The sequence below is a fragment of the Anaeromyxobacter sp. K genome, from assembly GCF_000020805.1.
Taxonomy (GTDB): Bacteria; Myxococcota; Myxococcia; order Myxococcales; family Anaeromyxobacteraceae; genus Anaeromyxobacter; species Anaeromyxobacter dehalogenans.
This window is the reverse complement of record NC_011145.1, coordinates 1,013,748-1,067,758: the sequence shown is the minus strand read 5'-3', so window position 1 is coordinate 1,067,758 and position 54,011 is coordinate 1,013,748. Positions and strand designations below refer to the sequence as shown.

Sequence of the window (54,011 nt, the reverse complement as noted above, 5' to 3'; positions counted from 1 at the left end):
CCGATCAGTTCCCGCCCGCCAGGCGCGCGGCCTCGGCCGCGTGCGGCCCGCGCGGGCAGAGCTTTGCGTAGGTGCCCAGCTTGGTCTTCGCGTCCGCCAGCTTGTTCGCGTCGTGCTCGAGCTTGCCGGCGCCCCACAGGGCCTCGCAGCTCGCGGGGTCCTTGTCGAGCGCCTTGCGGTACAGGTCGGCCACGACCTCGGCGCGCGCGCCGCGCGCGCGCTCCACGTCCGCCATCTCGACGTAGGCGGCGGCCGCGCCGCCGGCGCCGCCCTGGCCGTACTCGTCGATGGCCTGCGTCAGCTCCACCAGCGCGCCGGGCACGTTGTTGCGGTCGCGGTGCAGCCGCGCCAGCGCCACCCGCGCGTCGGGGAACGGCTTGCCGAGCGCGATGGCCTTCTCGTACTGGCCCCGCGCCAGGTCGGCGTCGCCCGCGGCGCGGTACGCGTCGCCGAGCAGCAGCGCGAGCCGCGGGCTCTCGCCGACGCGCGCCACGGCCCGCTTCAGCGTCTCCAGGGCGCGCTGCGCGCCGCCCTCCTGCGCGAGCTGCGCCCGCACCAGGTCGGCGTAGAGCGACACGCGGCGGTCGTCGAGCGACACGGCGCGCTGGAACGCCTCCACCGCGCCGGCGGCGTCGCCGGCCCGCTGCTTGCGCTGCCCCACCAGCCACGGGATCTCCGGGCTGGCCGGGTCGAGCTTCGCCGCGGCCTGCTCCTCCGAGGCCGCCTCGGCGGCCTTGCCGTGCGCGGCGAGCACGCCGGCGCGCACCGCGTGCGCCAGCGCCTGCTGCGGCTTCGACGCGCCGGCCTGCGGCGCGAGGACCAGCGCGGCGGCGCGGGCCGCCTCGTCGAGCTGGCCGCGGCCGAGCACCACCAGCGCCTTGCCCAGGATCGACGGGAGGTGCTCCTTCTGGATCCGCAGCGCGTAGTCGTAGTAGCCAGACGCCTGCAGCTCGTAGCCCTCGCCGCGCCGCCGGAACTGCTCGGCCAGGAGCCAGGCGGTGCGCGCGTCGCCGGGGTTCGCCTTCTGCGCGCGGGTGAGCGCGTCGCGCGCGGCGTCGAGATCGCCGGCGCGCAGCTGCACCGCGCCGAGCACCGCGAGCAGGAACGGGCTCTGCGAGCCGTCCTCGCCGCCCAGCACCGCGTCGAGCGCCTGCTTCGCGCCGGCCGCGTCGCCCGAGCTCGCGCGCAGGTACGCCTCCGCCGCGACCAGGTGCGAGTGGCGCCCGAGCTTTCGCGCCGCGTCCACGTGGCGCATCGCCTCGTCGCGCACCGCGTCGCCGTCGCCGTGCTCGGCCCAGCGGATCGCGTCCACGTACGCGAGAAACGCGTGGCCCGCGAGCGCGTCGCGGTCGCGCTTCAGGATCTCCTGGAGCTTCGCCGCGGCCTCGCCGTAGGCGGCGTAGGCGTCGCGATCCACGAGCTCGCGCGTCTCGCGGAGCAGCCGGTCGATGGCCTCGATGCGCTCCTTGCGCGCCTTGCTGTACAGCGCCCAGCCCCCCAGCGCGACGGCCAGCGCGGCGGCGAGCGCCACGGTGGCGACGATGGGCCCGCGCCCGGCGCGCTTCGGCTGCTGGCGCGCGTGCGGGATCTGGAACGTCTGGGTGCCGTACTTCTCGGCGAGCTGCTGCGCGTACGCGGCGCCGCTCGCGCGCGCCGGCGGCGGGGTGGGCAGCGGCACCTCCTCCGATCGCTCGCGCGGAGCCGCCGCCGGCGCCTGCGCCGTGACCGGCGGGGGAGCAGGCGGGCGCTGGCCCGGCGCGGCGACGCGCGGGGCGACGGGTGGCCCCCCTGCGGCCGCCGCCGGCGCGGCCGGCCGCGGAGGCGCCGCCGGCGCGGCGGGCGCCGCGGGGCCGACCCCGTGCTTCTCCAGCAGCGCACGGATCTCCGGATCGTTCGGCGCGGCGTCGGCGGCGCGGCGCAGCGCCGCCTCGCCCGCCTCGCGCTCGCCGAGCCGCAGGTGGAGCACGCCGGCGAGCTGGTTCGCCGCCGCGAAGGTCGGGAAGGCCGCGAGGACCGCGCCGAGCTCCTCGAGCGCCTTGCGGTCCTTCCCCTGCTCGGCGTAGACGCGCGCCAGCAGCACCTTGGCGGCGGGATCGTCCGGGTGCGCCTTCACGCCCTTCTTGCAGACGACCATCGCCTCCATGAAGCGACCGGCGGCGAGGTATGCCTCGGTCAAGGGACGATAGGCGTCCGAGCCGGGGTCGGAGGCGAAGGCGTGCTCGAGCGCCGACAGCTCGGCGGGCGTGAGTGGCTTTCCAGGCGTGCGCATGGGGGAGACCAAGATAGCATCGAGGCCGGTGGGGCAGACGGTGCTTGACACCCCCCCGCCGGAACCGCTAGAGAAGGCGTCCCCTGACCTCGGGGAAGTCTTCGTGGGGCTGTAGCTCAGCTGGGAGAGCGCTAGAATCGCACTCTAGAGGTCGTCGGTTCGATCCCGATCAGCTCCACCAATCTCGAAGGGCCCGGCGGCGACGCCGGGCCCTTCGTCTTTGCGGGGAGGGCCGCCTGCGTGCCCCTCCTACCGGCGCGCCGGATCGGCGCCGCCCTCCGACACGAGCTGGACGGTGCGGGTCGGGAACGCGAACGAGGATCCCGCCCCCTCCACCGCCTCCATGATCTGCAGCAGCACCTCGGTGCGGATCTCGCAGAACTCGTTCCAGTCGGTGGTCTGGAACCAGGCCAGCACCTCCACGTTGAGCGTCGAGTCGAGCAGCGCGGTGAAGCGCACGCCGATGCCGTCGGGGTGGACCCTGGGATGCGCGCGGAGCAGCGCGTCCACCCGGCGGATCACCTCGCGCATCTGCGCGGCCGAGGTCGAGTAGGACAGCCCGAGGTTGAGCGAGAGCCGGATGCGGTCGCGGGCGCCGAAGGTCTCGCTGCGCATCTCGGAGAGCTTCCCGTTCGGGATGGTGACGAGCGTCCGGTCCAGCGTGCGGATGCGCGTGGAGCGCATGCCGATCGACTCCACCGTGCCGGTGACGCCCTCCACGTTGACGTAGTCGCCCTGCCGGAACGGCTGGTCCACGCCGATCGACACCGAGCCGAACAGGTTCTCCACGGTCTTCTGGGCGCCGAACGCCACCGCGATGCCGCCGATGCCGAGGCCGGCGAGCAGGCTCGCGACCTGGAACCCGAGCTCGTTCAGGACCGAGATGAGGCCGATGGCGACCACCGCCGCCTTCGCCATCTTGCGGCCGACCGGCAGGAACGCGGCCAGCCCCGGGTTCGTGGCGGTGCGCGGCGCCAGCGCCATGGCCTGGAACGCGACGCCCACCGAGCGATAGGCGCCCCAGAACACCACCAGGAACGCGACGGCGCGCAGCAGGTGGTGCACCACCGTGGCGGCGCCGTCCGGCAGGACCAGCCACGGGAGCATCGCGGTGACCAGGCCGACCGCCCACAGCGCGGTGAGCGGGCTGGCGATGCGCTGCAGCAGCAGGTCGTCCCAGGTGGTGCGGGTGCGCGCGGCGAGGTGGCCGAGGCCCTTGCGCGTGAGCCACCCGAGCACGGAGCCGAGCGTCACGGCGATCAGGACCACGCCCGGCATGGCCAGCCACTGCCACCAGAGCAGGCCGCGCGGCCCGCGCTCCCGGAGCGGCGCCGGCAGGTGCGCCTCGAAGAACGGGCGGGCCTCCGGCTCGGGCTCGACGCGCACCTCCACGCGCGGCGCGCGCGCCGGTGGCGCGGCCGGGTCGCGGGGGGACGCCGCGGCGGGCGGGGCGCCGGCGGCGGCACCCGGCTGCGCGGCGGCGGGCGCGGCGAGCACGGCCGCGAGCGCCAGCGCGGCGGCGCGGGCGAGGGCGAGGGAGGATCGCGTCATGGCGGGGGAGGATAGCGCGGGCGCGCCCGGCGCGGCGGGTTACATTGGCGCCGGAGGAACCGGATGGCACGCATCCCGATGGAGGCTTTCGAGGAGGGCACCGAGATCGTGCGCGTCTACCTGGCCGCGCGGCTCGAGGAGGCGCAGGAGGTGGAGCGTGCGCTCGACGGCGCCGGGCTGGAGTACGGCGCCGAGACCGAGGACCTGGCGCCGCCGAGCGCGTTCCGCGCGCGCCGCCAGGGGGTCGGGTTCTGGGTGGACGCGCCCGACGCGGACCGCGGCGTCGAGGCGCTCGAGCGCGCGGGGCTGGTGCAGGGCCTCGTCCGACGCTGAGCGGATCGACGCCGGGCGTCAGGCGCGGGCGCGCGGCAGCGGCTTGCCCTTCTCGAACGCCGCGTTCTCGCCGAAGCGGGCCACGATCTTCTTCTTGGTGTCGAGGCCGGTCGCCTCGATGACGAAGTTCGGCACGCGCCGCGCGCGGGCGTCGGCCACCCAGCGGGTGATCTCGACGCGGCGCCGGCTGGAGCGCGCCGGCCGCCCGGCGCGCCCGGCCGCCATCTCGCGCTGGATGCCGTCCTGCACGAGCTCGCCGACCTGCCGGGCGATGGCGGCGGAGATCCGCTCTACCACCCGGTCGGCGGTCTCGCGGATGATGGCGTCGATGGAGGTCTCGCGGGCGGGTCTCGGCATGGGCGTTTCCCTCGGGTGTGGACGAAACATAGTCCATCCGCATTGATTGTCCACGCTCCCTTCGCCCTTTGTTTGCGCGAACGATTGCGCGTCGGACGCCACATTGCCGCAAAGTCGCCCCCCGGGCGGGGTTCGGCCACCTGCCCCCACATGCGCGCCGGCACCACGAGGCGGCGCGCGCGGCGGCGGGTCGCATCCCCAGGCGTGCGGCGCGTCACGGACGGCGCGCGGCGCGCCGGCCGGCCGCACCCGGGCGCGCCCGCAGGCGCGCGAGCGCGCGCAGCAGGTCCGGGCGCTCGGTCAGGACCGGCCCGAGCGGATCGCGTCCGAGCCGGGCCGCGCGCGCAGGCACCGTGCGCACGGTGAACCGCGCCGGGTCCAGGCGGGCGGTCACCTCGCTCCAGCGCAGCGGCGTGGACACCGGCGCCCCCGGCCTCGGGCGCACCGTGTACGGCGCCGCGATGGCCGTCCCGTGGCCGTTCCGCAGCGGGTCGAGGTGCACGCGGCCGCCGCGCGCGGCGGCCGTGCGGGCGGTGGTCGCCAGGTCCGGCAGCTCGGCCTCCACCGTCCGCGCCAGCAGCTCGGCCAGCGTGCGGGCCTGCGCGTGCGTGAGCTGCCCGCCGAGCGGGACGAGCACGTGCAGCCCCCGCTCGCCGGTGGTCTTGACGTGGCTCGGCAGCCCGGCGGCGTCGCACAGCGCGTGGAGCGCGCGCGCCACCCGCACCACCTGCGCGAACGGCGCGTCGCCCGCGTCGAGCTCCAGCACGCACCAGTCCGGCCGCTCCAGCGCGCCGGCGCGGCCCGCCAGCACGTCGAGCGGGATCGCGCCCTGGTCCACCAGCCAGGCGAGGCCGTCGGCGTCGTCCACCACGAGGTGATCGAGGGTGCGGCCCCCCTCCCCCGCGTGCACCGTCGCCGCGCGCAGCCAGCGCGGCCGCCACGCCGGCGCGTCCTCCTGCAGGAAGCTCCGACCGTGGATGCCGTCCGGGAACCGGGTGAGCACCAGCGGACGATCGGCCAGGTACGGCAGCATGAACGGCGCGATGGCCCGGTGGTACGCGACGAGCTCGCCCTTCGTGATCCCGTCCTCCGGGAACCAGACCTTCTCCGGGTGGGTCACGTTCACGGTGCGTTGAACCGGGACGGCGCCGGTCGCCGCCGGCGCGTCGCCCCGGGGCCGCGGCGCGGGCGGGCGCGGGGCCGGGCTCCGGGCGGCGGGGACGAGGACCCAGTCGGCGGATCGGCCGGACCGGTACGGCGCCGCGGCGCGCCGCGCGAGCACGCCGGGGAGGCCCCGGCCCGCCGCCTCGCGGTGGAGCGCCCTCCCCTCGCGCTCGACGTGGCCGGCGAAGCGCACCGAGCCGACCGCGGGCGCGACCTCCGCGAGCAGCCGCTTGCGGTCGGCGAGCGCCAGCCCGCGCAGGTCGCGCCCACCCAGGGCCAGCAGGTCGAACGCGAACAGCGTCGCCGGCCGCTCCAGCGCGGCGCCGGCGGCCGCGCTCGCGCCGGTGCGGAGGCGAGCCTCGAGCGCCTCCGCCGACGCCCGCCCCTCCTCGTCGAGCACCACCAGCTCGCCGTCGAGCACCGGATCGCCCGGCAGGAGCGCCACCGCGAGCGCCACCTCCGGGAAGCGCGGCCCGAGGTCCTCACCCTGCGGCGAGCGCAGCACCGCCCCGGTGCCCTCGCGGCGCGCCGACACGCGCTGGCCGCCCTGCGCCACCTCGAACAGCCAGCCCGCGCGGTCGAACGGCGTCCGGCGCGCGCCGGGCGTCATCGGCGCGGGCCCTCGCCGCGGGAGCGGACGCGCCGGCGCGCCGAGGCGCGCGGCCTCGCGGGCCGCGGCCTCGGCGCGGCTCGTGCCGGCCGCGAGCTCCTCCACGGTGCGCCCCGAGAGCACGGACGCCTCCGGGAACGGCCGCCCCGGCCCGGCGAACGGATCGCCGCGGTGCTTCAGGAGCAGCCACTGGCGCTTCCCGCCGTCCCCGGCGCGGGTCCGGACCAGCGTCCACTCTCCCCGCAGCTTGTGGCCGCGCAGGCGGAACACGAGCTTGCCGCGGGCCAGCCCGTCCTCGGGATCGCCCACCGGCCACCACCCGCCGCGATCCCACACGATCACCGCCCCTGCGCCGTAGTTGCCCGCGGGGATGATCCCCTCGAAGTCCGCGTACTCGACCGGGTGATCCTCCACCTCGATGGCCATGCGCCGGTCGGAGGGATCGGCGGAGGGGCCCTTCGGCACCGCCCAGCTCCGCAGCGTCCCGCCCAGCTCGAGCCGGAAGTCCCAGTGGAGGCGACGGGCCGCGTGCTTCTGGACGACGAACGCCCGCGCCGGACCGGAGCCGTCCTCGCCGGGCGCACCGCCGCCGAACGGCTCCGGCGTCCGGCCCGGGTCGCGCATGGCGCGGTATCGCTCCAGCCGGTCGGGCACCGCAGCTGATCTAGCCCTCGGACGCTCCCGGGGCCCGCGCTTCCCAGAGCCGCCGCGGCGTGCGAACCTCCGCGGACGTATGTGGGGTTACCGCACCCGCGACGTCGCCCGCATGCTCGGCCTCCCACCGGCGGAGGTCCGGCGCTTCGCGCGCGCCGGCTTCGTGGCGGCGCGGCGCGGTCCGGGCAACGCGCTGCGCTTCTCGTTCCAGGACCTCGTCCTCCTGCGCGCGGCGGCCGGGCTGGTGCAGGCGCGGCTCCGGCCGGCCCGGGTGCGGCGCGCGCTGCGCCGGCTGGCGGCGCAGCTTCCCGAGGGCCGCCCGCTCGCGTCGGTCCAGGTGGCCGCCGAGGGCGGGCGGGTGGTCGTGCGCGACGGCGGCGCGCGGTGGCACCCGGACACCGGGCAGGTGCTGCTCGACTTCGAGATCGGCGAGCTGGCCCGGCGCGTGGCGCCGCTGGTGCGGGCGGCGGCCCGGCGCGGGCGCGGGCTGCGGCCGCTCGACGGCGAGGCGTGGTTCCGCTGGGGCCGCGACCTGCACGACGTGGCGCCCGCCGAGGCGCGCACCGCGTACCGGCAGGCGCTCGGGGTCGAGCCGGACCACGCCGGCGCCCACCTGCACCTGGGACGGCTGCTGCTGCGCGACGACGGCGACGCGCGCGCGGCGGAGCTGCACCTCCGGCGCGCGCTCGAGGATCCGGCGCTGCGCGCGGGCGCGGGGGTGGAGCTCTCCGCGGCGCTCGAGGCCCAGGGGCTCCTCGACGAGGCGCTGCTCGCGTGCGCCCGCGCCATCGAGGCCGACCCGGCGCTCCCGGACGCGCACCGCGCCGCGGCGCGGCTGCTCACGCGGCTGGGCCGCGCCGAGGATGCCCGGCGGCACCTCGACGCGGCCCGCGATCGCGGCTAGACCCGCGCCACGACGGGGCGGTCGCGGATCACGAACCGCCGCTCAGGGCGTGCCGGGCGGACGGCGCGCCGCGCGCTGCCCGTCCTGGCTGCGCTTGAGCGCGCGCGCCGCGGCGAGGTGCGCCTCGGCCACGTTCTCGGTGTCGTCCAGCCACTTCTTCAGGCGCGCGTCCTGGCCCGGCGTCCGGTTGCGCATCGTCTTCAGGTCCTGGACGTAGCGCTGCTCGACGTCGATGGCGGCGCGGACCAGTTCCCGGTCGAACGCGTCGCCCTGCACCGCGCGCAGCCGGTCCATCATCTGCTGGTGCCCGGCCCGCTCGTGCTCGGGCAGGGGCAGCGTGGCCACGTCCTGCCCGCGCTCGCGCACCAGGGACGCCAGCTCCCCGTCGACCCGGCGGGCGTCCTGCTCGAGCGTGCGGCCGAAGTCCTTCACCGGCTGCGAGCCGCCCTGCTGCTGCGCGAGCTGCCCGGCGTCCACCTCGAACGCGTTGCGCAGGTGCAGGGTGGCGAGCGTGTTGCGGGCGTCCTCGGTCAGCGCCGGCTGGCCTGCCGCCGGCTGCCCGGGCGCCGCCGTGATCGGCGGCGTGGTGGCCGGCGGTTGCCGCGGGATCGGCCGCGGCGTGCCCGGCGTCTGGGCGCCGGCGGCGCCGGCGGCGATCGCCAGCGCCGCGCCGAGCGCGAGCTTCGAGATTCGTACGATCATGCGTGTCCCTCCTCGCTGGAGAGGATGGGGACGCCGGCGAGCCCCGGCACGCTCCGTCGCGGCGCCCACCCCGCCGGCGGCGGGGCGGGCGGTTTCTCAGGGCCGCGGCAGCGGGGGGCGCGGCGGCACGGCGCCCCCCATGCGCGGCGGGGCCATGGCGGCGCTGCGCACCGGCTCCTCGGCGCGCGCGGTCTTCAGCACGTTCATGGCCGCCGCCACCATCGAGCCCACGTCGGAGAGCGTGGCCGGCAGGATCACCGTGTTGTTCACCTTCGCGAGCTGGCCGAACTGCTCCACGTACTGCTCGGCCACCCGGAGCTGGACCGCCTCCACGCCGCCCGGCCCGGAGATCGCCTCGGCCACCTTGCGCAGGCCCTCGGCGGTGGCGTGCGCGACCGCGAGGATGGCCTGGGCCTGGCCCTCGGCCTCGTTGATCTGCTGCTGGCGCGAGGCCTCGGACTCCTTGATGACCTGCTGCTTCTTGCCCTCGGCGTTGTTGATGGCGGCGTCGCGCTCGCCCTCGGAGGTGAGCACCACCGCGCGCTTCTCGCGCTCGGCGCGCATCTGCTTCTCCATGGCGGCGAGCACGTCCTGCGGCGGGGTGATGTTCTTGATCTCGTAGCGCAGCACCTTCACGCCCCAGGGCCCGGTGGCCTTGTCGAGCTCCGTGACGACCATGGCGTTGATGTGCGAGCGCTCCTCGAACGTCCGGTCGAGGTCGATCTTGCCGATCTCGGAGCGCAGCGCGGTCTGCGCCAGCTGGCTGATGGCGTAGTAGTAGTCCGCGATGCCGTAGGACGCGCGCTGGGCGTCGAGCACCTTCAGGTAGAGGATGCCGTCCACCGCCACCTGCACGTTGTCCTTGGTGATGCAGATCTGCTCGGGGATGTCGACCGCCTGCTCCTTCAGCGTGTGCCGGTAGCGGATGACGTCCGCGAACGGCAGCAGGACGTGGAAGCCGGCGTCGAGCACGCTGTGGAACCGGCCCAGCCGCTCCACCACGTACGCGTTCTGCTGCGGCACCACCACCGCGGTCTTCACCACCACGAACACGGCGAAGGCCGCGACCACGATCGCGATCATCAGCCCGGCGCTCATCGGCTCCATCCCGTCCTCCTGGACCTCGTGCGCGCCGTCAGGCGGCGCGGACCCACAGCAGCACGCCCTCGACCCGCTCCACCCGGCAGCGCTGGCCCGCCCTGAGCGCGTCGCCGCCCACCGCCCGCGCGCGCCAGGGCACGCCGCGCAGCTCGGCGGGCCCCTCGCCGCCGGCGGGCACGTCGCCGATCAGCACGACCTCCTCGCCGACGAGCGAGTCCACCGCGCCCCCCGGGCGCCGCGACAGGCGGTCCTGCAGCCGGCGGCGCAGCGTCGCGAGCAGCGCCAGCGAGACGGCGGTGAACAGCAGCCACTGCCCGACGCGGCCCAGGCCCGCCGCCGCGGCGGGCGCCACCACCAGCGCGCCCACGCCGAAGAACAGCGCGAACAGCCCGCCCGGCGTGATCAGCTCCACCACCAGCAGGCCGATCCCGGCCAGCACCCACATCCACCAGTCCATGCGCCCCTCCGACCGCCCGGATGCTAGCAGACGCGGGCCGCCGGCGCGCGGCGGCGCGGGCGCGGCCCGGCTGCCGCCCGGCGGCGGCTAGAGCTTCACCTGCAGCTCGTAGCGCCGGTTCTTCGCCTTCTTCGCCGGCGTGTCGTCGGGCTTCACCAGCGGCTTCTTCGAGCCCATGCCCACCGACTCGATCTCCGCCTGCGGGATCCCCCGCGCCACCAGCTCCTTCTCGATCACGGCGGCGCGCCGGGCGGACAGCTCCTGGTTGTGCGCGGCCGAGCCGGACGTGTCGGTGTGGCCGGAGACCACGAACTTGAAGTTCTTCACGCCCGCGCCGTTGAGGCGCTTCTTCGCGTCCACCAGCGCGTTCGAGAGCCGCTTCATCTTCTGGTCGCAGCCGGGCTCGAGCTGATCGGTGTCGGTCTTGAAGGAGCACTGGTTCTTGCGGCCCTCCTCCAGCAGGCGGCGGTTGATCTCCTTCTCGAGCTTCCCGACGGTGGCCTGGCCCGCCGCCTTCTTGGCGGCGTCCCAGGGCACCTGCGCGGCCGCGGGGGCGGCGAGGGCGAGGGTGATCACGGCGGCGAGTGCGAGGCGGGTCATGTCGGGCTCCTTTGCGCGAGGCGCGGATCTTCTACGCCGGACGGGGGCGCCGCAAGCGCCGAGCGCGTTCCGAGGGCGCCGCGGTGGGCCCCGGACCCACCTGCACCGGCGGCGGCGAGCGCGGACGCGCGCGCGTGGTGGAGGCCGGGCGGGCTCCCGCCGGCCAGGCGCCGTGCGCAGGATGTACGCGTCACGGAGGTGGGCCATGGCGCGACGGGTTTCGAACACGACGACGGATCACGACACGATCCGCAGGTGGGTGGAGGAGCGCGGCGGCTGGCCGGCGTCCGTCAGCGGCACCGAGCGGGGCGACGAGACCGGCATCATCCGCATCGACTTCCCCGGCTACAGCGGCGAGGGGAAGCTGGAGCGGATCTCCTGGGACGACTGGTTCGAGAAGTTCGACGAGGCGGACCTCGCGTTCACCTACGAGGAGACCACCGCCGGCGGGCAGCGCTCGAACTTCAACAAGCTCATCGGGCGCGAGACGGCGGCGGCACGGGCGCGCGGGCAGCGGACGTCGCGCCGCGCCAGCCGCGCCGGCGGCGCGCGCCGCGGCGGCGCCCGGACGGGCGCGCGGGCGCGGAGCCGCACGGCGGCGGGGCGGGCCGGGGCGCGGGCAGCGCGCGGGGGCACCGGACGCACGCGGAAGGCGGCGCGCGCGGGCGCGTCGCGGACGTCGGGTGGCGGGCGGAGCGGCGCGCAGGGCAGCACGCGCGGCCGGACGGGCGGGCGCCGCACGGGCGAGACGCAGGGGCGCCGCCAGGCCTCCCGCGCGGAGGCGGCCCGCACCACCACGCGGCGCGGCGGCACGTCGCGCTCGGGCACCGCCCGCGGCAAGTCGCGGAGCACGTCGCGCGGCAGCTCGCGCGGGACCTCGCGCGGCGGGTCTCGGTCCGGGGGCTCGCGCCGGGGCCGCGCGCGCGGCCGCGGCCGCGGTCAGGCGTAGCGCCGCACCATCCGCGCGCAGAAGTCCGCGTACTCCTCCGGCTCGCGCGGCGGGCTGGTGTGATGCGGCTTCAGCCCGCGGTGCTCCGGCGTGAAGCAGAACGTGACCGTCACCTCGAACGGCTCGAGCGCGCGCATCTGCCGGTCGAACCAGGCCTCCCAGCCCGGGCGGAAGCTGTCCGCCCAGGACAGGCCGGTGCGCAGGTGGCGCACGCCGAGGTCCTTCAGCCAGCGCACGCCGGCGTCGAGCCGCGGGTCCTCGAAGTGGAACCACTGGCAGATGCCCAGGCCGGGCGCGAGCGCGGGGAACGCGGCCAGCGCCGGCTTGGGCGTGCCGTCCTCGCGGATGAGCCCCATGTAGAAGTGCCGGTAGTACGACGAGCCCTCCGCCTCGCGGTGGCGGGTGGTGGCGGGCCAGGCGCGCGGCAGGTCGAACAGGCTGTACCAGTGGATCCGCGGCGCCCTGCCGAGCAGCAGCTCGGCGGTCCGGCGGAGCCCCCACTCCTGCACCTCCTCCGCGCCGAAGGACGAGACGCCCACCTCCGAGACCCACACCGGCAGCCGCACCGCCGAGGTGATCTCGGCGAGGCGGGCCGGCCACTCCTGGATCTGCCAGTGGTTCCAGTCGAGCGGGAAGCCGTGGACGGCGACCGCGTCCACCTCGGCGAGCGCGCCCTGGGACTCCACCAGGCGCAGGAACCCGGCGTCGATGGGCGAGGTGCCGCCCAGCACGCGCGTCAGGCCGGGGCGCTCGGCCCGCACCGCCGCGCCGGCGAGGCGCACCATCTCCGAGAAGCGGCGCCAGCCCGGGTCCGCGTCGAAGTCCCAGTGCGACAGGTTGTTCGGCTCGTTCCAGAGCATCACCGCCTCGATCACGGCGCACCTCCGTCGCGCGGCCGCGCCGGGTACACCGGGCCGCCGAAGGCCTCCGGCTCCGCCAGGCGGCACAGGTACACCTCGGTGCCCGGCACGGGCTCGGGGGCGAAACCGGCCGAGCGGAGCATCGCCTCGGCGCAGGCGCGGTTCGGGATCCACCAGTTGGTCTCGTCGTGCGCGTAGCGCCGCTCGACGAAGTGCAGCTTGGGCCAGGCGGGGTGATCGAACACCTCGCGCTCCTCGAACGGATAGTCGGCCTCCGCCGGGAACCGGCCGTTCGACCCGCGCAGCATGCTCTGGAACACGAGCAGGTCGCCGACCGCGTGCGCCCGCAGGAGGTCGAGCGCGAGCAGCGGGTGCCGCAGGTGGTAGAGCACGCCCATGAACAGCACCACGTCGAACCGCTCGCCGAGCCCCGCGACGTCGTAGACCGACAGCTCGCGGAACTCGATGTCGAGCCCGGACACCTCGGCGGCGAGGCGTGCCTGGGCCAGGTAGCGCGGATCGAAGTCCACGCCCAGCACGCGGTCGGCGCCGCGCCGCTTCATCTCGAGCGAGAAGAAGCCGGCGTTGCAGCCCACGTCGAGCACGCTCCTGCCCGAGAGGTCCTGCGGGAGCGCCGGCGCGATCGCCCTCCAGACCAGGCCCGGGTAGTCGCCGAGGAAGTGGTCCGGCGCGGTGCGCACGCCGTTCAGCTCGAGGTTGTGGAACCACGGCGAGAGCGCGCGCACGCGCGCCTCGAGCTCCGCTCGCGTCATCCGCTCACCCCATCCCCGGCGCCGCGCCGGCGTCCTCCGGCTCGGGCTGCGGCCCCTCGCGGAGCAGCCGCAGCGCCTGCCGGTACCCGTCCAGCGTCCCGACGTCCACGTAGGCCCGGCCCCCGCGCACGGCCTTCGCCGCACCGCCGCGCTCCAGCCAGGCGTTCACCAGCGTCCCGACGTACGCGTCGACCTCGCCGCGCTCCACGAACAGCGCGTGCAGCTCGGCGAGGACCGCGCCGGTCAGCTTGAAGCCGCCCCACACCCAGCCGGTGGACGGCGCCGCGGCCTTCACCTGGATCTCCCGCACCGCGCCGTCCGGCCCGCTCACCACCGCGTCGAACAGCTCCGGTCGCTCCACCGGGAAGCACAGGAACGCGAGGCCGCCGCCCGGGAGCGCGCGGAAGCCGTCCGCGGGGAACCAGACCGTGTCCGGCAGCCCGACCAGCACCTCGTCCCCGGGCGCCACGAACGGCAGCGCACGGAACAGCGCGTCGCACAGCCCGGCCGGCCGCGGCTGGACCACGTAGCAGATGCGGGCGCCGCCGACGGCGCCGCCGAAGTACTCGACGATGTCCGACTTGCCCGGCGAGATGACGAAGCACAGCCGGTCGGCGCCGCCGCGGAGCATCCGCTCGACCAGGTACTCCGACACGGCGCGCGGGCGCTCGCTGCCGTCCACCAGGCGGCTCCCCACCGGCAGCAGCTCCTTCGAGAACGCCAGCGGCTGGATCCGGCTCCCCACGCCCGCCGCCGGCACGATGCCCCACGTCATCCGGCCAGCCCCTCCGCCGCCGCGTCGAGCGCCGCGGTGGCCCCCCGGGTCCCGCCGGAGTCGCTCCCCGCGCGCGCCTCCGCCCCCGCCGCCGGGGGCGGCGCGAGCCGCTCGCTGCGCCGGGCCGCCTCGCACAGGCGGACCAGCTCCCGCGCGCGCGCGGCGGCGGAGTGCTCGTCGAGCGCGCGCTCCCGGGCGCGCGCGCCCATGCGGGCGAGCCGCTCGCGCGGCAGCTCCACCGCGGCCACCGCCTCGCGCGTCGAGCGGGCCACCAGGATCTCCTCGCCCGGCGTGAAGAACGCGTCCAGGCCGTCGAACCAGTCGGACAGCACCGGCACGCCGCACGCGGCCGCCTCGAACAGCCGCCCCGACGGACAGTGGCCGAGCGCCGCCATCTCGGCGCGCGTGACGCTGAGCGTGAGCGGCGAGGAGCAGAAGAACGCGGGGTGGAGCGAGGGCTCGAGGTGCCGCACGTAGCGGACGTTCGGGCGCCAGGGGAAGCGATCGTCGTACATCGAGCCGGCGAGGACGAAGGTGCGATCCGGGAGCCGCTCCGCCGGGCCGAGGAACAGCGCCTCCAGCAGCGCCTGCCGCGACGGCGCGTAGGTGCCCAGGTACGAGAGGTCGCCCAGGAACGGGCGGACCGGGCGCGAGGGGCGGTGCACCTGCGGATCGACCGAGCCGTAGAGCGGCGCGACCCGGCGGGCGCCCAGCAGCCCCGCCAGCGCGCCGAGCGCCCGGCCGCCGGTGAACGAGAGCACCAGGTCGTAATGGCGCAGCCCGCGGGCCCCCAGCCACTCGACCGGCTGCCCGCGCCGCGCCCGCTCCAGGGTGACCCCGGTGTCCATGTCGTAGTAGGCGCGGAGCGCCGAGCGGGCGGAGAGCACCCGATCGCCCGCCTCCACGCCGTCCGGGCAGTACGACGTCACCATGGCCACGTCGGCGGAGGCGATCGCCTCGTCCACGCGCGCGCGCACCTCCGAGAGGTCGCGATAGATCACGAGCTCGCCGGAGGGGAGCGTCCACAGGTCCCGGTGCGCCGCGTACCAGGGCTGGTCGCGCTCGAAGAAGTCGAGCCGATGCCCCGCGCGCGCGAGCGCCCCCGCCAGCGCGCGCCACAGCGTGGCGTGCCCGTTCCCCCACGAGGAGCTGACGGTCAGCCCGAAGACGACGAAGCGCACGCCCTGGAGTCCCCTCTCCGCCCCCGCGCTGCGGGCCCTCAGCCGGAAAGCTAGGGCGGACCCACACCGCCCACCACCGGCCCCACGACCGCGCCGCCGCCCGGGCGCCGGCTGCGGCGCGGCCGCGATGGGGTGCGCATGCTCTCCGGCGCGAGCGAACGGGAGGGACCATGGCGGAGGGACCGGTGAAGCGGAAGGGCGAGCAGGCGCCGCGGGAGGCGGCGGAGCAGGAGCGGGAGCGTGGCGTGCCCGGCGAGGCCGGCCGCGCGGCGCGCGAGGGGAAGCCGTCCGGGGGCGAGCGCGACCACGAGGCGTCCGACGCGCGCGAGGACGAGGGCTGGTCGCAGCCCGAGTCGTCGGCGCAGAAGGACCCCGAGCACCGGCAGCGCTGAGAGCACCTGAAACCATCCCCTCCCGTCGCCGCGGCGGCCGATCCGCGTCGCATCGCGTCGTTGCTCCTCCCTCACATGCCGACGGGCATGCTCGGTCGTCGCGCCTCGCGCTGCTCGCGTCTCGACCGCCTGGCTCGGTCCGGGGATGGATTCACGCGCTCTGACGGCCGCGCGCGGCGCGGCAGGACGCAGCAGCCCCGCCCGGCACGCGCCGCGGCGGGCCGCCGCTGCCATGATGGCCGCGCGGTTCCGCACGGAGGTCGAGGATGGCGCGCGAGGGCTCGGGTGGATTGCTTCCGGAGGGTGAATCCCTGCGCCGGGCGCTGCGCTGGCTGGACGAGCGCGCGCGCGAGGCGCCGAACGTCGATCGCGCCGGCGCCATCGCCGAGGCGGGACGGCGCTTCGACCTGACGCCGCTCGAGGAGGAGTTCCTGATCCGGAGCTGGCGATCGCCCGGGGCGGCGGGCGGCTGACGCCGCCTCGCCGGACGCAGAGGAGGAACCGCCCCCCGGCTCGGAGCTCCGGGGGACGGCTCCCATCCGCGGCGCGCGACCAGGGAGAGTGCGCGCGCCGCGGCGCTGCTCACTTCACTGCGAGCGACGGGACGGTCGCACCCGCCGGCGCGGCCGGCCCGTGCGCGGGGACGCCCTGCACCGCGGTGCCGCCGAAGTCGTAGCCCAGCACGCCCATCTCGCCGAGGTCGGCGCCGGCGATCTCGTCCTCCGGCGAGATGCGGTTCCCCACCACCTTGCCGATGATCCAGAACGACGCGGCGGCGACCGGCGCCACCCAGGCGATGTTCGCGAGGATGCCGATCACCTCGGCGACGAGCTGGCCCGCGTCCCCGTAGAACAGGCCGGTCACGCCCCGCGCCACGCCGTTCAGGCCCTGGCCGTAGGTGCCGTTCGCGAACAGGCCCAGCGAGAGGATGCCCCACGCGCCGTTGACGCCGTGCACCGCCGACGCGCCCACCGGGTCGTCGATGCGGAGCTTCGTGTCGATGAGCACCGCGGCCAGGATCACCAGCACGCCGGCGATGGCGCCGATGAGCGCGGCGGCCCAGGCGGAGACGAACGCGCACGGCGCGGTGATCGCGACCAGGCCGGCGAGCATGCCGTTCGCGAGCCAGGACGGATCCGCCTTGCCCCACCTCGCCTTCACGTAGAGGTAGGAGGCGAACGCGCCGGTGGCGCCGGCGATCATGGTGTTGACGGCCACCACCGTGAGGCGGGTGTCCATGCCGGACAGCGTCGAGCCGGCGTTGAAGCCGAACCAGCCGAACGCGAGGATGAACGTGCCGGTCATGACCTGCGGGATGTTGTGCGGCGGGATGGGGTTCACCCGGCCGTCCGCCGTGTACTTCCCGATGCGCGGCCCGATCATCTTGCCCAGCACCAGCGCGATCACGCCGCCGGTGAGGTGCACCACGGAGCTGCCGGCGAAGTCCACGTGCCCGTGGCCGAGGCCGAAGTTGGTCCCGAGCGCGGACAGCCAGCCGCCGCCCCACACCCAGTTCCCGTAGATCGGGTAGATGAGCATCGAGATCACGAACGAGAAGATCACGAACGAGCTGAACTTCCACCGCTCGGCGCACGCGCCGGTGGGGATGGTGGCGGTGGTGTCCATGAACACCATCTGGAACAGGAACATCGCCGCCACGCCGGCCGTGTAGGTGGAGAGCGGGTGGAGCATGAAGCCGCTCATCCCGAACAGCCCGAACGACTTGCCGAAGAGGGTGACGGTGAACTCCTTCGCGAGGATGGCGTCGCCGCCGAACACCGCGCCCACGCCGCCCATCTGCAGGCCGAAGCCCACGAAGAAGAAGCCGATGATGCCGATCGCGTAGACGAGGAAGTTCATGCCCATGGTGTGGGCCACGTTCTTCGCGCGGGTGAGGCCGGTCTCGACGAGCGCGAAGCCGGCCTGCATGAACATCACCAGGAAGCCCGCCATCATCGTCCACACGATGTTGAGGGCGGTTTGCGTGTCGGCGAGAGCCTTCGCCAGATCCGCGACCGACGGGTTCATGAATGCTCCTCGAAGGAGAAGGAAGACACGCCGGCCCGAGCGCCGGTGCGGCGGGCGGCCGACGGCGACCTGCGGTGCAGCGCGCGTGCCGTCCACCGCGGCGGCCCGCCGCCCCGCGCGAGGCGGGCGCGCTGCATCGTTCACGAGCACCGAGGGGCGGATCCGCTCGCGGCGCGGGCAGCCGGAGGCCGGCGCGGCCTCGCGGGGTGCCCGGCGCCAGGGCTCGAAGCGCCCGAAGGACGGGCACCGGCGCGCCGCGTCGGAGCGCGGGACCGCCGCGGGGCTCAGGCGAGGAGGCGCAGCAGGTCCTCGCGCAGGGCGGCGCGCTCCTGCGCCTCGGACGCCGCGGCGACCGCCCGCTCCAGCGTCCCGGCCGCGTTGCGGCGGAATCCCTTCTCCTCGTACAGCCGCGCCAGGGCGCGCAGGCCCGGCAGGTTCGGACGCAGCTCGACGGCGCGCTCGAGGGCGGTCATCGCGCCGAAGGCGTCGCCGGTCGCGGCGAGCGCCCGCCCGAGCTGGAGGTGCGCCTCGGCGCCGAGCGGGTCGGCGTGGGCCGCGTCGGCGAGGAGCGCCGCGGCCTCCACCGCGCGGCCCTCGTCGAGGAGCGCCCGCCCGCGGGCCACGCGCGCGTCCGCCTCGGGCGCGGGCGCGAGCGGCCGGGACGCGCTCGCCTCGCGCGCGGCCGCCACGCGCCGGGCCAGGTCGTCGAGCCGGAACGGCTTCTCCACGTAGTCCACCGCGCCGTAGTTCTCGCGCGCGTCCTCGGCGAAGCGCCAGCCGCGGTAGATGGCGGTCATCATCACCACGGGGACGTTGCGGGTGCGCGGCGACGAGCGGAGCCGGCGGCACGCCTCGAACCCGTGCAGCCGGGGCAGCATCGCGTCGAGGAGCACGACGTCCGGGAGCAGCGCGTCGGCCCGGGCCAGGGCCTCCTCCCCGTCGCCGGCCAGCTCCACGGCCCAGCCCCTGGACTCGAGCGTGCGCTGCACCAGCTGCCGGATCTCGGGCTCGTCGTCCACCACCAGCGCCAGCGGCCGGGCGTCCGCGCGCGGCGGCAGCGGCTCCGGCGCGCCCACCTCGATCCGCACGCCCGCGTCCGGCTCGTCGGGCAGGAGGTCGGCCTCGAGCACCTCCACCACGTCCAGCGGCTCGTCGGCGGCCTCGCCGTCCGGGAACGCCGCGCCCAGCTCCGGCAGCGGCCCGGCGTTCGCGCCGCGCCAGGACCGCTCGCCCCGCGCGCGCGCCTCGTAGGCGCCCTCGATGGCGCGGTCGAGCGCCGAGCGGATCGCCGCGTACACCGACACCTCGCGCCCGGTCACGAAGCGCAGCTCGGCGACGACGCGGTCGTCGAGCGGGCGCGCCATGGCGAGGTGGATGCGCCCGCCCTCCAGCGAGAGCGGCAGGATCAGGTCCTGCTCGGCCACGGTCCGCGGAACGGCCTCGAGCGCGTCGAGATCGATGGTGGTGCGCGACAGGTCCACCCCGGGCATGCCGAAGCGCTCCGCCAGCGCGGCGGCCAGCGCGCCCTCGTCCACGCCCGCCTCCAGCAGCCTCGACGCGAGCGGCAGCGGCCGATCGCGCGGATCGTGCAGCGCGGCCTCCACCTGCGCGGCGGTCGCCACGCCGCGCCGGACCAGCAGCTCCCCGATGCGCGGAACCACGCCCCCTCCCCCCGACCCGCAGGGCGGGTCGAGCCGGATTCTAGGCGGCGGCGGCGAGCGGCGGCGTCCCACGACGCCGCGACCCTCGACACCCCGTCGTGCCGGCGGGGGAGGTGGTCGCGGGGGGCTTCACCGGCAGCGAATCGCCTCAGCCCACCGTGTCGGCGTAGGTCATCACGAGGTACATGACCGTCTCGACGTCGGCCCGGCTCCGGTACACGTGCGGCGCGTCGGCCTGGAACACGATGGCGTCCCCGGTGCCGAGCTGCTCCTTGCGCCCGGGGACCTCGATCTCCACCGCGCCCGCGGCGACCACGAGGTTCTCGATGGTCCCGGGGTTGTGCGCGTCGGCGCGCTCCACGCTCCCCGGCGCCATGCGCAGCTCGTAGAACTCCACCCGGCGCGGCTCGTCGAACGGGAACAGCGCCCGGGAGGAGTAGCTGCCGTCGTGGCTGCTCAGCACCTTCGCGTGCTCGGCCCGGAGCACGTGCAGGCCGCCGGTGCTGCGCGCCGTGATGAGCGCCGAGAACGGCACGCTCAAGGCGGACGAGATCTTCCAGAGCACGTTGATGGTCGGAGCGCTCTGCCCGAGCTCGATCTGGCCGAGCATGGCGCGCGACACCCCGGAGAGCTTCGAGAGCTTCTCCAGCGACAGGTCGCGCTGGGTGCGCAGCCGGCGGAGGTTTCCACCGACGACCGGCGTCAGGTCCTTGCCGGCGGGCGCCACCTCGCCCGGCTCGGGGGCGGAGCGGGCCTCGGGCGGTGCCGCGGCCGGACGCCGGGATCGCTTCTGCGTGTCGCGGGCGGTCTTCATGAACCGATGGTTTTCCGTTACAACGGAGGCGTTGTCAACGCGCTCCGCCAGCGCCGCCGGCCCGTGGCGGCTCACGCTCGTCACCGACCCGGACGACTGCAACCTCGCCTGCGCCATGTGCCCGTGCGGTTCGGCGCGGGCGCGGGGCCGGCCGCGCTCGCCGCCGCGGCGCATGGCGCCGGCGCTCGCGGCCGGCGTGCTGGAGGAGCGGCGCGGCAGCCCGCTCCGCGAGCTCATCCCCTCCACCATGGGGGAGCCGCTGCTCTGGCCGGCGCTGCCGGACCTGCTGGCGCGTGCGGCGACGCTCGGGATCCGGGGCAACGTCACCACCAACGGCACCTTCCCCGGCCGCGGCGCCGCCGGCTGGGCCGAGGTCCTGGTGCCGGCGTGCCGCGACGTCAAGATCTCCTGGAACGGCGCCACCGCCGCGACCGCCGCGGCGGTGATGCCCGGCCTCGATCTCGACGCCGCGGTGGAGGGGGTCCGGGTCCTGGTCGCCGCAAGGGACCGGCACGCGGCCGGCGGTGGCGCCCGCTGCAGCGTCTCGTTCCAGGTGACCGCGCGCGAGGACAACGTGGCGGAGCTGCCCGGGATCGTGCGGCTCGCGGCGCGGCTCGGCGTGGACCGGGTGAAGCTGAACCAGCTCCAGGTGCGCAGCCCCGACCTGGCGCCGCTGTCGCTCCGCCGCAGCCCCGAGGCCATCGCGCGCTGGAACGCCGCGGCGCGGGCGGTGCGCGAGGCGGCCGCGGAGGCGCTCGCGCGCTCCGGACGCGCGCCCGCGCTCGAGAACGCGGTCGAGCTGGCGCCGGATCCGGCCGCCCCGGCGCCGCGCGGCCCCTGCCCGTTCGCGGGAAGGGAGGCCTGGGTCCACCCCGACGGCCGGCTGGCGCCGTGCCCGCACCCGGCCGCCGCCACGGGCGCGCTGGGCGAGTTCGGCTCGGTGACCGACGCGCCGCTCGGCGCGCTGTGGGCGGCCCCGGCGTTCCGGGCGTTCGTCGCGCCCGGTCCGGGGGGGCACCCCGTTCACCCGCTGTGCGACCGCTGCGCCTTCCGGCGCCCCGGCGGCGCGTGACGCGCCCGGGGCGTACGCTCGCGGCCCCACGGCGGCGCCGCCTCGGTTAAGGTCGGCAGGTGACCGAGCCACTCCCCACCGCGATCGCGCTCACCGCCACCGCGCTCCTGCTCGGCCTGAGCGTCCTCTCGTCCCGCACCTCCGGGCGGCTGGGCGTCCCGTTCGCGCTGCTGTTCCTCGCGGTGGGCATCCTGGCGGGCTCGGAGGGCATCGGCGGGATCGCGTTCGCCGACTACCACCTCACGTTCCGGGTGGGCACGGTGGCGCTGGTGCTGATCCTGTTCGAGGGCGGCCTCAGCACCGACGTGCGCGGGCTGCGCCGGATCATCGCGCCCGCCGCGCTGCTCGCCACCGCCGGCGTGGCCGGCACCGCCGCGCTGACCGCGCTGGGCGCGCGCGCGTTCGGCCTGCCCTGGTCGGAGGCGCTGCTGCTCGGCGCCATCGTCTCCTCCACCGACGCCGCGGCGGTGTTCTCGGCGCTGCGCAACGCCGGGGTGCGGGTGCGCCCGCGCGTGGCGCACCTGCTCGAGGTCGAGTCGGGCGGCAACGACCCGATGGCGGTGATCCTCACCCTCGCCGTGACCCAGGTCCTCGCGTCCGGCGAGCCGGTCCGCTGGACCATCCTGGTGGAGATCGCGATCCAGCTCGCGGTCGGGCTGGCCGCCGGCGTGGGCATCGGCCTGGGCGGGCGCTGGCTCCTCCGGCGCGCGCACCTCGCGGCGAGCGGCCTCTACCCGGTGCTGACGCTCTCCATCGCCCTGTTCGCGTTCGGCGCGCCCACGCTGCTGTGGGGCAGCGGCTTCGTGGCGGTCTACGCGGCCGGGCTCACGCTGGGCGCCGGCCAGCTCCCCTACCTGCCCGGTCTGCGCCGCGTGCACGACGCCATGGCCTGGTTCAGCCAGGTGGCGATGTTCCTGCTCCTCGGGCTGCTGGTGTTCCCGTCGCGGGTGGCGGCGGTCGCGGGCCCCGGGCTGGCGATCGGCCTGCTCCTCGCGTTCGTGGCGCGGCCGCTGGTGGTGGGGCTCATGCTGCTGCCGTTCCGCATGCCGGCGCGGGAGGTGATCTTCATCTCCTGGGTCGGGCTGCGCGGCGCGGTCCCCATCATGCTCGCCACCACGCCGGTGCTGGCCGGCCTCCCGTTCGCCGAGCACGTGTTCGACCTGGTCTTCTTCGTGGTGGTGGTGAGCACGGTGGTGCAGGGCTCGACCATCGCCTGGCTCGCGCGCAAGCTCGGCCTCGAGACCGCGGGGCCGCCCCCGCCGCGCGCCGTGCTCGAGATCGTGTCCACCCAGCAGCTCGGCGGCGAGGTCGCCTCGTACTACGTCGAGCCGGCGAGCGCCGTGGCCGGCTCGCGCATCTCGGAGCTGCCGTTCCCGGAGGGCTCGACCGTGATGCTGGTGGTCCGCGGCCGCGAGCTGGTGGCGGCGCGCGGGCGCACCGTGCTCCAGCCCGGCGACCACGTGTACGTGTTCGCCCCGCCGGACGAGAAGGCGTTCGTGCAGCTCCTGTTCGGGCGCGAGGAGGAGGGCTGAACCGCGCCGGGCGCCGTCAGGTCCGCGAGGCCCGGATGGCGTCCTCGAGCTCGTTCGGCGGCGGGCGGGCGGAGGGGTCGCGCGGGAAGTGCTCGGCGAGCCGGGCGCCGCACTGGGCGATGGCCTCGACGAAGCCGCGGCCCGGGTCGTCGTCGCGCATCCCGGCCACCAGCGCCGCGACCGCGCGGTCCCAGCCCGCGTCGCCCATCTTCTCGTGGATGCCGCGGTCGCCCAGGATCACCGCCTCGTGCTCGAACAGGGACGCGAACACCAGGACGCCGGTGCCCTCGGTGGTCCGGTGCAGCCCGTTCTCGTGGAAGGCGCGCACCGCCCGCGCGCGCACCGCCTGGTCGAGCGCGCGCGCGCCGGCGAGCCGGCGCTCCACCGGGTCCCACATCGAGAGCCACGCGCCGAGCAGGCCGGCCGCGAGCTGGACGAGCGGCAGCTCCGCGAGCGTGACCGGCAGGTGCAGCGCCAGGACCGCCGCGGTGGCGATCGCGGCGGCGACGAGCGCGCCGCGGTAGCGGACCTCCGGGTACGGATCGCTCTTCTCCACCACCACGGGGACGATCTGCCCCCGCGAGAGCGCCTCGGCGCGCCCGACCGCCTCCGCGATGCGGCGGCGGGCCGCCTCGTCGAACTGCGCCTCGAACTTCACGCGCGCCTCCTCACCAGCGCCCCGAGGCGCCGCCGCCCGAGAACCCGCCCCCGCCGCCGGACCAGCCGCCGCCGCCTCCGCCGAACCCGCCCCCGCCCCACGGGCCGCCGCCGCCCCAGGGCCCGCCGCCACCCCACCAGAGCGAGCGGCGGCGGCGCGGGCCGAAGCCGGTGAGGACGCGGATCACGAACGCGACCACGAACAGGAGCAGCACGAACAGCGAGGGCACGCGCACCTGCGGGCGGACGGCCTGGCGCGCGTCCACGCCCTGCGGGAGGGCGCCGAGCGCGCCCAAGATCTGCACGCCCGCGTCGTAGAGCCCGTCGCCGTAGCGCTGCTGCCGGAAGGCGGGCGCGATCGCGCCGCGGATGATGCGCGAGGACTGCACGTCGGTGAGGCCGCCCTCCAGCCCGCCGCCCACCTCGATGCGCACCTGGCGGTCGTCGACCGCGACCGTCACCAGCACGCCGTTGTCCTTGCCGCGCGTGCCGATCTTCCAGGCCTCGGCGACCCGGATCGAGTAGTCCTCGATCGGCTCGCCCTCCAGCGTGCGCACCAGCAGGTACTGGAGCTGCACGCCCTGCCCGCCCTCGACGCCGCGGGCCGCCCGCGCGAGCGCGGCCAGCCGCTCCTCGTCGCCGCGCGAGAGCACGCCGGCCGCGTCCACCACCGGGCCGGTGAGCGGCGGGATGGCCGCCTGGGCCGCGACAGGGGACGGCGCGGCGCCGAGCGCCGCGGCGAGCAGGAGCGCGGCAACCGCGAGCGCGCGCGGGCCGGCGGCCGGGGCGGCGACCGCCATCAGAACTTCACCGCGGGCGCCTTCTCCGCCCCCTGCGTGGTGGCGGTGAACTGCGCCTTCGGCTGCTTGTGGTACATCATCGAGTTCGTCCAGCTGGTGGGCGGCACGGTCACGAGATCGTTGAACCGCTGCACCTCCTGGATGTAGCGGCGGCGCGCGATGGCGATGCGGTTCTCGGTGCCCTCGAGCTGCGCTTGCAGGTCCCGGAAGTTCTCGTTCGCCTTCAGCTGCGGGTAGTTCTCCGAGACCGCCAGCAGCCGCCCCAGCGCCGAGGACAGCGCGCCCTGCGCGCCCTCGAACTTCTTCATGTTCTCCGGCGTGAGCTGGTCCACCGGGATGCGCACCTGCGTGGCCTGGGCCCGCGCCGCCATCACCGCCTCGAGCGTCTCGCGCTCGTGCGTGGCGTAGCCCTTCACCGTCTCGACCAGGTTGGGCACGAGGTCGGCGCGGCGCTGGTACTGGTTCTCCACCTCTGCCCAGGCGCCGGAGACGGCGTTCTCCGCCTGGGGGATGGACTGGAAGCCGCAGCCGGCGAGCAGCAGCGCGGCGGCGGCGACGAGGACGGATCGCGCGTGAGTCATGCACCGGAGGCTAGCGCGCGGCGACCGGCGCGAGAAGGACGAATTACCGCAGCCACACCCAGGTCGGGCCTGGGGATGCGGCCGGGGGCCCGCTTCACTGCCTGTGGACGGCGAGGACCCGCGCCGGCGGGCACCACACGCCCACCTGGGCGATCCACCCGGCGGGATCCGCCTGGATCGAGCTCGGGCAGGCGCTGCACGCGGTCGCGGCGGCGTCCGCGAACCGGGCGGTCGCGGGCGACGGGCTCCAGCTCCACTGCGCGTCGCAGTCGCTCCCGTCCCGGAGGTCGAACGTGGGCACGGCGGCGCCGGGCGAGGACGGATCGGCGACCAGCGCCTCGGCGCGGCTGATGAAGTCGGGCGCGACGATCCAGGCCTTCACGGTGTCGCCGCACACGCCCAGGGTCACGAACGCTCCGCCGGAGCGGCTCACGCAGGCCGCGTTGGGATCCGAAACGCAGGCGCCGCTCAGGCACACCTCGCCGCCGCCGCAGGCGTTGCCGCAGTCGCCGCAGTGGAGCCGGTCGGTGCGCAGGTCGTAGCAGATGCCGCCGCACGCCTCGAGCGGCGCCGGGCAGGGCTCGGTGTCGAAGCAGCCCGACGCTGCCAGCACCACCGCGATGACCCCCCACCTCGCCCCGTGCATGTGACCTCCCGCGGCGCCGCCGCGGCCCCGAGCCTAGCATCGGACGCCCGCGCCGGCACGCCGCGCGCGGGACCCGGCCGCCCGCCGGCGCGGTGGTAGGCTCCGCGCATGGCGGAGCCGTCAGGGTGGGCGCTGTTCTATCGCGTCGTGAAGCGGATCCCGCGGGGCCGGGTGGCGACCTACGGGCAGGTGGCGCTCGCCGCCGGCAGGCCCGGCGCCGCCCGTCAGGTCGGCTACGCCCTGGCGGCGCTGCACGGGAGCCGGCACGCGGTCCCGTGGCAGCGGGTGCTGGGCGCGCGCCCCCGCGGGCGGGCCGGGATCAGCATGCTCGATCCGATGGGCGCGGCGGTGCAGCGCGCGCTGCTCGAGGCGGAGGGCGTCCGCTTCGACGCGCACGGGCGCGTGGAGCTGGACGGGTTCGGCTGGCGCGGCCCGCGGGCGGCCCGCCCTACTCCACCACCCGCACCGGCGGCACCTTCCAGATCTCGGTCGCGTACTCGTGGATCGTCCGGTCGGACGAGAACTTCCCGGCGCGCGCCACGTTGAGGATCGCCTTGCGGGTCCAGCCGTCCGGATCGCGGTAGGCCTGCTCCACCCGCTCCTGGCACGCGCAGTACGCGGCGAAGTCCGCCAGCACCAGGTACGGATCCCCGCCGTTGAGGAGCGACTCGACCACCGGCCGGAACAGCCCCGGCTCGCCCGGCGAGAACACGCCCGAGGACAGCGCGTCGAGAACCTGCTTGATGCGGCGGTCCTTGCGGTACCACTCCCACGGGTCGTAGCCGCCCTTCCTCAGCGCCGCGACCTCCTCCACGGTGAGCCCGAACAGGAAGAAGTTCTCCGCGCCCACCTCCTCGCGGATCTCCACGTTCGCGCCGTCGAGCGTCCCGACCGTGAGCGCGCCGTTCAGCGCGAACTTCATGTTGCCGGTGCCCGACGCCTCCTTCCCGGCGGTGGAGATCTGCTCGGACACCTCGGCCGCCGGGAAGATCCGCTCGGCGAGCGACACCCGGTAGTTCCGCAGGAACGCCACCGCGATGCGGCCGCGGACGTCCACGTCCCGGTTCACCACGTCGGCCACCGAGCCGACGAGCTTGATGATCCACTTCGCCATCGCGTAGCCCGGCGCCGCCTTGCCGCCGAACAGGTAGGTGCGCGGGTACGGGTCGTAGCCCCGCTCCTCCTTGAGCCGGAGGTACTCGCTCGCCACCCGCAGGATCGCGAGCAGCTGCCGCTTGTACTCGTGGATGCGCTTCACCTGGACGTCGAAGATCGAGTCGAGGTCGAGCGAGATCCCGTTCTCGGCGCGGACGATTCCGGCCAGCCGCTCCTTGTTGTCGCGCTTCACGTCGCGGAACAGCCGGCGGAAGCCCGCGTCCTCGGCGAGCGGCTCGAGGTTGCGGAGCTGGGCCGCGTCCGTCACCCAGCCCGGCCCGATGACCTCGCTGATCGACCGCGCCAGCGCGGGGTTCGCCTGCAGCAGCCAGCGGCGCGGCGTCACGCCGTTCGTCTTGTTGTTGAACCGCTCCGGCCAGAGCGCGTGGAAGTCGTGGAACAGCTCTCGCTTCAGCAGCTCGGTGTGGAGCGCGGCCACGCCGTTCACCGAGTGCGAGCCGATCACCGCCAGATTCGCCATGCGCACCTGCTTGACCGGTCCCTCCTCGATGAGGCTCATGCGCTGCAGCGCCGGCTCGTCCGCCTTGCGCGCGGCGCGCACGCCGTCGAGGAACCGCCGGTTCACCTCGAAGACGATCTCGAGGTGGCGCGGCAGCACCCGGCCGAACAGGTCCACCGACCACTTCTCCAGCGCCTCCGGCATCAGCGTGTGGTTGGTGTAGCCGAACGTGCCGCCGCAGATCTCCCAGGCCTTCCCCCACTCCAGCCCGTGCTCGTCCACCAGGACCCGCATCAGCTCGGCCACCGCGATGGCCGGGTGCGTGTCGTTCATCTGGATCGCCACCTTGTCCGGGAAGTCGGAGAAGCCCTCGTGCACCTTGAGGTGGCGGTTCACGATGTCGTGGATGGAGCAGCAGACGAAGAAGTACTGCTGCTGGAGCCGCAGCTCCTTGCCCATGACGGTGAGGTCGTTCGGGTAGAGGACCTTGGAGATGTTCTCCGAGAGGTCCTTCTCCTCGACGGCCGACAGGTAGTCGCCGGCGTTGAAGTCGGCGAGGTCCAGCTCCTGCGACGCGCGGGCGCGCCAGAGCCGCAGCGTGTTGACGGTCTGGTTGCCGTGGCCGGTGATGGGCACGTCGTAGGGCATGCCCAGCACGTGGCGCGCGTCCGCCCAGCGCACCTGCAGCCGGCCCTTCTCGTCCACGCCGTGCTCGGTCCGCCCGTAGAACGAGACCGGCACGCAGGCGTCGCCGCGCGGGATCTCCCAGGCGCTGCCGAAGCGCAGCCACTCCTCCGGGCGCTCCACCTGGTACCCGTTGCGGATCTCCTGGTCGAAGATGCCGAACTCGTAGCGGATCCCGTAGCCGTACGCGGGGATCGAGAGCGTGGCGAGCGAGTCCAGGAAGCAGGCGGCGAGCCGCCCCAGGCCGCCGTTGCCCAGCCCGGCGTCGGGCTCCTGCTCCAGCAGCGCGTTCAGGTCGAGCCCGAGGTCGCTCAGGGCCGACCGCATGTTGTCGTAGATGCCGAGGTTCAGCAGGTTGTTCTCGAGCGCCTTGCCCATCAGGAACTCGAGCGAGAGGTAGTAGACCCGCTTCGCGTCGGCCTTGTAGTAGGTCTGCTGCGTCTGGATCCACCGCCGCATCATCCGGTCGCGCACCGCGTAGGCGACCGCGAAGTACCGATCGAGCGGGGTGGCGGTGTGCTCGTCCTTGCCCTGCGAGTACTGGAGGTGGTCGGCGAACGCGCGGCGCAGCGCGTCCACGTCCAGCGCGGTGCGGGCGTTGGGCAGGTCGCGGGCGCGCTCGAGCGCGCGCGCCTCCTCCGTGCGGGCGGCGGCGGCTTTCCTCGGTGGGGGCATGCTTCTCCTCAGGGTGCGCACCGGGCGCGGGCGGCGGCCACGGCAGGCGGCGGGACATCATAGCCGCATCCCCGCCGCGGCGCGGCGGGGCGGACGCCGCGCCGCACCGGCGGAGCGCGCGGCCGGGCGCTACCGGCGCAGCGCGCCGGCCAGCTCCTCGTAGAGGTGGATCGCGCTCCGGATGGCCTTCTGGAAGTCGGAGAGCAGCAGGCTCTCGTTCTCCGAGTGCGCGTTCGACGACGGATCCTCGACGCCGATGAGCAGGGCCGGGACGCCGCCGAGCGCCTTGGCGAACGGCTCCACGAACCCGATCGACCCGCCGCACCCGATGGCGAGGGCCGGGCGCCCGAACCCCTTCTCCAGGGCCCGGAACGCGGCGTCGAACGCCGGGTGGCCGAGGTCGGTGATCCAGGGCGCGCCGGCGGTGTCCGGCTTCACGGTCACCTCCACGCCCCAGGGCGCGGCGGCGTGCAGCGCCGCGACGAGCTTCTCGCGCACGTCCACCGGGTCCATGTCCGGGACCAGCCGCACGCCGAGGCGCGCCCAGGCCACGTCGTTGATGATGTTGCGCGCGTCCTTGCGCGAGGACGCCTGGATGGCGTTCACCGCGAGCGACGGCTGCCACCAGTTCGTCTCCAGCGGATGGCGGCCGCCCAGCAGCCGCACGCCGGGCCGCAGCCGGGCCTGCCGCCGGATGTCCTCCTCGGTGACCGGCAGCGCGGCGATGGCCTCGCGCTGCTCGCGGGTGAGCGGGCGGACGCGGTCGTGGATCCCGGGGATGGCGATGGCCCCGTCGTCGTCCACCAGCGCGGCGAGCATCTTGGCGAGCGCCATGGTGGGATCCGGCACCGGGCCGCCCCACATGCCGGAGTGGACGCTCTGCTCGAGCGCGCGGACCTCCACCTCGAGGACCACCAGGCCGCGGAGCGCCACCGTGATCGAGGGCACGCCCGAGTCCACGTTGCCGGTGTCGGTGAGCACCATCGCGTCCGCGTCCAGGCGCGAGCGGTAGCGGGTGAGGAACGCCGTCAGGTGGTCGGAGCCGATCTCCTCCTCGCCCTCGACCACGATCTTCACGTTGAGCGGCATGCGCCGGGCGCCGCGCACCCAGGAGTCCACCGCCGCCGCGTGCACGATGATGCCGGCCTTGTCGTCGGCGGCGCCGCGGCCCCACAGGCGGCCGTCGCGCTCGGTGGGCTCGAACGGCGGGGTCTTCCAGGCCTCCGCCTCGCCGGCCGGCTGCACGTCGTGGTGCGCGTACAGCAGCAGGGTGGGCGCGGCGGGATCCTCGACGCGCTCCCCGAAGACGTACGGGTGCGCGCCCTCGACCTCGAGGACCTCGACCTTCTCGAAGCCGCGCCGCCGCAGGAGCTCGGCGGTCGCCTCGGCGCTGCGCCGCACCTCGTTCTCCGGGAAGCCCGGGAACGAGACGCTGGGGATGCGGACCAGGCGCTTCAGCTCGTCCAGGTAGTTGGCGGCGTTCTTCTCGTAGTGGGCCAGGGCCAGGTCGACCGGCGTCTCGGGCATGGATGTCACCTCGGGCAGAAGGGTTCCCGCGCCGCGGGCGGGCGAGGGGCGGCCCGGGATATAAGGGCGCATGGCCGGGATCCCTCGACCCCTTCGGGACGGACGGCGCGACACGCTGACGCATGCACTCGGGGTGACGCGCGTCGCCCGCCTGACCGGCCTCGACCGGACCGGCGTGGAGGTGGCGAGCGCGGTGCGCCCGGACGGCCACGTGCTCCAGGTCACGAACGGCAAGGGTGCGCGGTTCGAGGACGCCGCGCTGGGGGCGCTGGCCGAGGCGGCCGAGCTGTGGGCGGCGGAGCGCCCCGGCCCGATGCCCCTGGCCTCCGCGGCGGAGCTCCGCGCCCGCCTGGGCGAGGGCGCGGTCATCGGGCCCGGCGCCCTGGCCGGCGGCGGCGCGGATCCGGCCTGGGAGACGCTGCGCGTCGCCTGGTGCCAGGGCGTGCCGCTCGAGGGCGGCGCACCGATCGCCGTCCCGGCGCAGGCCGTGTTCTGCCCGCCGCCCGGCGGCCCGCTCCTCGGCCCCGCGGTGCTGACCTGGACCTCGAACGGCATGGGCGCGCACCCGGACCCGCACCGCGCCGCCCTGCACGCGTTGCTCGAGGCGGTGGAGCGCGACCAGCTCGCGCGGGCGCTCCCGGACGGCTTCACCGAACGTGAGCTGGCGCGGCGCCTGCTCGATCCCGGCGGGCTGGCGGCGGCCGCGCCGCGCACCGCCGCCCTGGCGGCGTCGCTGGAGGCGCGCGGGCTGCGCGTGCACCTGCTCGATCTCGTGCCCGCCGGGCGCCGCGCCCGTGGCCTCGGGCTGCCCGTGGCCGGCGCGCTCCTCGGGGATCCGGGAGGGCCGGTGCCGCTCGCCGCCGGCTACGCCTGCCGGCCCGGCCGCGACGAGGCGCTCCTCGCCGCGCTCCTCGAGGCCGCCCAGTCGCGCGCCACCGAGATCCACGGCGCGCGCGAGGACGTGCTGCACGGCGACCGCGCGTCCGCCGCGCCGCTCGCCGCGCGCTGCGCCGCGCTGCGGCCGTCGCGCAGGGCCGCCGCGCTGCCCTCGCTCGCCGCGCCGTCGCCCTCGGCCGCGCTCCGGCGGATCGCCGGCCGGCTGCGCGCGGCCGGCCTGGGGTCCGCGGTGCGCGTCGCGCTCGAGGGCCCGCCCGGCCTGCACGTGGTGAAGATCGTCGCCCCCGGCCTCCTGCGCTCGGAGCTCCTGTGAAGCCCGCCTCCGCCCGCCTCCGCCCCGGCGACGTCGTCGCCTTCCTCGGCCCCTCGCTCCGCGCCGACGAGGCGCGCCGGCTCGCGCCCTGCCGCGTGCTCCCGCCCGCCCGCGCCGGCGACCTGCTGGCCGTGCTGCCGGCGCGCCCGCTCGCGATCGCGCTGGTGGACGGGCTGTTCGACACGGTCCCGTCGGTGTGGCCGCGCGAGGTGCTCGCCGCGCTCGACGCCGGCGTGGCGGTGTTCGGCGGCGGGAGCATGGGCGCGCTCCGGGCCGCGGAGCTGGCCGCGCACGGGGTGGTCGGCGTGGGGCGCGTGTTCGGCTGGTACCGCGACGGCGTCATCGACGACGACGGCGAGGTGGCGCTGCTGCACGGGCACGCCGAGGACGCGTTCCGCCCGTTCACGCTCCCGCTCGTGCAGGTGCGCGCCGCGCTCGAGGACGCGCGCGCCTCGGGAGAGGTCGGCCCGGCCGCCGCGCGGGCCGTGCTCGCCGCCGCGGCCGGCATCCCCTACACCGCGCGCACCTGGCCCGCCGTGCTGACGCGGGCCCGGCTCGCCCCCGCCGAGCGGGCGCGGCTCGGGGAGCGCCTTCCCCGCGCGCCCGACGTGAAGCGCGCCGACGCCGAGGCGTGCCTCCTTGCCGCCGCGGAGTTCGCCCGCGCACGCCGCCAGGGGGCGCCGCCCCCGCCCCGCCCCGCCGCCGGATCGCCGCCCGCGCACCTGCGCCGGGCGCGGCTCGCGCGCGCCGCGACGCTGCTGCCCGGCGGCGCCGAGGTCCCCTCCGGCGAGGTGCTGGCCGCGCTCGCGCGCCGGCCCGACGCCCGCCGCCTCGCGGCCGTCGGGCTGCGCCGCGCCGCGCTCGCCGCGCTGGCCCGGTCGATGGGGCTCGCCGCCGGCGAGGCCGAGACCGCGGAGGCCGAGCGCGCCTGGCTGCGCCGCGCCGGCGTGCGGCCCGAGGGTCGCGCCGCGTTCCTCGCCGCCTGCGGCCTCGACGACGGCGCCGCGCGCCGGCTCTGCGAGGACCTCGCGCTGGAGGCGCGGCTGCTCGGGATGGCCGAGCGCGCCGTGCCCGACGGCCCGTCCTGGGAGGAGGGCCTCGCGCTCGCCGCGCGGCTCGGTGGTGCGTGGCCGGAGGAGGCCCAGCGCCTCGTGGCACCGCCCACGAGCCCGCGCCGCCGCACGAGGAGGAGGAGGTCGCCGTGAGCAAGAAGAAGGCGCCGCCCGTGGACGCGCCAACCGGCCCGTTCAACGCCGCGTTCGAGAAGCTGCGCGCGCAGCTGCCCGAGGGCCACGTCCCGGCGCAGGAGCAGGAGCCGGAGCCCGCGCCCGCGCAGCCCCCCGCAGCCACCCGCCCCGCCCCCGCCCGCGCCGTGGTCCGCCTCGAGCGCAAGGGCCGCGGAGGGAAGGAGGCCACCGTCGTGGAGAAGCTCGCCCTGGCGCCCGAGCCGCTGGCCGCATGGGCCGATGCGATGAAGCGCGCCCTCGGTTGCGGCGGCGGGGTGGAGGGCGACGCCATCGTGCTCCAGGGCGACCAGCGCGACCGCGCCGCCGCGTGGCTCGAGCGCCGCGGGGTCCGGAAGGTGATTCGCGGCTGAACCATCGTTTACCGAGGGTGCGGTCGCTCCCAGGGCGCGGCCGCATCTCGCGACCCGCCGCCCCGTCGCCTCCCCGCGTACCCGGCCATCACCGCGTCCCCGAAGACCCGCCGCGCCTCCTCGAGGTTGTGACCCTTGCAGCGGATGCGAAGGTTGTCCGCCGTCGAGGCCCCGCCCCGCGCCCGCGGCACGACGTGGTCGAGCTCGAGCTGGTGGGTGGAACCGCAGGACTCACCGGACGGGAGCACGAAGGTGCACCGCCCGCCGTCGCGCCTCCAGACCTCTCGGCGGACGTGGGCCGGGATGTGGTCCGGCTTCGAGGGCCGGATGGTCTTCTGCGGCCGCGCCGTGAGCCCCTTCTGCCGAGAGCGCTCCCCGAGCAGCACGTCCAGCGCCGCCTCCAGAACGTGCTCGCGGGAGGCGCCCGGCATCGCATGCGAGAGCGCATCGCGCGCCGCTTCGAGCTTCTTCAGGAAGGCCTTGGACACGGTGAGGTGCATCCGCGCCTGGTCGCCATCGAGCCAGTCCACGGAGCTGGCGTTGGTAGCAGAGGTCACCGCCCGCAGTTCGACAGGCGCACTGCGAGCGGACTCTGGATGACCCGCAGCCTCGACCCCGCTGGGCACAGGCGTTTCGGGCGCCCGAAATAGAAGCGGAGCCGCCGGGCCTGACGCACCCGTCGCCGCCGAGCACGCCCCCCTGATCGGCACGATGACCTCGCGGCGAGGCGGGTTCTCGACGGGCCGGATCGAGGCAGCCACCTCCGCCGCGTCCCGGCTCGACAGCCCGTAGAAGCGGGGCAGGACCTCGGCGCAATTCTCGGTGGTCACGACCTTCGCCAGCTCGCAGACGGAGGACAGGCAGAGCTTGCCCTCGCGAAGCGCACCCTCGATGGCCGGGTAGCGCTGGATGAGCTCGGCTGCGGTCTTCCGGTACTGAGCGGCACCGGCCGAGAGCCCCAGCTCGCGTCGCAGGAAGGAGAAGAGCGAGGTGTGCCCGCGCTCCCTCCACAGCCCGCGCCCGTCGAACTCCGCCAGCGCGACCAGAAACTCCGCCATGGCGTGCCGCTCGGAGCGGAGCAGCGAGACAAGACGCTTCGTGAACTCGAGTGCGGTATCCATGCCCGAAGCATCGCACGCGGATTTCGCCCTCCGTAAAGCGCACGAGAACGCCTCGAGACGCGCGAACGCCACCAGGGCTCCGCGCCCCCTCGCTTGGCGCCCGCGCCGTCGCAGCGCCGCCCCGAGCGTGCGCAGAAGCCCTGCCGCGCAGCGAGTTCACCCACGCGAACCGACCAAGGGCCGAAACGCGTCAAGCATTCACCGTGAGACAAACGGGTGCTGCCGTCCTCCCCAGGCCCGCGCCCCGCGCCCCGCGCTCCGCGCCCGCGCGCCTCGCTCCCCGCCTCGCGCCCGCTCGCCTCGCGCCCGCTCGCCTCGCGCCCAGTCGCCTAGCGCACCCCACGCGACCCGCGCCTCGCCCTCGAGCTTCTCGCGAGCCGATCCGCGCCGCTCCGGTTCCGGTCAGCCGGACCCGCCCCGGATCACCGCTGCCCACTCACAGCCCCCTCAACGCCGCCCCATCGAAGACGCCGCGCCATCAAAGACGCCGCGCCATCGAAGACGCCCCGCCATCGAAGACGCCCCGCCCTCGCCCCCCCCCTCGCCCAGCCGCCTTCACCGCTCGCGCAGCGCCTCCCCCGGAAAGAACCCCGCCGCCGCGAACCCGCCCACCAGCTGCACCTCCATCACCTCGAGCCGCCACAGCGCGAAGTCGAGCGCGAGCAGCCCCTTCGCGCCCGGCACGCGCGCCGCGTACCGCTCGACCGCGTCCTCCTCCTCCGCCGCGCCCACCCGCACCGCCCGGCCGACCAGCGTCGCCCGCGCCGCCGTCCGCGGATCCCCTCGCGCCGCCTCGCCGTCGAACACCAGCAGCGTGCAGCGCGGATCGGCCGCCAGGTTCTGCGTGTGCTGCGCCAGCGCCGAGAGCAGCAGCAGCGGCTCCCCGTTCGCGGCCACCGCGAACGGCACCAGCGTCCCGTACGGCCACCCCGCGTGCCGCGACGAGATCGTGGACAGGACCCCGACCCGCTCCCGTTCGAGCAACCCCCGGACCGCCTCGATGCCGCCGGCGCGCTCCGCGCCGGCCTGCGCCCGCTCCTCCGCCTCGTGCCCCGCCATCTCCGTCCTCCCCGGGCGCCGCGACGCCGCCGCGCCCGCACCCTCCGATCGCCCGCCGGGCGGCCGCGCGCCACGCCCGCGCGGGGCCGCGGCGCCGGGTCGCGACCTCACAGCACCACCAGCCCGAGCCGCGCCGCGCGCACGATGGCCTCGGCGCGCGAGCCGGCGCCGAGCTTCCCGAGGATCGCGTTCACGTGGAACTTGGCGGTGTGCTCGGAGATGCCGAGCCGGGCGGCGATGGCCTTGTTGCCGAGCCCCTCCGCCACGAGCGCCAGCACCTCGCGCTCGCGCGGCGTGAGCGGGCCGCCCGCCTCGGCGGCGGGCGCCCGGAGCAGCGCCGCCGCGAGCTCGGGGTCGAGCGCGGTCAGGCCGGTCACCGCCGCGCGCAGCGCCGCGGCGATCGCCTCGGCGCCGGCGCCGCGCTGGAGCACGCCCCGCGCCCCGGCCCGGAGCGCCTCGCCCGCCTGCGCCTCCCCGGCCACCAGCGCAACGACTGGCAGCCCCGCCGCGAGCACCGCGAGCGCCTCGGCCCCGCCCGCGTCCGCGGCGCCGCGGACGGTGGCGGGCGCGCCCAGGTCCCAGAGCGCCGCGTCCACCTCGCGCGCCGCGGCCTGCGCGCGCGCCGGCTCCGCCTCGCCCGCGAGCCGGAGCTCCGGGCTCAGGCCGAGCAGCGCGGCGAGGCCCGCCCGCGCCAGCGGATCGGCCGAGACCACCAGCACCCGGAGCGGCTCCATCCCGCGGATCTAACCGCCGGCGCCGGGACCGGCCCGGTCGCGCGACCGGCGCCCCCTGCGGCGCGCGCACCTCCCCGCTTGCCGGGCGCGACCTGCCCATCGGGCCAGGCCGCGCCCTGGCCCTCCCGCCGATGTGCGCCGCCCGCGGACCGCCTAGCTTCCCGCCATGACCTCCGCGCCCCCCCTCGCCCCTGCCCTGCCGTCCGACCTGCTCGCCCAGCTCTCCGCGCGCCTCGCCGCGCTCACCGCGTCCGCCGCCGCGCACGTCGTGCGGGTGGAGGGACGGCGCCACGCGCCCGCGTCGGGCGTGGTGTGGTCGGCCGACGGCGTCGTCGTCACCGCGCACCACGCGCTCGAGCGCGACGAGGGCGTGACGGTCGGCCTGCCCTCGGGCGACGAGGTCGCGGCGGAGGTGATCGGCCGCGACCCCAGCACCGACCTCGCCGCGCTGCGGGTGCGCGCGACGGGGCTCGCGCCGCCGGACTGGGCGGACGCGGCCGGCGCCGCCGCGGGGCAGCTCACGCTGGTGGTCACGCGGCCGGGGCGCGGGCCGCGCGCGGAGCTGGGCCTGCTGGCGCGCGCCGGCGACGCGTTCCGCGCGCCCATGGGCGGGCGCGTCGACCGCTACCTGGAGCTGGGCGTCCCCCGGCACCCGGGGCTCTCCGGCGGCCTGGTGCTCGGCGCGGACGGCCTCGCGCTCGGCCTCGCGGCGGCGGGGCTGGTGCGGGGCGCGGCGCTGGCGGTGCCCGCCGCAACGGTCGCGCGGGTGGTGACCTCGCTCCTCTCGCACGGCGAGGTGCGCCGCGGCTACCTCGGCCTCGCCACGCAGCCGGTCCCGCTCCCGCCGGCGCTGCGCGCGCGCACCGGCGAGGAGCTGGCGCTGCTCGTCGCGCGCGTCGAGCCGGGCAGCCCGGCGGACCGCGCCGGCGTGCTGCTCGGCGACGCCATCCTCTCGGTGGGCGGCGAGGCGCTGCAGGATCCGGGGGAGCTGCTGGCCCTGCTCTCGGAGGACCGGATCGGCCAGGCGGTGACGCTGCGCGTGCTGCGCGCGGGCGAGGTGCGCGACGTCGCGGTCACCGTGGGCGTGCGCGGGAGGCGGGCGTGACCGGGCTGCAGGCGCTCTCGCGCGACGTCGCCGACCTGGTGGCCCGCGCCGCCCCGGCGGTGGTGGGCGTGGAGCAGGGCGGCGGCCAGGGCTCCGGCGTCGTGATCGCGCCGGACGGCTGGGTGCTCACCAACGCGCACGTCGCGCGCGGTCGCGGCCCCGTCCGCGTCCGGCTCTCCGGCGCGCGGGTGGTGGCGGCGGAGCGCGCCGGCGGCGACGACCGCACCGACGTGGCGGTGCTGCGGGTGGACGCGCGCGACCTCCCCTCCCTGGCGCTCTCCGAGCGGCGGCTCTCGGTCGGCGAGCTGGTGGTGGCCATCGGCAACCCGCTCGGCTTCGAGCGCTCGGTCACCCTGGGCGTGGTCTCCGCGCTGCACCGCAACCTGGCGGCGCCGCGCGGCGCGGTGCTGGAGGGGCTGGTCCAGACCGACGCGTCGATCAACCCGGGCAACTCGGGCGGACCGCTGCTCGACGCCGGCGGCGCGGTGGTCGGGCTCAGCACCGCCATGCTCCCCTGGGCGCACGGGATCGGCTTCGCGGTGCCGGCGCACACGGCGGCGTGGGTGGCCTCGGTGCTGATGCGCGAGGGCGAGGTGCGCCGCCCGTTCCTCGGGATCGCGGCGCGCGGCGAGGACCTCGACGCGCGCGACGCGGCGCTCGCCGGCCACGGGCGCGGCGTGCGGGTGCTCGAGGTGGTCGAGGGATCGCCGGCCGGCCGCGCCGCCCTGCGGCCGGGCGACCTGCTGGTCGCGGCGAGCGGCAGCCCGGTGCAGACGCTGGACGACCTGCAGCGCGTGCTGGTGCTGGCCCGGGCGGGCGAGATCGACCTGGCGGTCCTGCGCGCCGGCTGCCCGCTCCGGCTCGCCATCCGGCCCGACCCGCCGCGCGCCGCCGCGGCCTGAAGGTCCGCGGCGGCCCCGACGTCGCGCCCCACCGGCGATCGGGGCGTGACGCTGGCGGCGAGGCGTGGTGAACTGGCAGGCGATGCGCTCCTGGCTCGACGACGTCGGGATGGCCGCGGCCACGCTGCGGGCGAGCCCGCTCCGCTCGCTGCTCACCGCGCTCGGCATCGTCATCGGCACCGCCACGGTGGTGGCGATGATGGCGCTCACCGAGGGGCTGCGGCTGGAGATGACCGGCCAGCTCTCCATGCTTGAGGCGGGCGCGTTCCGGGTGGAGAAGTTCCCGATGGTCACGGTCGGTCACGAGGCCTGGCACCGGTACGCGAGCCGCAAGGACATCACCCGCGCCCAGGGCGAGGCGCTCCGCGGCCTCCCCCACGTCGCGTTCGTGTCGATCGAGGAGCAGGGGCGCCGGCCCGAGGCCGTCGCCACGCGGACGCGCGCGACGCGCAACGAGATCGACGTCCTCGGCGTGCTCCCGGACTACGAGTTCACCAACGCGGTGACGGTCTCGAGCGGGCGGTTCCTCACGCACGCCGACGTGGCGCTCGCGCGCCGGGTGGCCTTCGTGGGCGCGGGCGTCGCCGACGTGCTGTTCCCGGGGGCCGACCCGGTCGGCGCCGAGATCCGGATCCGCGGCGTGCCGTTCGAGGTGGCCGGCGTGGCGGAGCGGATGGGGACGGTGCTCGGGCTCGAGTCGCGCGACGGGTTCGTGGCGGTCCCGTGGACCGCCTACGACGCGGTCCTGGGCCGGGCCCGCGGCACGAACCTCGCCGTCCGCGCCACGCGCGTGGAGGACGTGCCGCAGGCCATGGCCGAGGTGGTCGCGACGCTCCGCCGGGTCCGCGGGCTCGGCCCGCTCGAGGAGAACGACTTCGAGGTGTTCTCGAACGACACCGCCGCGGAGCTGTTCGACGGGCTGGCGCGGGTGGTGGGCGCGGCCACGTTCGGCCTGTGCGCGCTCTCGCTGCTGGTGGGCGGCATCGGCGTGATGAACATCATGCTGGTCTCGGTGACCGAGCGGACCCGCGAGATCGGCGTGCGCATGGCGCTCGGGGCGCGGCGCGAGCGGATCCTGGCGCAGTTCCTGGTCGAGTCGCTGGTGCTCGCGCTGGTGGGCGGCGCGATCGGCGTCGCGCTCGGCGGCGGGGTGGCGCTGGCGGCGCGGGAGCTGGACGTCGTGCCGGCGCGCGTGCCGCTCTGGTCGGTGCTGCTGTCGCTCGGCGCCGCCGCCGCGGCGGGGCTGGTGTTCGGGATCTACCCCGCGGCGCGCGCCTCCCGGCTCGATCCGGTCGAGGCGATGCGGGCGGAGTAGCGCGCGCCCCGCGGTCCGGGCTCCGGCTCAGGGGGGCAGGTACCAGACCACCGCCACGATGACGGGCTGGTCCACCGGGGGGCGCGGGTACGGTGCGGCCTTGCGGATCACCGCCAGCGCGGCGCGGTCGAGCACCCCGTGACCGCTCGACACCACCACGCGGAGGTCGGCCACGCTCCCGTCGGTGAGGACGGTGAACCCGACCCGCACCGTCCCGGACCAGCCCATCAGCTCGGCCGCCGGCGGGTACGGGTCGCGCTCGATCTGCCGCTGCAGCTGGCGCAGCACCGCCGAGCGGAGCCAGGGCGGCCCCTCCTCGCCCTCGCCGTCTGCCGCCTCCCCGCCCGCAGCGCCGCCGCGGCCGGCGCCGAACCCGCCGCCGGGGACGAACGGACCGTCGCCGACGCCATCGCCGGTGAAGCTGGGCCCCTCGCCCGGCGCGAGGACCTCCTCCGCCTCCAGCGCCACCGGCGCGAGCTCCGCCGCCGGGAACGCCTCGGGCAGCGCGCGGGGCACGGGCATGCCGCGGTGGCCCCCGCCCGAGCGGGCGGCGCGGGGCGCGGGCCTCGCGGGAGCGCTGGCGGGCGCGGCCCGGGGCGGGGCGCGCAGCGCGGGCGCGCCCGGCAGGAGCACCATCACCGGCGCCGGCGGAGGCCGCGGGCGAGATGGACGCCACGCCAGCGCGGCGAGCAGCGCCGCATGCGCGGCGAGCGACGCCAGCCCCCAGCCCCCTCGCGCCCTCCCGCCGTCCCGCACCCGCCCTCACCCCGTGGCGCGCCGCCGCGCCGCAGCCGGGGCGGCCTCCGGGGCCGCCGCCGTCACGCAATGTAAAGGCGCATCGGTATCACGCCCGCACCCGGCGTGCCACCTGCTCCGGACGCCAGGTCGCGGTATACAGACCCCGCATGCAGAGCCCCCGCCGCACCGCGTTCCTCGCCCTCGGGCTGGCCCTCCTCGCGCTGCTGCTCGCGGCCGCGCTGCTGCGGCGGACCGCGCCGGACGAGCCCGGCCCGCAGGCGGCGACGGCGCCCACGGCCGCGGGCCCGGGGGTCGCCGCGGCGCGAGCGCCCGAGGGCCCTCCCCCGACCGCCCTGCCCATCCGCGTGCCCCCCGCCGCGCCGGCGCCGCCCGACGCCGCGCCGGCGAGCTTCGAGGGGACGGTGGTCGCGGCGGGGTCCGGCGCCGGCGTGCCCGGCGCGGAGCTGACCTTCTCGCGCGCGGGCGCGGCCGCGTCGGTGCGGGCGGGCCCCGACGGCGCGTTCCGCTTCGAGCCGCCGGAGACGGGGCGGTGGCTGCTCGCGGCGGTCACCGCGCCCGGGTTCCTGCCGTTCGCGCCGGAGTGGGGCCACAGCCCGGTCCAGCTCGACGCCGCGGCAGGCCGCCACGTGCGCGGCATCGAGATCCACCTCGCCCAGGCGGCGGAGCTCGAGGGCCACGTCGTCGACCGGGACGGCGCGCCGGTGGCGGGCGCCGACGTCCGGCTGCTCGGCGCCGCGGGCGAGGCGGCGCTGGTGCCCATCCCCGACCACTTCACCAGCGACGCGCGAGGCGCGTTCCGGTTCGCGGCGCCGGACGGCGCGGTGCTGGAGGCGCGCAAGGACGGCTTCCTCCCCGGGCGCGCCGACATCGGCCCGCTCGAGCGCGTCAACGGGCGCGTCACGGTGGAGCTCGGCCCGGCGCACCGCTCGCTGGGCGAGCGCGCCCCGGTGTCGGGGCGCGTGATCGCGAAGGGTGGCGCCCCGATCGCCGGCGCGCTGGTGACGGCGTCGCCGGAGCGCGTGCTCGGGCTGGACGACGCCCCCACGGCCCAGGTGGTCACCTCGGCCGACGGCCGCTTCGAGCTTCCGCCGCTCGACCCCGGCGCCTACCGCGTGCGGGCCCGCGCCGAGGGCCGCGCGCCGGCCGCGCTCCGCCGCGTCGCGCCGGGCGCGAAGGACCTCGTGCTCGAGCTGGCCGCCGGGGGGCGACTGCGCGGGTGCGTGCGGGCCGCGGCCGCCGGCGCGCCGGTGGCCCCGTTCACGGTGCTGGTGCTGGAGCGACGCGGCCCGCTCCGGCTGGTGCCGCAGCGCACGCGGTCCGTCATCGATCCCTCGGGCTGCTACGCGCTCGACGACCTCGCCCCCGGCCCCGCGACGGTGGTGATCACGGCGCCCGGCTACGCGCCGTCCGGCGAGCGCGCGGTGGAGATCCCGGGCGACGGCGGCGAGGCGGTGGTGGACGCGGCGCTGGAGTCCGGGGGCCGGCTGACCGGGGTGGTGCGCGACGACGCCACCGGCGCGCCCATCGCCGGCGCACGGCTCTCGGTGGAGGGCGCGCTGCCGAGCGCCGCGGCGTCCACGTTCCCGGTGCTGTCGGAGGCGGTGAGCGGGGCGGACGGGACGTTCGCGCTCGCGGGGCTGCCGCCGCGCTCCTCGATCTTCGTGGCCGCGGCCGGCCACCACGCGCGCGTGCTGGGCGGCGTGCAGGTCGAGCCGGGCGGGACGGCCGGGCCGGTGGAGGTGCGGCTCCGTCCCACGGCGGACGGCGAGGAGCCGCGGGTGGATCTGGCCGGCATCGGCGCGGTGCTGGCGCCGTCGGGCGACGGCCTGGCGGTGGCGCAGGTCATCGCCGGCGGCGGGGCCGCCGAGGTGGGGCTGGGCCGCGGCGACCTCATCGTGGAGGTGGATGGACGCCGGGTGGCCGAGCTGGGCATGGCCGGCGCGATCGACGCGATCCGCGGCCCGGAGGGCACGTCGGTGCTGCTGAAGGTGCGGCGCGGCACGTCCACGTTCGACGTGCGCGTGCCCCGGCGGCTGGTGCGCGGATAGCACGACGGGCCGGGAGCGCGACGCCCCCGGCCCGTTCGCATCCGCGCGCCGGACGCGCGCTCGGCGTCAGTGCGTCCCGCCGCCGCCCGTGCCGGAGCCCGAGCCCGCGCCGCCGCCGTGCGAGCCGGAGCCCGCAGCGCCGCCGGAGCCGGTGTCGGACGAGCCCGAGTTCCCGCCGGTCGAGCCCGAGCTGCCGCCGGAGCCGGTCCCCATCGAGCCGGCGCTCCCGTGCGCCTTCCGCGCCTGGCGACCCGCGCCGAGCGCCTTCTGCGTCTGCTGCGCCTCCTTGAGGTGCCCCTGGAGCGTGCTGTGCGTCTGCTCGAGGAACGAGGCGAGCTCCTGGTGCTGGCCCTGGCGCGCCTGCTTCGCGAGCGTGGCGACCTCGCGCGTGTCCTTCTTGTGGTCCTCGACCATCACGGCCATGTAGGACTTGTCGAAGGCGGCCCCGGTCTTCGAGGTCAGCTTGTCCATCTGCTTCTGGGCCTTCGTCTGCTCCTTCTGGAACGCGCTGCCGTTCAGGTCCACCCCCATCTGCTGCGCGGTCTGGGTGAGCTGCTCGTCCGCCTTCCGGTGGTCGTCCACCATCTGCTGCGCGAACTGCTTCACCTGCTCGTTCTGCGCGTGCTGCACGCCCATCTCGCCCATCTGCACCTCGGACAGGTTGGCCGCGTGCAGCTTCTGGAGCCCGTCCTCGAGGGTCTTCGACATCTTCTTCGAGGACCCCTGCGCCGCCGAGCCCGTCCCGGTGCTGCCGGTCGGGCCCGGCGTCGCGCCGGTGGCGCTCGATCCGGCGTCGCTCGCGCCGGCGCTGCCGCCCGCGGAGCCGGCGCCCATGCTGCCGGAGCCGCTCCCCATCGATCCCGAGCTGCCCGCGCTGCCGCGGTCACCCGCGGTGCTGCCCCCCGACTGCCCGCTCCCCGTGCTCCCGCCCGATCCGCCTGCGCCCTGCGCCACCGCCTGGCCGGCGAACGCGAGCGCCGCCGCGAGACCCGCGGCCATCCCCCAACGATTCCATTGCATCATCGATCGCTCTCCTTTGGGTTCCCGATGCGTCGGCGAACAAGGTGGAGAGGGACCGAGCGATCCGCACGCTCCGCCCGAGCGTCCTCCCCGCGAGCAGCGGCCCCGGGGCCCGTGCCGCGCCCGTTCGCCGCGCCCCGCCCGCCCGCGCCGGCCCGCCGTCGCCGCGGCCCGGCGGCGGTGGGACGATCGACCCGGCGAGGTGTCGGTGGTCCGCTCGGACCCCTTCACCGCGAGACCCGGCCCGTGCTAACGCCATGGACATGAACTTCGACGAAACCCGCGCGAGCGGCGCCCCGCAGCAGGCCGGCCGCGCCGAGACCGTCCGGGCCGCGCTCGTCGTGGTCCACTCCGCCGACGCCGGCCAGCAGGGGACGCGCTACCCGCTCGGCGACGAGGACGTCACCCTCGGTCGCGACGACGGGAACACGGTGGTGATCGGGTCCGACCAGGCCTCGCGCCGGCACGCCCGCATCTTCGTGTCGGGCGGCGTGCACGTGCTGGTGGACCTCGACTCCACCAACGGCACGTTCCTGAACTCGAAGCAGGTGAAGGAGCAGACGCTCCGGCACGGCGACGTGCTCCGCATCGCCTCCACCGTGCTGAAGTACGCGGTGGACGCGTAGCCGCGCGCCGGCCCGCGCCTACATGAAGCCGAGCTGGAGCTTGGCCGCCTCGCTCATCCGCGACGGATCCCAGGGCGGGTCGAACACCAGGTCCACCTCGGCGTCCTTCACCCCGGGCACGCCCAGCACCTTGCGGCGGACGTCGTCCACCAGCACCGGCCCGATGCCGCAGGCCGGCGCGGTCAGCGTCATGACGACCCGCACCTTGTGGCCGCCCTCGACCGGCTCGGCCGCGACCGCGTACACCAGCCCCAGCTCCACGATGCTGGCCGGGATCTCCGGGTCGTAGACGGTCCCGAGCGCGTCCCAGACCTTCTGCTCCTCGAACGGCCCCTCGGCGGCGGCGCTGCGCTGCTGCTCGAACCGCCGCGCCTCCTCGACGAACGCGTCGCCGAGCGCGTCGGCGTCCTTGCCGTCGATGCGCACCAGCCCGCCCATCTCGGTCATGGCGGTGAACTGGCCGCCCAGCGCCTGCTGCACCACCAGCCAGGTGCCCTGCGGCAGCAGCACCAGATGGCCGCTGGGCACCTGCACGGCCTCGACGTCACGATGAGTATGGGTGGGTGTGCGATCCATGTCCGCTCCTGCGTACCTCGGCGCGCTGCCTCGGGGATGCTCGCTACTCGGTGCTGACCGGCGCGGCCTCGCCGCGCAGCGCCTGGCGGAGCGCGTGCCACGCGAGGCTCGCGCACTTCACGCGCGTGGGGTACTCGTGCACCCCGCCGAACACCGCCAGCTTGCCCAGCGCCTCCTCGTCCTCCGGCGCCGGGCCCTCGGTCACCAGCCGGTGGAAGCGCTCGAAGATCCGGTCCACCTCCTCGGCGGTCTTGCCCTTCACCACCCCGGTCATCACCGAGGCGGAGGCCTTCGAGATGGCGCAGCCGCTCCCCTCGAAGCGCACCTCGGCCAGCCGGCCGCCGTCCACCCGGGCGTGGACCACGAAGTGATCCCCGCAGAGCGGGTTCAGCCCCTCGGCGTGGTGGGTCTCGCCGGGCAGCGGGCCGAAGTTGCGCGGCCGCTTGCCGTGGTCGAGGACCACCTCCTGGTACAGATCGCTCAGCTCCGACACGGGCGGGCTCCCTGGGACGGGCGGCGGCGACGGGACGCGGTCACGCGAACACCTCCCGGACCGCGTGCAGGCCGCGGACGAGCGCGTCCACGTCGGCCCGCGTGCTGTACGCGGCGAAGGAGGCGCGCACCGTGGCCGCCACGCCCATGCGCCGCATGAGCGGCTGGGCGCAGTGGTGCCCGGCGCGGACCGCCACCCCGTGGCGGTCGAGGATGGTGCCGGCGTCGTGCGGGTGGACGTCGCCGGGGAGGAACGAGATGACGCCGGCCCGCCGCCGCGGCGTGCCGATCAGGCGGATCCCGGGGACCTCGCGGAGCGCGTCCAGCGCGTGGGCGATGAGCGCGTCCTCGTGCGCCGCCGCCGCCTCCAGCCCGATCGTGGAGAGCCAGTCGATGGCGGCCGCGAGCCCGACCGCGCCCGCGATGTTCGGCGTGCCGGCCTCGAACCGGTGCGGGACCGCGTTGAACGTGGTCTTCTCGAAGGAGACCGAGAGGATCATGTCGCCGCCGCCCTGCCACGGCGGCAGCGCGTCGAGGAGCGCCTTGCGCCCCCACAGCACCCCGATGCCGGTCGGCCCGTACAGCTTGTGGCCGCTGAACGCGTAGAAGTCGGCGCCGAGCGCGGGCAGGTCCACCGCGAGGTGCGGCACCGCCTGGGCGCCGTCCACCAGCACCGGCACGCCCTTCGCGTGCGCGCGCGCCACGATCTCGGCCACCGGGTTCACCGTGCCGAGCGCGTTCGAGACGTGGGCCACCGCCACCAGCCGCGTGCGCGGCCCGATCATCCGGTCGAGCGCCTCCACGTCGAGGTCGCCCGCGTCCGACACCGGCGCGGCCCGCAGCGTGGCGCCCTTCTCCTGGCAGAGGAGCTGCCACGGCACGATGTTCGAGTGGTGCTCGAGCTCGGTGACGAGGATCTCGTCGCCGGGCCCGACCCGCTGGCGCCCGAACGTCTGCGCCACCAGGTTCACCGCCTCGGTCGTGCCGCGCACGAACACCACCTCGTGCGGATCGCTCGCTCCGAGGAACCGGGCCACCTTCACGCGCGCCCCGTCGTAGAGGCGGGTGGCGCGCTCGGAGAGCAGGTGGACCCCGCGGTGCACGTTCGCGTTGTCCTCCTCGTAGTACCGGCGGACCGCGTCGATCACCGCGCGCGGCTTCTGCGCGGTGGCGGCGCTGTCCAGGTACGCGAGCGGCTGGCCTCGCACCGGCCGCGCCAGGATGGGGAACTCGGCCCGCACCCGCTCGACGTCGAACGCGCCGCGCGCGCCGTCGCGCGCCTCCGGCCGCGCCGCCCGTCCGCCGGCCGCCTGTGCCTCCGCCGTGCTCATGCCGCCGCCTCCAGCACCTTCCGCCCCGCCGGCAGCCGCGCCGCGACGAGCTCCCGCGCGCGCGCGTGCAGGCCGGCCGGCCGCACCAGGTCCACCATCTCCGCCGCGAACGCCCAGATGAGCAGGCTGCGGGCCTCGGCCTCCTCCACCCCGCGCGAGCGCAGGTAGAACAGCGCCGCCTCGTCGAGCTGGCCCACGGTGCCGCCGTGGCCGCACTTCACGTCGTCCGCGAAGATCTCGAGCTGGGGCTTCGTGTCCACGATGGCGTCGTCGGAGAGGAGCAGGTTCGAGTTCATCTGGCGCGCGCTGGTCTTCTGCGCGCCCGGCTGCACCACGATCCGCCCGGCGAACACGCCGCGCGCGCGGCCGTCCAGGATGCCCTTGTACGTCTCGGTGGTGGTGCAGCGCGGGACCGCGTGCTCCACCCAGGTGAACGCGTCGGTGGTGCGCGCGCCGTCGGCCATGTAGAGCCCCGACACGGCCAGCTCCGCGCCCTCGCCGGCGAGCCGCGCCCGCACCTCGCTGCGCGCGAGCTGCCCGCCCAGCGCCAGGCCGTGCGCGGTGAGGCGCGAGCGGGCCGCCTGCTCGGCGAACAGCGCGCTCACGTGGAACGCGCGCGCGCCCTCGTCCTGGAGCCGGAGGTGCTCGATCTCGGCGCCCTCGCCCAGCACCAGCTCGGTCACCGAGTTGGCGAGGTAGGTGTCGCCGGTGCCGAGGTGCACCTCCGCGAGCGTGGCCCGGGCGCCCTCGCCGGCCACCACCAGCACCCGCGGGTGCACCGCCACCGCGCGCCCGGCCGCGCCGGTCGCGAAGACGAGCTCGATGGGCGCCTCCACGCGCGCGCCCGCGGGCAGCAGCAGGAACGCGCCGTCCTCCAGCAGGGCGCCGTTCAGCGCGGTGAACGCGAGCCCGTCCACGCGGGCCAGGCGGCCGAGGTGCGGCCGCACCGCCTCGGGCGCGTGGCGGAGCGCGTCCGCCAGGCTCCCCAGCACCGCGCCGGCCGGGAGCGGCGCCCCGCTGGACAGCTCGCGGCGGAAGCGGCCGTTCTCGAACACCAGGCGCGCACCCTCGGGCGCGGGCCGGCCGGCGAGCAGCGCGCGCGCGGGGCCCTCGCCGTCCTCCGGCGCGGGCGCCGGCGCGAGCGACAGGGTCGAGAGCGCGGCCAGGCTGGTGAAGCGCCAGTCCTCGTGGCGCGGGGTGGGCAGGCCGGCCGCGCGGAAGGCGGCGAGCGCCCCCGCGCGCGCGTCCGCCAGCCAGGCCGGCTCGCCCGCGCCGCCGCGGAACGCCGCCGCCAGGCTCTGCTCCGCCGGGGTCACGACAGCGCCCCCGCGCCGGCGGCGCGCTCCACCTCGGGCCGCGCGCCGTCCACCCAGGCGTAGCCGGTGCGCTCCAGCTCGTCGGCCAGCTCCGGCCCGCCGGAGCGCACGATGCGCCCGCCGGCCATGACGTGGATGCGGTCCGGCGCCACGTGCTCGAGCAGGCGCTTGTAGTGCGTCACGAGCAGCACGGCGCGGTCGGCCCGGCGCAGCGCGTTCACGCCGCGCGACACCACCCGCAGGGCGTCGATGTCGAGCCCGGAGTCGATCTCGTCGAGGATGGCGAGGCGCGGCTCCAGCACCGCCATCTGGAAGATCTCGTTGCGCTTCTTCTCGCCGCCGGAGAAGCCCTCGTTCACCGAGCGGCTGCCGAACGCCGGGTCGAGGTCCACCAGCTTCATCTTCTCGCGGGCGAGCGCGAGGAAGTCCATCGCGTCCAGCTCGTCCTCGCCGCGCGCCCGGCGGATCGCGTTCAGCGCGGTGCGCAGGAAGTAGAGGTTGCCGACGCCGGGGATCTCCACCGGGTACTGGAACCCGAGGAACACGCCCGCCGCGGCGCGCGCCTCGGGCGCGAGCGCGAGCAGGTCCTGCCCCAGGTACGTGGCGGTGCCGCCGGTGACCTCGTACGCCTCGCGGCCGGCCAGCACGCCCGCCAGCGTGGACTTGCCCGAGCCGTTCGGGCCCATGATCGCGTGGATCTCGCCCGCGCGGATCTCGAGGTCCACGCCCTTCAGGATCTCGCGGTCGGCGACCTTCGCGCGCAGCCCCTGGATGCTCAGCATGATGTGGTCCTTCACGGCCATGGCCTACCCGACGCTCCCTTCCAGCGACATGCCCACGCAGCTTCTGCGCGGTGATCGGAACGCTCCGAAGCTCCTGGGCATCATCCGACGCTCCCCTCGAGCGACATGCCCAGGAGCTTCTGCGCTTCGACGGCGAACTCCATGGGCAGCTCCTTCAGCACCTGCTTCGCGAAGCCGTTCACGATCATCGAGACCGCGTCCTCGTCGGAGATGCCGCGCTGCCGGCAGTAGAAGAGCTGGTCCTCGCTGATCTTCGAGGTGGTGGCCTCGTGCTCGACCTTGGCGGTCGGGTTGCGCACCTCGATGTACGGGAACGTGTGGGCGCCGCAGCGGTCGCCGATGAGCAGCGAGTCGCACTGCGAGTAGTTCCGCGCGCCGGTGGCGCCCTTCATCATCTTCACCAGGCCGCGGTAGGTGTTCTGCCCGCGCCCGGCGCTGATGCCCTTCGAGATGATGGTCGAGCGCGTGTCGCGCCCGATGTGGATCATCTTGGTGCCGGTGTCCGCCTGCTGGCGGTGGTTGGTGAGCGCCACCGAGTAGAACTCGCCCACCGACTCGTCGCCCTGCAGGATGCACGACGGGTACTTCCAGGTGATGGCCGAGCCGGTCTCCACCTGCGTCCAGCTGATCTTCGCCTTGCGCATGGCCTTGCCACGCTTGGTGACGAAGTTGAAGATGCCGCCGCGCCCCTCGGCGTCGCCGGGGTACCAGTTCTGCACCGTGGAGTACTTGACGTGCGCGCCGTCGAGCGCGACCAGCTCGACCACCGCCGCGTGGAGCTGGTTCTCGTCGCGCATGGGCGCGGTGCAGCCTTCCAGGTACGACACGTACGCGCCCTCGTCGGCGACGATGAGCGTGCGCTCGAACTGGCCGGTGTCCTTCGCGTTGATGCGGAAGTAGGTGGACAGCTCCATCGGGCAGCGCACGCCCTTCGGCACGTAGACGAACGAGCCGTCGGAGAACACCGCGCTGTTCAGCGCCGCGAAGTAGTTGTCGGTCGAGGGGACCACCGAGCCGAGATACCGCTCCACCAGCTCCGGGTGCTCGCGCACCGCCTCGGAGAACGAGCAGAACACGATGCCCAGGTCGGCCAGCTTCTTCTTGTAGGTGGTGGCGACCGAGACCGAGTCGAACACCGCGTCCACCGCCACGCCGGCGAGGCGCATCTGCTCCTCGAGCGGGATGCCGAGCTTCGCGAACGCGCGCTTCAGCTCGGGATCGACCTCGTCCATGGAGCCGAGCGCCTTCTTCTGCTTGGGCGCGGAGTAGTAGACGATGTCCTGGTAGTCGATCTTCGGGTAGTGGACGTTCGCCCAGGTCGGCTCCTCCATCGCGAGCCAGCGACGGTACGCCTCGAGGCGCCACTCGAGCATGAACCGCGGCTCGGCCTTCTTCGCCGAGATGAGACGGATGACGTCCTCGGACAGGCCCTTCGGGACCTTGTCCTCCTCGATGTCGGTGACGAAGCCGTACCGGTACTTCTGCTCGGTCAGCTCCTTCAGCTGCTCCGCGGTGCTCATGAGACGTGGGCTCCCAGGGTGACGACGTCCACGGCGTCGGCGTTCTTCGGGTCGTTGGAGTGCTGCAGGACGATGGACGAGAGCGGCAGCCCTCGCAGCGCGCCCTGGATGGCGCGGGAGACGGGGTCCCAGCTCGCCTTGGCCGGGCAGGTCGCCTCGAGGCCGCACGCGTCGGGCTGCGCGCCGGGCTCCACGCACGAGGTGAGCGCGATGGGGCCCTCCAGCGCCTCGACGATCTCCGCGATGGAGATGGCGTCGGCCGGCCGGGCGAGCCCGTAGCCGCCGTGCCGCCCGCGGTGCGAGAGCACGAGCCCTGCCTTCGACAGCTCCTTGCAGAGCTTGGAGACCGTCGGGAGCGGGACCTTGGAGCGCTCGGCGAGATCCTGGGCGGTGAGGGTGCCCTCCCCCGCCCTCGCCAGGTTCGCGAGGATCACGATCGCGTAGTCGGTGAGCTTCGACAGCCTGATCATCGATCGGCCTCCGCGGGCCGGAGCGGACGCTCACGGCGTGCGCGCCACGTGCGCGCACCCGGTGAGAGCCATCATGGACCGAAACAGTCCAGATACCCACTCATTTAACGGGCGGGGCCGCGGATGCATGCCTATCGGGCCAGGGGAAGCCCCGACGAGGTAACCGGCCGACGGAACTAGGGTTCCGGGTACGTGCCGCGGTGCAGCGGCCCGTCCACCGAGCGGCCGGCCAGGTCGAGGTACAGGTGGTCGGACACGATGGTGAGGGCCGCCTTCAGCCGGCGGTCCTCGTGCGCCCCGAGCGCCCCGAGCAAGTCAGGATCTAGTGCGGCCAGCTCCGCACGCGCCAGGCGATCGAGCCGGAGCTCCCGGGCTTCCTGGAGGAAGGCCTCCATCCTGCGCGGTCCCTCGAACAGGACCGCCACGCGCGCGCCCGCGCTCTGGGACACGTCGCGCGCCACCCGCTCCGGCGACGGCCGTCCGACGCGCACCAGGAGCGAGGCGCGCCCGTCCGGCCGGAGCGCCAGCACGTCGGCCGCGTCCGGCTCGCACAGCCCCGGCCCGAGCGCGATGCCCTCCTCCCACTGCCAGGCGAGCGCCAGCGCCCGGAGCCAGACCCGCTCCATCGTCTCCGAGGGGTGGCGCGCGATGCGCAGGGACAGGGCGCGCTCCACGCCACGATCGACGTGCGCGAGCTGGAGGTCGAGCTGGTGGAGGGTGGAGGGGAGCGCCATGGGCCGCAGTGATGGCGGAAAGCGCGCCGGAACGCCAGCCGGGACGCCACGGAGGCGGATCGCCCGGGCGCGGGGTGGGAGGGTCGCCCACGTTCCGCGGCCGGCGGGCGCGGCGCTATCCTGCCGCACCCCATGCTCCCGCCCTCACGTTCCCTCCTGCTCGCGCTCGCGCTCGCCGGCGCGCCCGCCGCGCGCGCCTCGGACGAGGTCCCGCTGCCGCCGCCGCCCGCGCTGGCCCGGCCGGCGGCCGCCGCCGCGGACGACGTGCCGCTCCCCCCGCCTCCGCGCCTCGCGGCCCGGGCGGCCCCGGCCCGCACGCCGTGGCTCGGGGTGTCGATCGACGCCGGCGCGCCGGAGGGGCTCACGGTCTCGCTGGCGTGGCGGCCGGTGCCGGCGCTGCGCGCGTTCGCGGGCCCGGCGTGGAACACGGCGGCGCCGGGGCTCCACGGCGGCCTCGCGCTCGTCCCCTGGCACTGGGCGGTGTCGCCGGCGCTCTCGGTGGAGGGCGGGCGCTTCTTCGACGGCGACGTGTCACGGTACGTGAACGGTGGCGTGCCGGACGGCATGAAGCCGCTGCTGAAGAAGGTCGGGTACGCCTGGGCCGCGGCGCACCTCGGGCTCGAGCTCGGCTCGCAGCGCGGGCTCGCGTTCTCGGTGCGCGGCGGGGTGGCCTGGGTCCGCGCGCAGGCGTCCGGCACGGCGGTCAGCGGCGATCCGGGCGGCACGCAGGTCACCTATCGCGACCCCCGCGTCACGGCGCTCATCCCGTCGGTGAAGCTCGGGCTCCAGTACTCCTTCTAGGACGTCCCATGCGCCCCGCCCACCTCCGCGCCCTCCCCGCCCTGATCCTCCTCCTCGCCGCCTGCGGCCCGCTCGGCAAGGCCACCCTCGAGGTGCCCGAGCTCCGGCTCACGCTCCCCTCGCAGCGGTTCCCCGCCTACCGCGGCGGCGGCGTGGGGAGCTGCGGACCGGGCTGCCTCTCGACCGACCTCGGCTACGATCTCGGGGCGGAGGTGGACCGCCTCTCGGATCCGGCGGTCGACTCCAAGCTCTGGCTGGAGCAGGTCGACCTCGCGCTCGCGGCCGGGTCGGGCACCGACCTGCGCGGCCTCGCGTCGGTGGTCCTCTCGGTCTACCCGCCGGCGGGCGGCGCGCCGGTGCCGATCGCCCGCTACGACCGCCCGTCGGGCGCCGCGCCCACCGCCGTCGCGGTGACGGGGGCGCCGGGCGTGGACCTGGCGAGCTACCTGGACGCGGGCGTGCTGCGGGTGCGGGCGGAGCTCACCTACGACGCGCCCACCCCGGCGTTCGACGCCGACGTGTCCGCCCGGTTCCGCCTCGAGATGGAGCTCGACGCCTCCCAGCTGCTATGAGCGGTGCGCGCGCACCAGCGCGAGCAGCGCGGCGCCGAACTCCTCCAGCTTGCGCGGCCCGACGCCCTTCACGTCCAGCAGCGCGTCCTCGCCGGCGGGACGCTGGAGCGCGATCTCCGCCAGCGTCGCGTCGGAGAACACCACGTAGGCCGGGACGCCGCGCTCCTTCGCCTCGCCGGCGCGCCAGGCGCGGAGCGCCTCGAACAGCTCCACGTCCGCCTCGGCGGTCTCGACCGGCTCGGCGCGCGTCCGGCCGCGCCCCGCCCCCTCGCGGCGCGCGCGCTCGCCGCCCCGCCGCTCGCGGGCGCCGCGCGGCAGCGCCGGCGCCGAGGCGAGCACGTCCTCGCCGGTGCACCGGTCGCAGGCGTCGCCGCAGGGATCGATCCGCTCGCCGAACCAGCCCACCAGCCGCTCGTGCCGGCAGCCGTCCTCGTCGGCCAGGCGGAACATGGAGCGCGCCATGCGCCGCTGCACCTCGGCGACCTCCGGCTCGGCGTCGTCGAGGAGCCGGTCCCAGCTCATCACGTCGGCCCACGAGTAGAAGAGCACGCAGTCGCTCTGCGCGCCGTCGCGGCCGGCGCGGCCGATCTCCTGGTAGTACGCCTCGACGGAGCGCGGCAGGTCGCGGTGGATGACGAAGCGGATGTCCGGCTTGTCGATCCCCATGCCGAACGCCACCGTCGCCACCACCACCTCGAGCGCGCCGGACTGGAACTCGTCCTGCACCCGCGCGCGCACGTCCGGCTCGAGGCCGGCGTGGTACGCGCCGGCGCGCACCCCGTGGTCGCGGAGCAGCTCGGCGGTCTCCTCGACCGAGCGCCGCGAGAGCGCGTACACGATGCCGCTCTGCCCGCGGCGCGCGCGCACCAGGCGCAGCAGCGCGTCGCGGGTGCGCACCCCCTCGCCCTTCTTCACCGCGGAGATGCGCAGGTTGCGGCGGAGGAACGAGCCGCGGACGACCAGCGGGTCGGCCATCCCGAGCTGGCCGGCGATGTCGCGGACCACCTCGCGCGTGGCGGTGGCGGTGAGCGCCAGCACCGGCGCGCGGAAGCGGGCCTTCAGGCCGGCCAGGTTGCGGTAGGCGGGGCGGAAGTCGTGGCCCCAGTGGCTGATGCAGTGGGCCTCGTCCACCGCGATGAGCGAGAGCGCGGTGCCCTCCAGCGCGTCGCCGACGGACGCCTCCAGCCCCTCGGGCGCCGCGTACAGCAGCTCCAGCTCGCCGCGCCGGAGCGCCCGGACGCGCTCGCGCCGCTCCTCGGGCGAGAGCGTCGAGTTGAGGAACGCGGCGCGCAGGCCCACCCGGGCCATGGCGTCCACCTGGTCCTTCATGAGCGCGATGAGCGGCGAGACGACGAGCGTGGTCCCGCCCAGCAGCCGCGCCGGGATCTGGTAGGTGAGCGACTTGCCGGCGCCGGTGGGCATGACGCCGATGCAGTCGCGCCCGGCCACCACCGCGTCCACGATCTCCTGCTGGCCGGGGCGGAAGGCGGCGTGCCCGAACACCTCCTGCAGCAGGGCCCGGGCCGCGCCGGGCGCGGGCGGCGCGGCCGCCGGGGCGCGGGCCAGCGCGACGGCCACCGCGCGCAGCCGCTCCACCGTGTCCGGCCCGAACAGCGCCGGCGCCTCGCGCCACCGCTCCCGCAGCGCCTCCAGCCGCTCCGCGCAGCGCCGTCGCGCCGCCGGATCCGCCGGCGCGTCCACCTCGGCCGCGCGGGCGAGATCCCGGACCTCGTCCTCCACCTCCCGGAGCGCGGGGGCGCGGCTGTCGACGTCGCTGGCCAAGACCGGCGGAATCTAGACGAGCCCGGCCGTTTGTGGAACGGGCCGCGAGGCGAATCTCGCCCGTCCGTTGCGCGGACCCCTCCGGCGGGGCCGCGTCCAGCGAGTCCCCGGGCAGCAGGGCTCACGTCCAGCGGGCCCTGTCCGCCTCCAGCGGGCCCTGTCCTCGCGATGCTGCCTCCAGCGGGCCCTGTCCT

The 54,011-nt window shown here is 76.1% G+C and carries 53 protein-coding genes and 1 tRNA gene; 19 read left to right on the top strand and 35 right to left on the bottom strand.

All coding sequences use genetic code 11. The features are described from left to right. Positions 1 to 4: 4 nt before the first annotated feature. Positions 5 to 2,269 carry a tetratricopeptide repeat protein gene (locus ANAEK_RS04670; protein ID WP_012524998.1) on the bottom strand — a complete coding sequence of 755 codons (2,265 nt, stop codon included), beginning with the start codon at positions 2,267 to 2,269 and terminating at the stop codon, positions 5 to 7. A 105-nt stretch (positions 2,270 to 2,374) separates the two neighbouring features. Here ANAEK_RS04670 and ANAEK_RS04665 point away from each other — a divergent pair. Next, a tRNA-Ala gene (locus tag ANAEK_RS04665) sits at positions 2,375 to 2,450 on the top strand. 68 nt (positions 2,451 to 2,518) lie between these two features. Here the strand turns inward: ANAEK_RS04665 and ANAEK_RS04660 are convergent. After that, entirely contained in the window at positions 2,519 to 3,820 is a 1,302-nt protein-coding gene (locus tag ANAEK_RS04660; RefSeq protein WP_012524997.1) for a mechanosensitive ion channel family protein, read from the bottom strand. 63 nt (positions 3,821 to 3,883) lie between these two features. On the opposite strand from ANAEK_RS04660, the gene ANAEK_RS04655 reads away from it, so the two are divergent. After that, on the top strand, positions 3,884 to 4,153 hold the full coding sequence (locus tag ANAEK_RS04655) for a hypothetical protein (RefSeq protein WP_012524996.1): 270 nt from the start codon (positions 3,884 to 3,886) through the stop codon (positions 4,151 to 4,153). Positions 4,154 to 4,171: 18 nt separating this feature from the next. On the opposite strand, the gene ANAEK_RS04650 is transcribed toward ANAEK_RS04655, so the two are convergent. Together ANAEK_RS04650 and ANAEK_RS04645 are read right to left on the bottom strand one after the other, a co-directional pair. Then, the gene (locus ANAEK_RS04650; RefSeq protein ID WP_012524995.1) at positions 4,172 to 4,510 is read right to left on the bottom strand and encodes a hypothetical protein; all 339 of its coding nucleotides are present in this window, start codon (positions 4,508 to 4,510) and stop codon (positions 4,172 to 4,174) included. A 214-nt stretch (positions 4,511 to 4,724) separates the two neighbouring features. After that, positions 4,725 to 6,938: a DNA polymerase ligase N-terminal domain-containing protein gene (locus ANAEK_RS04645; protein WP_012524994.1), complete on the bottom strand. Its 2,214-nt coding sequence runs from the start codon at positions 6,936 to 6,938 to the stop codon at positions 4,725 to 4,727. A 79-nt stretch (positions 6,939 to 7,017) separates the two neighbouring features. Between ANAEK_RS04645 and ANAEK_RS04640 the strand changes: the two genes are divergently transcribed. Beyond that, positions 7,018 to 7,842, top strand: a complete 825-nt coding sequence (locus ANAEK_RS04640) for a MerR family transcriptional regulator (protein WP_012524993.1) — start codon at positions 7,018 to 7,020, stop codon at positions 7,840 to 7,842. Positions 7,843 to 7,884: 42 nt separating this feature from the next. On the opposite strand, the gene ANAEK_RS04635 is transcribed toward ANAEK_RS04640, so the two are convergent. The 4 genes from ANAEK_RS04635 to ANAEK_RS04620 form a co-directional block, all read right to left on the bottom strand. Next, positions 7,885 to 8,544, bottom strand: coding sequence for a DUF4142 domain-containing protein (locus ANAEK_RS04635; protein ID WP_012524992.1), 660 nt, complete (start codon positions 8,542 to 8,544; stop codon positions 7,885 to 7,887). Between the two features lie 96 nt (positions 8,545 to 8,640). Beyond that, entirely contained in the window at positions 8,641 to 9,651 is a 1,011-nt protein-coding gene (locus ANAEK_RS04630; RefSeq protein WP_012524991.1) for an SPFH domain-containing protein, read from the bottom strand. 28 nt (positions 9,652 to 9,679) lie between these two features. Further along, positions 9,680 to 10,102, bottom strand: a complete 423-nt coding sequence (locus ANAEK_RS04625; protein ID WP_012524990.1) for an NfeD family protein — start codon at positions 10,100 to 10,102, stop codon at positions 9,680 to 9,682. Between the two features lie 87 nt (positions 10,103 to 10,189). Beyond that, positions 10,190 to 10,702: an OmpA family protein gene (locus tag ANAEK_RS04620; RefSeq protein ID WP_012524989.1), complete on the bottom strand. Its 513-nt coding sequence runs from the start codon at positions 10,700 to 10,702 to the stop codon at positions 10,190 to 10,192. 205 nt (positions 10,703 to 10,907) lie between these two features. Here ANAEK_RS04620 and ANAEK_RS04615 point away from each other — a divergent pair, with 205 nt between their 5' ends. Then, positions 10,908 to 11,651: a hypothetical protein gene (locus tag ANAEK_RS04615; RefSeq protein WP_012524988.1), complete on the top strand. Its 744-nt coding sequence runs from the start codon at positions 10,908 to 10,910 to the stop codon at positions 11,649 to 11,651. On the opposite strand, the gene ANAEK_RS04610 is transcribed toward ANAEK_RS04615, so the two are convergent. The 4 genes from ANAEK_RS04610 to ANAEK_RS04595 are packed head-to-tail and all read right to left on the bottom strand — an operon-like array spanning position 11,642 to position 15,240. Continuing rightward, positions 11,642 to 12,511, bottom strand: coding sequence for a beta-xylosidase (locus ANAEK_RS04610; protein WP_012524987.1), 870 nt, complete (start codon positions 12,509 to 12,511; stop codon positions 11,642 to 11,644). The two genes, ANAEK_RS04615 and ANAEK_RS04610, sit on opposite strands and share 10 nt — an antisense overlap. Positions 12,512 to 12,522: 11 nt before the next feature. Next, positions 12,523 to 13,284 carry a TIGR04290 family methyltransferase gene (locus ANAEK_RS04605; protein WP_012524986.1) on the bottom strand — a complete coding sequence of 254 codons (762 nt, stop codon included), beginning with the start codon at positions 13,282 to 13,284 and terminating at the stop codon, positions 12,523 to 12,525. A 4-nt stretch (positions 13,285 to 13,288) separates the two neighbouring features. Beyond that, on the bottom strand, positions 13,289 to 14,059 hold the full coding sequence (locus tag ANAEK_RS04600) for a sugar phosphate nucleotidyltransferase (RefSeq protein WP_012524985.1): 771 nt from the start codon (positions 14,057 to 14,059) through the stop codon (positions 13,289 to 13,291). Further along, a complete protein-coding gene (locus ANAEK_RS04595; protein ID WP_012524984.1) occupies positions 14,056 to 15,240 on the bottom strand; it encodes a glycosyltransferase in 1,185 nt (394 codons plus the stop codon). The genes ANAEK_RS04600 and ANAEK_RS04595 overlap by 4 nt, the downstream gene beginning before the upstream one ends. A gap of 170 nt (positions 15,241 to 15,410) precedes the next feature. Here ANAEK_RS04595 and ANAEK_RS04590 point away from each other — a divergent pair, with 170 nt between their 5' ends. Further along, a complete protein-coding gene (locus tag ANAEK_RS04590; RefSeq protein WP_012524983.1) occupies positions 15,411 to 15,632 on the top strand; it encodes a hypothetical protein in 222 nt (73 codons plus the stop codon). Positions 15,633 to 15,898: 266 nt separating this feature from the next. Beyond that, positions 15,899 to 16,105 carry a hypothetical protein gene (locus ANAEK_RS04585; protein ID WP_012524982.1) on the top strand — a complete coding sequence of 69 codons (207 nt, stop codon included), beginning with the start codon at positions 15,899 to 15,901 and terminating at the stop codon, positions 16,103 to 16,105. Positions 16,106 to 16,214: 109 nt separating this feature from the next. Here the strand turns inward: ANAEK_RS04585 and ANAEK_RS04580 are convergent, their stop codons facing one another. From ANAEK_RS04580 to ANAEK_RS04570, 3 genes are all read right to left on the bottom strand, one after another. After that, positions 16,215 to 17,660: an ammonium transporter gene (locus ANAEK_RS04580; RefSeq protein ID WP_012524981.1), complete on the bottom strand. Its 1,446-nt coding sequence runs from the start codon at positions 17,658 to 17,660 to the stop codon at positions 16,215 to 16,217. A gap of 284 nt (positions 17,661 to 17,944) precedes the next feature. Beyond that, complete coding sequence (locus ANAEK_RS04575) at positions 17,945 to 19,321, bottom strand: response regulator (protein WP_012524980.1); 1,377 nt, start codon at positions 19,319 to 19,321, stop codon at positions 17,945 to 17,947. 148 nt (positions 19,322 to 19,469) lie between these two features. Further along, a complete protein-coding gene (locus ANAEK_RS04570; protein ID WP_232288369.1) occupies positions 19,470 to 20,135 on the bottom strand; it encodes a helix-turn-helix domain-containing protein in 666 nt (221 codons plus the stop codon). Between the two features lie 31 nt (positions 20,136 to 20,166). Between ANAEK_RS04570 and ANAEK_RS04565 the strand changes: the two genes are divergently transcribed. Then, complete coding sequence (locus ANAEK_RS04565; protein WP_232288368.1) at positions 20,167 to 21,207, top strand: radical SAM protein; 1,041 nt, start codon at positions 20,167 to 20,169, stop codon at positions 21,205 to 21,207. A 59-nt stretch (positions 21,208 to 21,266) separates the two neighbouring features. Next, positions 21,267 to 22,739, top strand: coding sequence for a potassium/proton antiporter (locus ANAEK_RS04560; protein WP_012524977.1), 1,473 nt, complete (start codon positions 21,267 to 21,269; stop codon positions 22,737 to 22,739). Positions 22,740 to 22,755: 16 nt separating this feature from the next. On the opposite strand, the gene ANAEK_RS04555 is transcribed toward ANAEK_RS04560, so the two are convergent. From ANAEK_RS04555 to ANAEK_RS04540, 4 genes are all read right to left on the bottom strand, one after another. Continuing rightward, the gene (locus tag ANAEK_RS04555) at positions 22,756 to 23,397 is read right to left on the bottom strand and encodes a TPM domain-containing protein (RefSeq protein WP_012524976.1); all 642 of its coding nucleotides are present in this window, start codon (positions 23,395 to 23,397) and stop codon (positions 22,756 to 22,758) included. A 10-nt stretch (positions 23,398 to 23,407) separates the two neighbouring features. Next, positions 23,408 to 24,196, bottom strand: coding sequence for a YgcG family protein (locus ANAEK_RS04550; RefSeq protein WP_012524975.1), 789 nt, complete (start codon positions 24,194 to 24,196; stop codon positions 23,408 to 23,410). Then, positions 24,196 to 24,777, bottom strand: coding sequence for a LemA family protein (locus ANAEK_RS04545; RefSeq protein WP_012524974.1), 582 nt, complete (start codon positions 24,775 to 24,777; stop codon positions 24,196 to 24,198). Before ANAEK_RS04545 ends, ANAEK_RS04550 begins: the two co-directional genes overlap by 1 nt. Positions 24,778 to 24,871: 94 nt before the next feature. Beyond that, positions 24,872 to 25,423 (bottom strand): hypothetical protein, encoded by a 552-nt coding sequence (locus ANAEK_RS04540; RefSeq protein ID WP_012524973.1) that lies wholly within the window; start codon positions 25,421 to 25,423, stop codon positions 24,872 to 24,874. A gap of 108 nt (positions 25,424 to 25,531) precedes the next feature. On the opposite strand from ANAEK_RS04540, the gene ANAEK_RS22730 reads away from it, so the two are divergent. Further along, complete coding sequence (locus tag ANAEK_RS22730; RefSeq protein ID WP_083779830.1) at positions 25,532 to 25,969, top strand: MGMT family protein; 438 nt, start codon at positions 25,532 to 25,534, stop codon at positions 25,967 to 25,969. On the opposite strand, the gene ANAEK_RS04535 is transcribed toward ANAEK_RS22730, so the two are convergent. After that, complete coding sequence (locus ANAEK_RS04535; RefSeq protein ID WP_012524972.1) at positions 25,872 to 28,397, bottom strand: glycogen/starch/alpha-glucan phosphorylase; 2,526 nt, start codon at positions 28,395 to 28,397, stop codon at positions 25,872 to 25,874. The two genes, ANAEK_RS22730 and ANAEK_RS04535, sit on opposite strands and share 98 nt — an antisense overlap. Positions 28,398 to 28,526: 129 nt before the next feature. After that, the gene (locus tag ANAEK_RS04530; RefSeq protein ID WP_012524971.1) at positions 28,527 to 29,924 is read right to left on the bottom strand and encodes a M20/M25/M40 family metallo-hydrolase; all 1,398 of its coding nucleotides are present in this window, start codon (positions 29,922 to 29,924) and stop codon (positions 28,527 to 28,529) included. Between the two features lie 70 nt (positions 29,925 to 29,994). Between ANAEK_RS04530 and ANAEK_RS04525 the strand changes: the two genes are divergently transcribed. Genes ANAEK_RS04525 through ANAEK_RS04515 form a run of 3 tightly spaced genes read left to right on the top strand, consistent with a single transcriptional unit; the run spans position 29,995 to position 32,731 of the window. After that, positions 29,995 to 31,134, top strand: coding sequence for a YcaO-like family protein (locus ANAEK_RS04525; protein ID WP_012524970.1), 1,140 nt, complete (start codon positions 29,995 to 29,997; stop codon positions 31,132 to 31,134). Further along, the gene (locus ANAEK_RS04520) at positions 31,131 to 32,339 is read left to right on the top strand and encodes a TfuA-like protein (RefSeq protein ID WP_012524969.1); all 1,209 of its coding nucleotides are present in this window, start codon (positions 31,131 to 31,133) and stop codon (positions 32,337 to 32,339) included. The genes ANAEK_RS04525 and ANAEK_RS04520 overlap by 4 nt, the downstream gene beginning before the upstream one ends. Next, a complete protein-coding gene (locus ANAEK_RS04515) occupies positions 32,336 to 32,731 on the top strand; it encodes a translation initiation factor (RefSeq protein ID WP_012524968.1) in 396 nt (131 codons plus the stop codon). Before ANAEK_RS04520 ends, ANAEK_RS04515 begins: the two co-directional genes overlap by 4 nt. 8 nt (positions 32,732 to 32,739) lie before the next feature. On the opposite strand, the gene ANAEK_RS04510 is transcribed toward ANAEK_RS04515, so the two are convergent. From ANAEK_RS04510 to ANAEK_RS04500, 3 genes are all read right to left on the bottom strand, one after another. Further along, positions 32,740 to 33,852 carry an HNH endonuclease gene (locus tag ANAEK_RS04510; protein ID WP_012524967.1) on the bottom strand — a complete coding sequence of 371 codons (1,113 nt, stop codon included), beginning with the start codon at positions 33,850 to 33,852 and terminating at the stop codon, positions 32,740 to 32,742. A gap of 555 nt (positions 33,853 to 34,407) precedes the next feature. Beyond that, positions 34,408 to 34,911, bottom strand: a complete 504-nt coding sequence (locus tag ANAEK_RS04505) for a HugZ family protein (RefSeq protein ID WP_012524966.1) — start codon at positions 34,909 to 34,911, stop codon at positions 34,408 to 34,410. A gap of 107 nt (positions 34,912 to 35,018) precedes the next feature. After that, a complete protein-coding gene (locus tag ANAEK_RS04500) occupies positions 35,019 to 35,645 on the bottom strand; it encodes a response regulator transcription factor (RefSeq protein ID WP_012524965.1) in 627 nt (208 codons plus the stop codon). Positions 35,646 to 35,811: 166 nt separating this feature from the next. Between ANAEK_RS04500 and ANAEK_RS04495 the strand changes: the two genes are divergently transcribed. The 3 genes from ANAEK_RS04495 (at position 35,812) to ANAEK_RS04485 (ending at position 38,967) form a co-directional block, all read left to right on the top strand. Beyond that, positions 35,812 to 36,750, top strand: coding sequence for a S1C family serine protease (locus ANAEK_RS04495; protein WP_012524964.1), 939 nt, complete (start codon positions 35,812 to 35,814; stop codon positions 36,748 to 36,750). Continuing rightward, positions 36,747 to 37,652 carry a S1C family serine protease gene (locus ANAEK_RS04490; protein WP_012524963.1) on the top strand — a complete coding sequence of 302 codons (906 nt, stop codon included), beginning with the start codon at positions 36,747 to 36,749 and terminating at the stop codon, positions 37,650 to 37,652. The genes ANAEK_RS04495 and ANAEK_RS04490 overlap by 4 nt, the downstream gene beginning before the upstream one ends. Positions 37,653 to 37,734: 82 nt before the next feature. After that, positions 37,735 to 38,967: an ABC transporter permease gene (locus ANAEK_RS04485; RefSeq protein WP_041454183.1), complete on the top strand. Its 1,233-nt coding sequence runs from the start codon at positions 37,735 to 37,737 to the stop codon at positions 38,965 to 38,967. A 27-nt stretch (positions 38,968 to 38,994) separates the two neighbouring features. Here the strand turns inward: ANAEK_RS04485 and ANAEK_RS04480 are convergent, their stop codons facing one another. Next, a complete protein-coding gene (locus ANAEK_RS04480) occupies positions 38,995 to 39,489 on the bottom strand; it encodes an energy transducer TonB (protein ID WP_041454182.1) in 495 nt (164 codons plus the stop codon). A 383-nt stretch (positions 39,490 to 39,872) separates the two neighbouring features. Here ANAEK_RS04480 and ANAEK_RS04475 point away from each other — a divergent pair, with 383 nt between their 5' ends. Then, on the top strand, positions 39,873 to 41,774 hold the full coding sequence (locus ANAEK_RS04475) for a carboxypeptidase regulatory-like domain-containing protein (protein ID WP_012524960.1): 1,902 nt from the start codon (positions 39,873 to 39,875) through the stop codon (positions 41,772 to 41,774). A gap of 66 nt (positions 41,775 to 41,840) precedes the next feature. Here ANAEK_RS04475 and ANAEK_RS23260 read toward each other — a convergent pair whose 3' ends face one another. Further along, on the bottom strand, positions 41,841 to 42,773 hold the full coding sequence (locus ANAEK_RS23260) for a DUF4142 domain-containing protein (RefSeq protein ID WP_304411949.1): 933 nt from the start codon (positions 42,771 to 42,773) through the stop codon (positions 41,841 to 41,843). A gap of 284 nt (positions 42,774 to 43,057) precedes the next feature. On the opposite strand from ANAEK_RS23260, the gene ANAEK_RS04465 reads away from it, so the two are divergent. Beyond that, the gene (locus ANAEK_RS04465; protein ID WP_232288367.1) at positions 43,058 to 43,420 is read left to right on the top strand and encodes an FHA domain-containing protein; all 363 of its coding nucleotides are present in this window, start codon (positions 43,058 to 43,060) and stop codon (positions 43,418 to 43,420) included. Between the two features lie 18 nt (positions 43,421 to 43,438). Here ANAEK_RS04465 and sufT read toward each other — a convergent pair whose 3' ends face one another. The 8 genes from sufT to ANAEK_RS04425 all read right to left on the bottom strand — a co-directional run bounded on the left by sufT (position 43,439) and on the right by ANAEK_RS04425 (position 50,662). Then, positions 43,439 to 43,996: a putative Fe-S cluster assembly protein SufT gene (gene sufT / locus ANAEK_RS04460; RefSeq protein WP_012524957.1), complete on the bottom strand. Its 558-nt coding sequence runs from the start codon at positions 43,994 to 43,996 to the stop codon at positions 43,439 to 43,441. A gap of 43 nt (positions 43,997 to 44,039) precedes the next feature. After that, positions 44,040 to 44,489, bottom strand: a complete 450-nt coding sequence (gene sufU / locus ANAEK_RS04455) for a Fe-S cluster assembly sulfur transfer protein SufU (RefSeq protein ID WP_012524956.1) — start codon at positions 44,487 to 44,489, stop codon at positions 44,040 to 44,042. A gap of 40 nt (positions 44,490 to 44,529) precedes the next feature. Beyond that, the gene (locus ANAEK_RS04450) at positions 44,530 to 45,819 is read right to left on the bottom strand and encodes a cysteine desulfurase (RefSeq protein WP_012524955.1); all 1,290 of its coding nucleotides are present in this window, start codon (positions 45,817 to 45,819) and stop codon (positions 44,530 to 44,532) included. Further along, entirely contained in the window at positions 45,816 to 47,135 is a 1,320-nt protein-coding gene (sufD, locus tag ANAEK_RS04445) for a Fe-S cluster assembly protein SufD (protein WP_012524954.1), read from the bottom strand. Before sufD ends, ANAEK_RS04450 begins: the two co-directional genes overlap by 4 nt. Beyond that, entirely contained in the window at positions 47,132 to 47,938 is an 807-nt protein-coding gene (gene sufC, locus ANAEK_RS04440) for a Fe-S cluster assembly ATPase SufC (protein ID WP_012524953.1), read from the bottom strand. Before sufC ends, sufD begins: the two co-directional genes overlap by 4 nt. A gap of 80 nt (positions 47,939 to 48,018) precedes the next feature. Further along, positions 48,019 to 49,458, bottom strand: a complete 1,440-nt coding sequence (gene sufB, locus ANAEK_RS04435; protein ID WP_012524952.1) for a Fe-S cluster assembly protein SufB — start codon at positions 49,456 to 49,458, stop codon at positions 48,019 to 48,021. Beyond that, complete coding sequence (locus ANAEK_RS04430; RefSeq protein ID WP_012524951.1) at positions 49,455 to 49,928, bottom strand: SUF system Fe-S cluster assembly regulator; 474 nt, start codon at positions 49,926 to 49,928, stop codon at positions 49,455 to 49,457. The genes sufB and ANAEK_RS04430 overlap by 4 nt, the downstream gene beginning before the upstream one ends. A 176-nt stretch (positions 49,929 to 50,104) precedes the next feature. Then, entirely contained in the window at positions 50,105 to 50,662 is a 558-nt protein-coding gene (locus tag ANAEK_RS04425; protein ID WP_012524950.1) for a YaeQ family protein, read from the bottom strand. 132 nt (positions 50,663 to 50,794) lie between these two features. Between ANAEK_RS04425 and ANAEK_RS04420 the strand changes: the two genes are divergently transcribed. Next, the gene (locus ANAEK_RS04420; RefSeq protein ID WP_012524949.1) at positions 50,795 to 51,463 is read left to right on the top strand and encodes a hypothetical protein; all 669 of its coding nucleotides are present in this window, start codon (positions 50,795 to 50,797) and stop codon (positions 51,461 to 51,463) included. A gap of 8 nt (positions 51,464 to 51,471) precedes the next feature. Next, entirely contained in the window at positions 51,472 to 52,035 is a 564-nt protein-coding gene (locus tag ANAEK_RS04415; protein WP_012524948.1) for a hypothetical protein, read from the top strand. Here the strand turns inward: ANAEK_RS04415 and ANAEK_RS04410 are convergent. Then, positions 52,030 to 53,817 carry an ATP-dependent DNA helicase RecQ gene (locus tag ANAEK_RS04410; protein WP_012524947.1) on the bottom strand — a complete coding sequence of 596 codons (1,788 nt, stop codon included), beginning with the start codon at positions 53,815 to 53,817 and terminating at the stop codon, positions 52,030 to 52,032. The two genes, ANAEK_RS04415 and ANAEK_RS04410, sit on opposite strands and share 6 nt — an antisense overlap. Positions 53,818 to 54,011 lie beyond the last annotated feature (194 nt).

What these genes read in the sequence shown, in the direction of transcription:
- ANAEK_RS04670 (WP_012524998.1), bottom strand. Translation starts at nt 2,269, where the DNA reads ATGCGCACGCCTGGAAAGCCACTCACGCCCGCCGAGCTGTCGGCGCTC.
- ANAEK_RS04660 (WP_012524997.1), bottom strand. Translation starts at nt 3,820, where the DNA reads ATGACGCGATCCTCCCTCGCCCTCGCCCGCGCCGCCGCGCTGGCGCTC.
- ANAEK_RS04655 (WP_012524996.1), top strand. Translation starts at nt 3,884, where the DNA reads ATGGCACGCATCCCGATGGAGGCTTTCGAGGAGGGCACCGAGATCGTG.
- ANAEK_RS04650 (WP_012524995.1), bottom strand. Translation starts at nt 4,510, where the DNA reads ATGCCGAGACCCGCCCGCGAGACCTCCATCGACGCCATCATCCGCGAG.
- ANAEK_RS04640 (WP_012524993.1), top strand. Translation starts at nt 7,018, where the DNA reads ATGTGGGGTTACCGCACCCGCGACGTCGCCCGCATGCTCGGCCTCCCA.
- ANAEK_RS04635 (WP_012524992.1), bottom strand. Translation starts at nt 8,544, where the DNA reads ATGATCGTACGAATCTCGAAGCTCGCGCTCGGCGCGGCGCTGGCGATC.
- ANAEK_RS04630 (WP_012524991.1), bottom strand. Translation starts at nt 9,651, where the DNA reads ATGGAGCCGATGAGCGCCGGGCTGATGATCGCGATCGTGGTCGCGGCC.
- ANAEK_RS04625 (WP_012524990.1), bottom strand. Translation starts at nt 10,102, where the DNA reads ATGGACTGGTGGATGTGGGTGCTGGCCGGGATCGGCCTGCTGGTGGTG.
- ANAEK_RS04620 (WP_012524989.1), bottom strand. Translation starts at nt 10,702, where the DNA reads ATGACCCGCCTCGCACTCGCCGCCGTGATCACCCTCGCCCTCGCCGCC.
- ANAEK_RS04615 (WP_012524988.1), top strand. Translation starts at nt 10,908, where the DNA reads ATGGCGCGACGGGTTTCGAACACGACGACGGATCACGACACGATCCGC.
- ANAEK_RS04610 (WP_012524987.1), bottom strand. Translation starts at nt 12,511, where the DNA reads ATGCTCTGGAACGAGCCGAACAACCTGTCGCACTGGGACTTCGACGCG.
- ANAEK_RS04605 (WP_012524986.1), bottom strand. Translation starts at nt 13,284, where the DNA reads ATGACGCGAGCGGAGCTCGAGGCGCGCGTGCGCGCGCTCTCGCCGTGG.
- ANAEK_RS04600 (WP_012524985.1), bottom strand. Translation starts at nt 14,059, where the DNA reads ATGACGTGGGGCATCGTGCCGGCGGCGGGCGTGGGGAGCCGGATCCAG.
- ANAEK_RS04590 (WP_012524983.1), top strand. Translation starts at nt 15,411, where the DNA reads ATGGCGGAGGGACCGGTGAAGCGGAAGGGCGAGCAGGCGCCGCGGGAG.
- ANAEK_RS04585 (WP_012524982.1), top strand. Translation starts at nt 15,899, where the DNA reads ATGGCGCGCGAGGGCTCGGGTGGATTGCTTCCGGAGGGTGAATCCCTG.
- ANAEK_RS04580 (WP_012524981.1), bottom strand. Translation starts at nt 17,660, where the DNA reads ATGAACCCGTCGGTCGCGGATCTGGCGAAGGCTCTCGCCGACACGCAA.
- ANAEK_RS04570 (WP_232288369.1), bottom strand. Translation starts at nt 20,135, where the DNA reads ATGAAGACCGCCCGCGACACGCAGAAGCGATCCCGGCGTCCGGCCGCG.
- ANAEK_RS04550 (WP_012524975.1), bottom strand. Translation starts at nt 24,196, where the DNA reads ATGGCGGTCGCCGCCCCGGCCGCCGGCCCGCGCGCGCTCGCGGTTGCC.
- ANAEK_RS04545 (WP_012524974.1), bottom strand. Translation starts at nt 24,777, where the DNA reads ATGACTCACGCGCGATCCGTCCTCGTCGCCGCCGCCGCGCTGCTGCTC.
- ANAEK_RS04540 (WP_012524973.1), bottom strand. Translation starts at nt 25,423, where the DNA reads ATGCACGGGGCGAGGTGGGGGGTCATCGCGGTGGTGCTGGCAGCGTCG.
- ANAEK_RS22730 (WP_083779830.1), top strand. Translation starts at nt 25,532, where the DNA reads ATGGCGGAGCCGTCAGGGTGGGCGCTGTTCTATCGCGTCGTGAAGCGG.
- ANAEK_RS04535 (WP_012524972.1), bottom strand. Translation starts at nt 28,397, where the DNA reads ATGCCCCCACCGAGGAAAGCCGCCGCCGCCCGCACGGAGGAGGCGCGC.
- ANAEK_RS04530 (WP_012524971.1), bottom strand. Translation starts at nt 29,924, where the DNA reads ATGCCCGAGACGCCGGTCGACCTGGCCCTGGCCCACTACGAGAAGAAC.
- ANAEK_RS04525 (WP_012524970.1), top strand. Translation starts at nt 29,995, where the DNA reads ATGGCCGGGATCCCTCGACCCCTTCGGGACGGACGGCGCGACACGCTG.
- ANAEK_RS04510 (WP_012524967.1), bottom strand. Translation starts at nt 33,852, where the DNA reads ATGGATACCGCACTCGAGTTCACGAAGCGTCTTGTCTCGCTGCTCCGC.
- ANAEK_RS04505 (WP_012524966.1), bottom strand. Translation starts at nt 34,911, where the DNA reads ATGGCGGGGCACGAGGCGGAGGAGCGGGCGCAGGCCGGCGCGGAGCGC.
- ANAEK_RS04500 (WP_012524965.1), bottom strand. Translation starts at nt 35,645, where the DNA reads ATGGAGCCGCTCCGGGTGCTGGTGGTCTCGGCCGATCCGCTGGCGCGG.
- ANAEK_RS04495 (WP_012524964.1), top strand. Translation starts at nt 35,812, where the DNA reads ATGACCTCCGCGCCCCCCCTCGCCCCTGCCCTGCCGTCCGACCTGCTC.
- ANAEK_RS04485 (WP_041454183.1), top strand. Translation starts at nt 37,735, where the DNA reads ATGCGCTCCTGGCTCGACGACGTCGGGATGGCCGCGGCCACGCTGCGG.
- ANAEK_RS04480 (WP_041454182.1), bottom strand. Translation starts at nt 39,489, where the DNA reads ATGCCCGTGCCCCGCGCGCTGCCCGAGGCGTTCCCGGCGGCGGAGCTC.
- ANAEK_RS04475 (WP_012524960.1), top strand. Translation starts at nt 39,873, where the DNA reads ATGCAGAGCCCCCGCCGCACCGCGTTCCTCGCCCTCGGGCTGGCCCTC.
- ANAEK_RS23260 (WP_304411949.1), bottom strand. Translation starts at nt 42,773, where the DNA reads ATGGCCGCGGGTCTCGCGGCGGCGCTCGCGTTCGCCGGCCAGGCGGTG.
- ANAEK_RS04465 (WP_232288367.1), top strand. Translation starts at nt 43,058, where the DNA reads ATGAACTTCGACGAAACCCGCGCGAGCGGCGCCCCGCAGCAGGCCGGC.
- sufT (WP_012524957.1), bottom strand. Translation starts at nt 43,996, where the DNA reads ATGGATCGCACACCCACCCATACTCATCGTGACGTCGAGGCCGTGCAG.
- ANAEK_RS04450 (WP_012524955.1), bottom strand. Translation starts at nt 45,819, where the DNA reads ATGAGCACGGCGGAGGCACAGGCGGCCGGCGGACGGGCGGCGCGGCCG.
- sufC (WP_012524953.1), bottom strand. Translation starts at nt 47,938, where the DNA reads ATGGCCGTGAAGGACCACATCATGCTGAGCATCCAGGGGCTGCGCGCG.
- sufB (WP_012524952.1), bottom strand. Translation starts at nt 49,458, where the DNA reads ATGAGCACCGCGGAGCAGCTGAAGGAGCTGACCGAGCAGAAGTACCGG.
- ANAEK_RS04430 (WP_012524951.1), bottom strand. Translation starts at nt 49,928, where the DNA reads ATGATCAGGCTGTCGAAGCTCACCGACTACGCGATCGTGATCCTCGCG.
- ANAEK_RS04425 (WP_012524950.1), bottom strand. Translation starts at nt 50,662, where the DNA reads ATGGCGCTCCCCTCCACCCTCCACCAGCTCGACCTCCAGCTCGCGCAC.
- ANAEK_RS04420 (WP_012524949.1), top strand. Translation starts at nt 50,795, where the DNA reads ATGCTCCCGCCCTCACGTTCCCTCCTGCTCGCGCTCGCGCTCGCCGGC.
- ANAEK_RS04415 (WP_012524948.1), top strand. Translation starts at nt 51,472, where the DNA reads ATGCGCCCCGCCCACCTCCGCGCCCTCCCCGCCCTGATCCTCCTCCTC.